This window comes from Acidovorax sp. SUPP3434, assembly GCF_030159015.1.
GTDB lineage: Bacteria > Pseudomonadota > Gammaproteobacteria > Burkholderiales > Burkholderiaceae_C > Paracidovorax.
In genome coordinates this window covers 1-56,465 of record NZ_BQXL01000007.1, presented here as the reverse complement: position 1 = coordinate 56,465, position 56,465 = coordinate 1, and the positions used below count along the sequence as shown (strand labels likewise).

Annotated in this window: 48 protein-coding genes and 1 tRNA gene (1 of these 49 running past the window's edge); 31 read left to right on the top strand and 18 right to left on the bottom strand. The window is 69.3% G+C overall.

Going from position 1 to position 56,465, the window contains the following annotated elements; genetic code table 11:
- Positions 1-490: the 5' portion of an MlaE family ABC transporter permease gene (locus AVKW3434_RS12900; protein ID WP_284398774.1), read on the bottom strand. The gene continues 314 nt to the left of window position 1, outside the view; the window shows 490 of its 804 coding nt (coding positions 1-490); the start codon lies at positions 488-490; the stop codon falls past the left edge of the window.
- 120 nt (positions 491-610) lie between these two features.
- Positions 611-1,072, bottom strand: coding sequence for a MerR family transcriptional regulator (locus AVKW3434_RS12895; RefSeq protein ID WP_272568473.1), 462 nt, complete (start codon positions 1,070-1,072; stop codon positions 611-613).
- A gap of 79 nt (positions 1,073-1,151) precedes the next feature.
- Here AVKW3434_RS12895 and AVKW3434_RS12890 point away from each other — a divergent pair, with 79 nt between their 5' ends.
- The 10 genes from AVKW3434_RS12890 (at position 1,152) to AVKW3434_RS12845 (ending at position 11,601) form a co-directional block, all read left to right on the top strand.
- A complete protein-coding gene (locus AVKW3434_RS12890) occupies positions 1,152-3,284 on the top strand; it encodes a heavy metal translocating P-type ATPase (RefSeq protein ID WP_284406161.1) in 2,133 nt (710 codons plus the stop codon).
- A 303-nt stretch (positions 3,285-3,587) separates the two neighbouring features.
- A complete protein-coding gene (locus AVKW3434_RS12885; protein ID WP_284406160.1) occupies positions 3,588-4,223 on the top strand; it encodes a YitT family protein in 636 nt (211 codons plus the stop codon).
- Positions 4,224-4,288: 65 nt separating this feature from the next.
- A complete protein-coding gene (locus tag AVKW3434_RS12880) occupies positions 4,289-4,735 on the top strand; it encodes a hypothetical protein (RefSeq protein WP_284406159.1) in 447 nt (148 codons plus the stop codon).
- Positions 4,736-4,829: 94 nt separating this feature from the next.
- Entirely contained in the window at positions 4,830-5,198 is a 369-nt protein-coding gene (locus tag AVKW3434_RS12875) for a hypothetical protein (RefSeq protein WP_284406158.1), read from the top strand.
- Complete coding sequence (locus tag AVKW3434_RS12870) at positions 5,195-6,652, top strand: TolC family protein (RefSeq protein ID WP_284406157.1); 1,458 nt, start codon at positions 5,195-5,197, stop codon at positions 6,650-6,652. Before AVKW3434_RS12875 ends, AVKW3434_RS12870 begins: the two co-directional genes overlap by 4 nt.
- A gap of 1 nt (position 6,653) precedes the next feature.
- Positions 6,654-8,060 (top strand): multicopper oxidase domain-containing protein, encoded by a 1,407-nt coding sequence (locus tag AVKW3434_RS12865; protein WP_284406156.1) that lies wholly within the window; start codon positions 6,654-6,656, stop codon positions 8,058-8,060.
- 125 nt (positions 8,061-8,185) lie between these two features.
- Entirely contained in the window at positions 8,186-8,719 is a 534-nt protein-coding gene (locus AVKW3434_RS12860; RefSeq protein WP_284406155.1) for a DUF411 domain-containing protein, read from the top strand.
- The gene (locus AVKW3434_RS12855; protein ID WP_284406154.1) at positions 8,716-9,180 is read left to right on the top strand and encodes a copper-binding protein; all 465 of its coding nucleotides are present in this window, start codon (positions 8,716-8,718) and stop codon (positions 9,178-9,180) included. The genes AVKW3434_RS12860 and AVKW3434_RS12855 overlap by 4 nt, the downstream gene beginning before the upstream one ends.
- A 34-nt stretch (positions 9,181-9,214) precedes the next feature.
- Complete coding sequence (locus AVKW3434_RS12850) at positions 9,215-10,225, top strand: P1 family peptidase (protein ID WP_284406153.1); 1,011 nt, start codon at positions 9,215-9,217, stop codon at positions 10,223-10,225.
- Positions 10,222-11,601 (top strand): TAXI family TRAP transporter solute-binding subunit, encoded by a 1,380-nt coding sequence (locus tag AVKW3434_RS12845; RefSeq protein WP_284406152.1) that lies wholly within the window; start codon positions 10,222-10,224, stop codon positions 11,599-11,601. Before AVKW3434_RS12850 ends, AVKW3434_RS12845 begins: the two co-directional genes overlap by 4 nt.
- Here AVKW3434_RS12845 and AVKW3434_RS12840 read toward each other — a convergent pair.
- Together AVKW3434_RS12840 and ettA are read right to left on the bottom strand one after the other, a co-directional pair.
- Positions 11,588-13,975 carry a DUF1631 family protein gene (locus tag AVKW3434_RS12840; protein WP_284406151.1) on the bottom strand — a complete coding sequence of 796 codons (2,388 nt, stop codon included), beginning with the start codon at positions 13,973-13,975 and terminating at the stop codon, positions 11,588-11,590. The genes AVKW3434_RS12845 and AVKW3434_RS12840 overlap by 14 nt on opposite strands.
- A 51-nt stretch (positions 13,976-14,026) precedes the next feature.
- Entirely contained in the window at positions 14,027-15,688 is a 1,662-nt protein-coding gene (gene ettA / locus AVKW3434_RS12835; protein ID WP_272568457.1) for an energy-dependent translational throttle protein EttA, read from the bottom strand.
- Positions 15,689-16,089: 401 nt separating this feature from the next.
- On the opposite strand from ettA, the gene AVKW3434_RS12830 reads away from it, so the two are divergent.
- The 3 genes from AVKW3434_RS12830 (at position 16,090) to AVKW3434_RS12820 (ending at position 21,095) form a co-directional block, all read left to right on the top strand.
- Positions 16,090-17,922 (top strand): DEAD/DEAH box helicase, encoded by a 1,833-nt coding sequence (locus tag AVKW3434_RS12830; RefSeq protein WP_284406150.1) that lies wholly within the window; start codon positions 16,090-16,092, stop codon positions 17,920-17,922.
- Positions 17,923-17,981: 59 nt separating this feature from the next.
- Complete coding sequence (locus tag AVKW3434_RS12825) at positions 17,982-19,055, top strand: endonuclease/exonuclease/phosphatase family protein (RefSeq protein ID WP_284406149.1); 1,074 nt, start codon at positions 17,982-17,984, stop codon at positions 19,053-19,055.
- A gap of 150 nt (positions 19,056-19,205) precedes the next feature.
- Positions 19,206-21,095 (top strand): M14 family metallopeptidase, encoded by a 1,890-nt coding sequence (locus AVKW3434_RS12820; RefSeq protein WP_284406148.1) that lies wholly within the window; start codon positions 19,206-19,208, stop codon positions 21,093-21,095.
- A 153-nt stretch (positions 21,096-21,248) separates the two neighbouring features.
- Here AVKW3434_RS12820 and AVKW3434_RS12815 read toward each other — a convergent pair whose 3' ends face one another.
- On the bottom strand, positions 21,249-22,994 hold the full coding sequence (locus tag AVKW3434_RS12815; protein ID WP_284406147.1) for a cation:proton antiporter domain-containing protein: 1,746 nt from the start codon (positions 22,992-22,994) through the stop codon (positions 21,249-21,251).
- A gap of 226 nt (positions 22,995-23,220) precedes the next feature.
- Between AVKW3434_RS12815 and AVKW3434_RS12810 the strand changes: the two genes are divergently transcribed.
- Positions 23,221-23,297 (top strand) — tRNA-Arg (locus AVKW3434_RS12810).
- A gap of 110 nt (positions 23,298-23,407) precedes the next feature.
- Here the strand turns inward: AVKW3434_RS12810 and AVKW3434_RS12805 are convergent.
- The 3 genes from AVKW3434_RS12805 to AVKW3434_RS12795 form a co-directional block, all read right to left on the bottom strand.
- Positions 23,408-23,614: a hypothetical protein gene (locus AVKW3434_RS12805; protein WP_284406146.1), complete on the bottom strand. Its 207-nt coding sequence runs from the start codon at positions 23,612-23,614 to the stop codon at positions 23,408-23,410.
- A 196-nt stretch (positions 23,615-23,810) separates the two neighbouring features.
- Positions 23,811-27,200, bottom strand: a complete 3,390-nt coding sequence (locus tag AVKW3434_RS12800; protein ID WP_284406145.1) for a PAS domain S-box protein — start codon at positions 27,198-27,200, stop codon at positions 23,811-23,813.
- 148 nt (positions 27,201-27,348) lie between these two features.
- Positions 27,349-28,332: a GlxA family transcriptional regulator gene (locus AVKW3434_RS12795; RefSeq protein ID WP_284406144.1), complete on the bottom strand. Its 984-nt coding sequence runs from the start codon at positions 28,330-28,332 to the stop codon at positions 27,349-27,351.
- 341 nt (positions 28,333-28,673) lie between these two features.
- Here AVKW3434_RS12795 and AVKW3434_RS12790 point away from each other — a divergent pair, with 341 nt between their 5' ends.
- From AVKW3434_RS12790 to AVKW3434_RS12755, 8 genes are all read left to right on the top strand, one after another.
- The gene (locus tag AVKW3434_RS12790) at positions 28,674-29,780 is read left to right on the top strand and encodes an S-(hydroxymethyl)glutathione dehydrogenase/class III alcohol dehydrogenase (RefSeq protein WP_284406143.1); all 1,107 of its coding nucleotides are present in this window, start codon (positions 28,674-28,676) and stop codon (positions 29,778-29,780) included.
- A 32-nt stretch (positions 29,781-29,812) separates the two neighbouring features.
- Positions 29,813-30,742 carry an alpha/beta fold hydrolase gene (locus AVKW3434_RS12785; RefSeq protein WP_284406142.1) on the top strand — a complete coding sequence of 310 codons (930 nt, stop codon included), beginning with the start codon at positions 29,813-29,815 and terminating at the stop codon, positions 30,740-30,742.
- Positions 30,739-31,620 (top strand): S-formylglutathione hydrolase, encoded by an 882-nt coding sequence (fghA, locus tag AVKW3434_RS12780; protein WP_284406141.1) that lies wholly within the window; start codon positions 30,739-30,741, stop codon positions 31,618-31,620. The genes AVKW3434_RS12785 and fghA overlap by 4 nt, the downstream gene beginning before the upstream one ends.
- Before the next feature lie 76 nt (positions 31,621-31,696).
- On the top strand, positions 31,697-33,430 hold the full coding sequence (locus tag AVKW3434_RS12775) for a phosphoethanolamine transferase (RefSeq protein WP_284406140.1): 1,734 nt from the start codon (positions 31,697-31,699) through the stop codon (positions 33,428-33,430).
- A 28-nt stretch (positions 33,431-33,458) separates the two neighbouring features.
- A complete protein-coding gene (locus AVKW3434_RS12770; RefSeq protein WP_284406139.1) occupies positions 33,459-34,367 on the top strand; it encodes a LysR family transcriptional regulator in 909 nt (302 codons plus the stop codon).
- Positions 34,368-34,568: 201 nt separating this feature from the next.
- Positions 34,569-35,405 (top strand): putative hydro-lyase, encoded by an 837-nt coding sequence (locus AVKW3434_RS12765; protein WP_284406138.1) that lies wholly within the window; start codon positions 34,569-34,571, stop codon positions 35,403-35,405.
- 44 nt (positions 35,406-35,449) lie between these two features.
- A complete protein-coding gene (locus AVKW3434_RS12760) occupies positions 35,450-36,697 on the top strand; it encodes an MFS transporter (RefSeq protein WP_284406137.1) in 1,248 nt (415 codons plus the stop codon).
- Positions 36,698-36,915: 218 nt separating this feature from the next.
- Positions 36,916-38,550: a methyl-accepting chemotaxis protein gene (locus AVKW3434_RS12755; protein WP_284406136.1), complete on the top strand. Its 1,635-nt coding sequence runs from the start codon at positions 36,916-36,918 to the stop codon at positions 38,548-38,550.
- A gap of 140 nt (positions 38,551-38,690) precedes the next feature.
- On the opposite strand, the gene AVKW3434_RS12750 is transcribed toward AVKW3434_RS12755, so the two are convergent.
- The 3 genes from AVKW3434_RS12750 to AVKW3434_RS12740 all read right to left on the bottom strand — a co-directional run bounded on the left by AVKW3434_RS12750 (position 38,691) and on the right by AVKW3434_RS12740 (position 41,015).
- Entirely contained in the window at positions 38,691-39,569 is an 879-nt protein-coding gene (locus tag AVKW3434_RS12750) for a bile acid:sodium symporter family protein (RefSeq protein WP_284406135.1), read from the bottom strand.
- 14 nt (positions 39,570-39,583) lie between these two features.
- Positions 39,584-40,351 (bottom strand): class II aldolase/adducin family protein, encoded by a 768-nt coding sequence (locus AVKW3434_RS12745; protein ID WP_284406134.1) that lies wholly within the window; start codon positions 40,349-40,351, stop codon positions 39,584-39,586.
- A 61-nt stretch (positions 40,352-40,412) separates the two neighbouring features.
- Positions 40,413-41,015 carry an HD domain-containing protein gene (locus AVKW3434_RS12740; protein WP_284406133.1) on the bottom strand — a complete coding sequence of 201 codons (603 nt, stop codon included), beginning with the start codon at positions 41,013-41,015 and terminating at the stop codon, positions 40,413-40,415.
- A gap of 120 nt (positions 41,016-41,135) precedes the next feature.
- On the opposite strand from AVKW3434_RS12740, the gene AVKW3434_RS12735 reads away from it, so the two are divergent.
- Positions 41,136-41,852 carry a Crp/Fnr family transcriptional regulator gene (locus tag AVKW3434_RS12735; protein WP_284406132.1) on the top strand — a complete coding sequence of 239 codons (717 nt, stop codon included), beginning with the start codon at positions 41,136-41,138 and terminating at the stop codon, positions 41,850-41,852.
- Positions 41,853-41,878: 26 nt separating this feature from the next.
- Here the strand turns inward: AVKW3434_RS12735 and AVKW3434_RS12730 are convergent, their stop codons facing one another.
- Entirely contained in the window at positions 41,879-42,424 is a 546-nt protein-coding gene (locus tag AVKW3434_RS12730; RefSeq protein ID WP_284406131.1) for a GNAT family N-acetyltransferase, read from the bottom strand.
- Between the two features lie 234 nt (positions 42,425-42,658).
- On the opposite strand from AVKW3434_RS12730, the gene AVKW3434_RS12725 reads away from it, so the two are divergent.
- Positions 42,659-43,273 carry a putative glycolipid-binding domain-containing protein gene (locus tag AVKW3434_RS12725; protein ID WP_284406130.1) on the top strand — a complete coding sequence of 205 codons (615 nt, stop codon included), beginning with the start codon at positions 42,659-42,661 and terminating at the stop codon, positions 43,271-43,273.
- 41 nt (positions 43,274-43,314) lie between these two features.
- Here AVKW3434_RS12725 and AVKW3434_RS12720 read toward each other — a convergent pair whose 3' ends face one another.
- Complete coding sequence (locus tag AVKW3434_RS12720) at positions 43,315-44,367, bottom strand: sensor histidine kinase (RefSeq protein ID WP_284406129.1); 1,053 nt, start codon at positions 44,365-44,367, stop codon at positions 43,315-43,317.
- Positions 44,368-44,464: 97 nt separating this feature from the next.
- Here AVKW3434_RS12720 and AVKW3434_RS12715 point away from each other — a divergent pair, with 97 nt between their 5' ends.
- Positions 44,465-44,857 carry a YkvA family protein gene (locus AVKW3434_RS12715; RefSeq protein ID WP_272568402.1) on the top strand — a complete coding sequence of 131 codons (393 nt, stop codon included), beginning with the start codon at positions 44,465-44,467 and terminating at the stop codon, positions 44,855-44,857.
- A gap of 115 nt (positions 44,858-44,972) precedes the next feature.
- Here the strand turns inward: AVKW3434_RS12715 and AVKW3434_RS12710 are convergent, their stop codons facing one another.
- Entirely contained in the window at positions 44,973-46,595 is a 1,623-nt protein-coding gene (locus AVKW3434_RS12710) for a surface layer protein NpdA (protein ID WP_284406128.1), read from the bottom strand.
- Positions 46,596-47,069: 474 nt separating this feature from the next.
- Entirely contained in the window at positions 47,070-48,011 is a 942-nt protein-coding gene (locus AVKW3434_RS12705) for an AraC family transcriptional regulator (RefSeq protein ID WP_284406127.1), read from the bottom strand.
- Between the two features lie 136 nt (positions 48,012-48,147).
- Between AVKW3434_RS12705 and AVKW3434_RS12700 the strand changes: the two genes are divergently transcribed.
- Positions 48,148-48,570 (top strand): putative quinol monooxygenase, encoded by a 423-nt coding sequence (locus AVKW3434_RS12700; protein WP_284406126.1) that lies wholly within the window; start codon positions 48,148-48,150, stop codon positions 48,568-48,570.
- 93 nt (positions 48,571-48,663) lie between these two features.
- Here the strand turns inward: AVKW3434_RS12700 and AVKW3434_RS12695 are convergent, their stop codons facing one another.
- Entirely contained in the window at positions 48,664-49,557 is an 894-nt protein-coding gene (locus tag AVKW3434_RS12695; protein ID WP_284406125.1) for a LysR substrate-binding domain-containing protein, read from the bottom strand.
- 44 nt (positions 49,558-49,601) lie between these two features.
- Here AVKW3434_RS12695 and AVKW3434_RS12690 point away from each other — a divergent pair, with 44 nt between their 5' ends.
- The 3 genes from AVKW3434_RS12690 to AVKW3434_RS12680 are packed head-to-tail and all read left to right on the top strand — an operon-like array spanning position 49,602 to position 53,233.
- Positions 49,602-50,699, top strand: coding sequence for a Bug family tripartite tricarboxylate transporter substrate binding protein (locus AVKW3434_RS12690; RefSeq protein ID WP_284406124.1), 1,098 nt, complete (start codon positions 49,602-49,604; stop codon positions 50,697-50,699).
- Between the two features lie 22 nt (positions 50,700-50,721).
- A complete protein-coding gene (locus AVKW3434_RS12685) occupies positions 50,722-51,888 on the top strand; it encodes a trans-sulfuration enzyme family protein (RefSeq protein ID WP_284406123.1) in 1,167 nt (388 codons plus the stop codon).
- Positions 51,848-53,233 (top strand): aminotransferase class V-fold PLP-dependent enzyme, encoded by a 1,386-nt coding sequence (locus tag AVKW3434_RS12680; RefSeq protein ID WP_284406122.1) that lies wholly within the window; start codon positions 51,848-51,850, stop codon positions 53,231-53,233. Before AVKW3434_RS12685 ends, AVKW3434_RS12680 begins: the two co-directional genes overlap by 41 nt.
- Positions 53,234-53,488: 255 nt before the next feature.
- On the opposite strand, the gene AVKW3434_RS12675 is transcribed toward AVKW3434_RS12680, so the two are convergent.
- Positions 53,489-53,794, bottom strand: a complete 306-nt coding sequence (locus tag AVKW3434_RS12675) for a helix-turn-helix domain-containing protein (RefSeq protein ID WP_284406121.1) — start codon at positions 53,792-53,794, stop codon at positions 53,489-53,491.
- A gap of 278 nt (positions 53,795-54,072) precedes the next feature.
- Here AVKW3434_RS12675 and AVKW3434_RS12670 point away from each other — a divergent pair, with 278 nt between their 5' ends.
- Together AVKW3434_RS12670 and AVKW3434_RS12665 are read left to right on the top strand one after the other, a co-directional pair.
- On the top strand, positions 54,073-54,795 hold the full coding sequence (locus tag AVKW3434_RS12670) for a helix-turn-helix transcriptional regulator (RefSeq protein ID WP_284406120.1): 723 nt from the start codon (positions 54,073-54,075) through the stop codon (positions 54,793-54,795).
- A 33-nt stretch (positions 54,796-54,828) separates the two neighbouring features.
- The gene (locus AVKW3434_RS12665; protein WP_284406119.1) at positions 54,829-55,221 is read left to right on the top strand and encodes a VOC family protein; all 393 of its coding nucleotides are present in this window, start codon (positions 54,829-54,831) and stop codon (positions 55,219-55,221) included.
- 192 nt (positions 55,222-55,413) lie between these two features.
- Here AVKW3434_RS12665 and AVKW3434_RS12660 read toward each other — a convergent pair whose 3' ends face one another.
- Positions 55,414-56,331, bottom strand: coding sequence for an AraC family transcriptional regulator (locus tag AVKW3434_RS12660; protein WP_284406118.1), 918 nt, complete (start codon positions 56,329-56,331; stop codon positions 55,414-55,416).
- Positions 56,332-56,465 lie beyond the last annotated feature (134 nt).

Genomic DNA, 56,465 nt, shown 5'->3' with positions numbered 1-56,465 from the left:
TGGCGTAGATGCCGGCCACCACCCGGGGCAGCAACTCCACGCGGATCGGGTCGGCGCCGTGCCGGCGCAGGCTGTCCAGGCGGCCGGCCTGGCGCATGAGGGCGAGCTGGGTGCCGTTGGGGATGGTGGTGCGCATGGCGACGAAGAGCGCGGCGGTGAGCGGGATCAGCTCCAGCACCAGCACGCGGATGACCATCTCCAGCGCGTAGCGCGACAGGCCGTAGCTCAGCGCCGTGACGACGACGATGCGGGTGATGACCAGGCTGACCAGCGCCGCCAGCACCGTGAACCCCAGCAGGATGGGCGCCGTGTCCTGGTACATGTGCCGCGCGAGCCGCCAGCGCGTGGCGCGCCCGTAGCTGGACGGCGAGAGCATGAGCACCAGCGCCACCGACCCGAGGTGCACGATGCGCCACCAGGCCACCGCCCAGCCCCGCGCGGCGCGCCAGATGCGGTCGATCAGCGAGGGGGATGGCAGGCCGGCGATCATGCGGGCATCATAGTGGACGGGCCGCCGGCGATGCGTAACAAAATTGGCCTCCAGCGCATATTCCACTAGGGCGTTCCGCTATCAATTTCATTGCAATGCGGGTGGTGACAGGGGCTGGCGTCACACGTGCCGTTTGGCCATCGGCGCGGGCGGCGGCACGGTTTCGGCATCGGCGCGGGCGTGCAGCGCCTCGATCACGCGGCAGCGGCCGGCATCGGTGCCGTCGCAGCGGCCGCGCAGCGACAGCAGTTCTTCCTCCAGGGTGCGCAGCTCCTGCAGCCGGGTGCGCACGTGCTGCAGATGCTCGTCCAGGGTGTCGCAGGCCGCGTGGTCGGCCGCTGCGCCGCTGTGGTCCAGCGCCAGCAGGGTGCGCACCTCGTCCAGCGACATGTCCATGGCCCGGCACAGCCGGATGAAGCGCAGGCGGTGCACCTCGTCCGCGCTGTACAGGCGGTAGCGGTTATCGGCGCGGGCCTGCTGGGGCAGCAGGCCTTCCTTCTCGTAATAGCGGATGTTGGCGGCCGGCACGCCCGACAGGCGGGCGGCATCTCCGATACGGTGGCAGGGGCTTTGGGCAGACATGGCTTGACCTTCGAGCGGCTTCAAGGTTTTCAATCATGGCACGGCGGCATCGCGCGCGCCCCGACACACCAGGAAAACCATGACAAAACACAGCCACGACCTTTCCCATGCCGGCCACGACGGCCATGATCACGCGGGGCATGACCATGTCCCTGCCCCGGCCCCAGCCTCCGCTCGGCCGGCCACCGCCCCCCGCATCGACGTGTCCTGCTGCGGTGGCGGGTGCTCTAGCACCGCGCCCCAGGCCGGCACGAAGGCGGCAGCCGCCCCTACGGGCGAAGCGCACGGCGACCACGGCCATGCCTCCGAAGGCGACCACGACGGGCACGACCACGGCGCCCTGCCCGGCTGGGGCCGCCTCGCCGCCGCGCTGGTGGCGGCCACCGGCGCCGAACTGCTGCACCTGCTGGGGCCGGACACCACGCCGTGGCGCGTGGCGGGCATGGGCGTCGCCGCGGCGGCCATCCTGCTGGCGGGGCTGGGCATCTACCGCAGCGGCCTGCGCTCGCTGATGCGGGGCCAGTTGGGCATCAGCGCGCTGATGGCGGTGGCCGTGACCGGCGCGTTCCTGATCGGCCAGTGGCCCGAAGCCGCCATGGTGATGGCGCTGTACGCCCTGGCCGAGCGCATCGAGGACCGCGCCGTGGGCCGCGCCCGCGACGCCATCGGCGCCCTGCTGGCGCTCAGCCCCGACCAGGCCGACGTGCGCGGCCCGGACGGCCAGTGGCGCACGGTGCCCGCCGCCGACGTAGCCGTGGACAGCACCGTGCGCATCCGCCCCGGGGGCCGCGTGCCGCTGGACGGCGTGGTGACCACCGGCCGCAGCGCAGTCGACGAATCCAGCGTGACGGGCGAGAGCCTGGCCGTGGACAAGGCGCCGGGCGATCCGGTATATGCCGGCACGCTCAATGCCCAGTCGGAACTGGAATTCCGCGTGACGGCCGCGGCCGGCCAGACCACGCTGGACCGCATCATCCGCGCCGTGGAGCAGGCCCAGAGCGCCCGGGCGCCCACCCAGCGCTTCGTGGACCGCTTCGCCGCCGTGTACACACCGGCGGTGTTCGCCATGGCCGTCGCCGTGGCCATCGGCGCCCCGTTGCTGTTCGGCTGGACCTGGCTGGATGCGATCTACCGCGCGCTGGTGCTGCTGGTGATCGCCTGCCCCTGCGCGCTGGTGCTGGCCACGCCCGTCACCGTGGTGAGCGGCCTGGCAGCCGGCGCCCGGCGCGGCATTCTCATCAAGGGTGGCAACTGGCTGGAGCTGGCCCGCGGCGTGCGCGCCGTGGCCTTCGACAAGACCGGCACCGTGACCGCCGGGCGCCCCGTGCTGGTGGGCCGCGAGTCCTTCGGCAGCGATGGCGCCCAGGATGTGGCGGCGGCACTTGCCGGGCGCTCGGACCACCCCGTCTCGAAGGCCATCGCGGCCGGGCTGGGCACCCCCGCCGGCCTTCCCGAGGTGGAGGATTTCACGGCCCTGCCCGGGCGCGGCGTGCAGGCGCGCATCGCCGGCGCCACCTGGCTGCTGGGCAACCGCCGGCTGGCCCAGGAAAAAGGCCTGTGGACCGACGCCGTGGAGGCCGCCGCCGCCGCGCACGAGGCCCAGGGGCGCAGCGTCACGCTGCTGGCCGACGGCCAGGCCGTGCGGGCGCTGTTCGCCGTGGCCGACACGCTGCGCCCGCAGTCGGCACAGGCCGTGGCGGACCTGCGCGCGCTGGGCATCGTGCCCGTGATGCTCACCGGCGACCACGCCGCAGCGGCCCAGGCGGCCGCGCGCGAGGCCGGCATCGACGAGGTGCAGGCGGGCCTGCTGCCCGAGCAGAAACTGTCGGCCATCGCCGCGCTGCAGCAAAAGCACGGCATGACGGCCATGGCGGGTGACGGGATCAACGACGCGCCCGCCCTGGCCAAGGCCGACATCGGCTTCGCCATGGGTGGCGCCGGCACCGACGTGGCGATGGAGACGGCCGACGTGGTCATCATGAACGACGACCTGCGCCGCGTGGCCGAGACCGTGCGCCTGTCGCGCCGCACGCATGCCGTGCTGATGCAGAACATCGTGCTGGCACTGGGCATCAAGGCGGTGTTCTTCGGCCTGGCGCTGGCCGGGCACGCCACCATGTGGATGGCGGTGTTCGCGGACATGGGTGCCAGCCTGCTGGTGGTGGCGAACGGCCTGCGCATGCTGCGCAGCGAATCGCTATCAAAAAAATAGCACCCGGCACAATCGAAACCCCGGCACAGGCCCTTTTTCGCTGAATTTCCGTGGCGCAGCCTGCCGGCCCCGGAGAGGGGCTGGTCCGCGGCCTTCCCGGGCGGACGGCGCGCTGGCGGCACGGCCGGCCCGGATTTCGCTCTTTGAAGGTCGCGCTTCGCACATTCGCGTGCGGGCGCAGGCGCAGCGTGAGGTAATCATGGGTTCGACACCTCCTAGAATCCGCCCACCTTCTTCACCGGCGCCAGACCGCGAGCCCTTCAAGAGGCCCCGTTCCCCGGCCACGCCGCCCCCTCTTCCCGCATGAGCCCCCCCGCCCCGCCCACCCCGACATCCCCGCCCACCATGGTTCCCCACACCGCCACCGAAGACACCGCCGCCCTGTTCACGGGCGTGCTGCTCATTTCGGTGGGTGTGGGCTTTTTCGGCAGCGCCGGCCTGCTCACGGGCGGCACGGCGGGGCTGGCCTTTCTTTTGCACTACGCGACCGACATGGGCTTCGGCAAGCTCTTCTTCCTGCTCAACCTGCCGTTCTACTGGCTGGCCTGGCGCAAGATGGGGCGCAGCTTCACCCTGAAGACCTTCGTGGCCGTCGTGCTGCTGTCGGCGCTGACCGAGGCCCAGCCGGGTCTGATGGAATTCGTCGCGCTGCAGCCGCTCTATGCCGCGGTGGCGGGCGGGCTCATCACGGGCACAGGCTTTCTCGTGCTGTTCCGCCACCGGTGCAGCCTGGGCGGCATGGGCATCCTGGCGCTGTACCTGCAGGACCGCTACGGCTGGCGCGCGGGCAAGGTCCAGATGGCGGTGGACTGCTGCATTGTGCTGCTGGCGCTGTTCACGGTGGACCCCATGCGCGTGCTCTGGTCCATCGCGGGCGCCGTGGCGCTCAACCTGGTCGTGGCGATGAACCACCGCCCGGGCCGCTACATGGCCATGTAGCCGGCGCAGGCTCCGCCCGGAACTCCCGCAGCGCGGGGCTATCATTCCCGCCTATGCGCCGCGGCATGTTCCTCTTTCTCATCGTGCTCATGGCCCTTCGGGGTCTGGCGGGCAATGCCATGGCGGCCGGCATGCTGCCCGCGGTGGACACGGCGGCGCACGCGGCCCATGCAGCGGCCGAACCGCGATCCGGCACGCCCCCGGCGCACACCCTGCACACCGCGGCGCCCTCCGATGCCGCGGCGCTGCCGCCCTGCCATGGAGAGGCCAGCGCCCCGTCGGCCGAGGCCGCGCAGGCGCCCCATGGCGGCGCCGGTGATGCATCCCCCCCCACCAGCCACCACGCCCATGACGGCGGTTGCTCGGCCTGCGGCATCTGCCACTCGGCCATGTTGACGCCCCCGCTGGCGGCCCCCGCGCGCACCGCGCTGCCCCGCGCGCCCCTGCCCCTGGCAGAGCGCCGCTTTGCCAGCGCCCTGACCGCGCAGGCCATCAAGCCACCCATTTCCTGAGCCCCGACGCCCGAAGTGCGTCCGCGATCCGCACCCGCCACCGGCGGCGCGCGGATCGGCGGCCGCTGGTTTCGCCCTTGCTCAGGAGATCGCCGTGCGCGCCCCCTCGTCCCTTTCCGTTCGTTCTTCGCTCCTGCGCGGTGCCCTGGCCGCCGCCGCGCTCTTGCCGCCATGGCCGGCCCTGGCCCAGGCCCCCGGGCCGGTAGCCGACCCGCTGGCACCTGCCGGTGCGCTGGTCCACCGCAGCGTATTCACCGCCGCCGCGCCGCCCGTCGAAACCGGCACGGTGGCCTGGCGCGATGCGCAGGCCGCCGTGGCGGCCACGCCGCGCGGCCATGCCGACATCGTGGCGTGGGAAGCCCGCCAGGCCGCGCCCTCGGGAGCATCGGCAGCGCCGGCAGCAGGCCACGGTGCGCACCACCACCCGCCGTCCGACCCCACGCCCGCGCGGGGGACGCCATGACCGCGCCCCGCACCGCCGCCTGGGGCGCGCTGGCCGCCGCCTTGCTGCTGGCCGGCTGCGCCAGCGTGTCGCCCGACGGCCTGCGCAGCCAGGTGCAGGCGCTGGCCGATGGCCGCAGCGCCGGCGTGGCCGCGCCCGCGCTGCCCTCTGCCGACCCCGCGGCGCGCGCGCAGGCCGACGCGGCCATCGCGCAGTGGCTGGCCGGGCCGCTCGCCGCCGACGACGCCGTGCGCATCGCCCTGCTGCGCAACCCGGGCCTGCAGGCGCGGCTGGCGGCCCTGGGCGTGGCCGATGCGCAGCGCGTGCAGGCCCTGACCCTGCCCAACCCCACGCTCACGCTGGGGCGCTTTCGCAGCGGGCACGAGCGCGAGACCGAGCGCACGCTGGGCCTGGGCCTGATCGATCTCGTCACCCTGCCCTGGCGCACGCGCTGGCAGGGCCAGCAGATGGAGCAGGCCACGCTGGACGCCGCGCAGGACGTGGTGCGCCTGGCCTTCGACACGCGGCGCGCCTGGCTGCGCGCCGTGGCGGCCGAGCAGGTGGCGGCCACCCAGGAGCGCATGCACGAGGCGGCCGACGCGGGTGCCGAACTGGCGCGCCGCATGGCCCGCGTCGGCAACTGGAGCCGCCTGCAGCAGGCCCGCGAACAGGCGCTGTGGGCCGACAGCGCCGCCCAGCTGGCCCGCGCGCGGCTGGACGCCGCCACCGAGCGCGAGCAGCTGTCGCGGCTGATGGGCTTGTGGGGACCGGACGCGCACTACACGCTGCCCGACCGGCTGCCCGACCTGCCGGCAGAGCCCGAGGCCAGCGAAGGCATCGAGGCCCGGGCCCTGCGCGAACGGCTGGACGTGCGCGCCGCGCGGCTGGAGCTGGACCGCGTGGCCGACACCGAAGGCTTTGCCGGCGTGGCCCCCTGGGCCGGCGGGATCGGCCTGGCCTACACCCGCAACACCACGACCGAGCAGGACACCGGCCATGCCGACGTCAAGCGCGGCTGGGAGTTGGAACTGGCCGTGCCCCTGTTCGACTGGGGCGGCGCCGCACGCTCCCAGGCCCGGGGCCGCACGCTGCAGAGCGCGGCGCAGCTGCAGGACGTGGCCCTGCGCGCCCGCAGCGAGGCGCGCACCGCCTGGCTGGGCTACCGCACCGCCTACGACCTGGCGCGCCAGCAGCGCGACGCGGTCGTGCCGCTGCGCCGCGTCATCAGCGAGGAAACCACCCTGCGCTACAACGGCATGCTCGCCAGCGTCTGGCAGATGCTCGCCGAGGCGCGGGCCAGCAGCCAGGCCGTGGCCGATGCGCTGCAGGCGCAGCGCGATTTCTGGCTCGCCGAGGCCGATCTGCAACGGGCCCTGGCCGGCACCTCGGGCGGTGCGTCCAGCGCCGTCGCATCCGCCGCCCTGCCCGGTGCCGCCGCCGGCCGCGCCGTCAACCCCGAATCCCAAGGCCACTGACATGAAACGCCGCCACTTCTTCTCCGGCGCCGCCACCGCCGTGGCCGCCGCCTCCGTGGGCCGCGCCGCCCTGGCCGCGCTGCCCGAAATCCCCCAGCACGGATCGGCCGACACCGCCGTGCCGCCCGCGCCGCCTACCGGGCGCCCGTTCCGCCCCGTGGTCACCCTGAACGGCTGGAGCCTGCCCTGGCGCATGAACGCCGGCGTGAAGGAATTCCACCTGGTCGCCGAGCCCGTGGTGCGCGAGTTCGCACCCGGCTTCGTGGCCAACCTGTGGGGCTACAACGGGCAGAGCCCCGGGCCCACGATCGAGGTGGTCGAGGGCGACCGTGTGCGCATCTTCGTCACCAACCGCCTGCCCGAGCACACCAGCGTCCACTGGCACGGCCAGCGCCTGCCCAACGGCATGGATGGCGTCTCGGGCCTGAACCAGCCGGCGATTCCCGCGGGCAAGACCTTCGTGTACGAGTTCACCGCGCGGCGCCCGGGCACCTTCATGTACCACCCGCATGCCGACGAAATGACGCAGATGGCCATGGGCCTGATGGGCCTGTGGATCACCCACCCGCGACTGGATGCGCGCGGGCGCCACCCGCTCATCGCCACGGCCGACCGCGACTACGCCTTCCTGCTCAACGCCTTCGCCGTGGAGGCCGGCACGCGCACGCCGCGCGTGAACGAGATGACCGACTTCAACATCTGGGCCTGGAACAGCCGCGTGTTCCCGGGCATCGACCCGCTGGTGGCGCGGCGCGGCGAGCGGGTGCGGGTGCGCGTGGGCAACCTCACCATGACCAACCACCCCATCCACATCCACGGCCACGAGTTCGAGGTGACCGGCACCGACGGCGGCGCGGTGCCCCCCGGCGCGCGCTGGCCCGAGGTGACCACCGACATAGCGGTGGGCCAGATGCGGCAGATCGAGTTCGTCGCCGACGAGCCCGGCGACTGGGCCGTGCACTGCCACAAGAGCCACCACACCATGGGCGCCATGGGCCACGACGTGCCCACGATGATCGGCGTGGACCACCGGGGCCTGGTGGCCAAGATCCAGAAGATCGTGCCCGACTACATGGTGATGGGCGAGCGCGGCATGGCCGACATGGGCGCCATGGAGATGCCGCTGCCCGAGAACACCCTGCCCATGATGACCGGCACCGGCCCCTACGGCCCGCTGGAGATGGGCGGCATGTTCAGCGTGCTCAAGGTGCGCGAGCACCTGGCCGCCGGCGACTGGCGCGACCCGGGCGACTACGTGCAGCCGCCCGGCACCCAGGCCTGGGAATGGCAGGGCGCCGCGGCGGACCTGCCCCCTGCGCCGGCGGCACCCGCCGCTTCCACCGCGCCGCAGGCCGGGGCCGCCACCGTGCGCAAACCGGGCCCCGGCGGCACCGGCCACGCCCATTGACCGGCCACGCAGGCAACCTCCAACGCTATTAATTCAATAGCAATATGCCCTAGAAGAATATGCACCGGAGCCGTTTTTCACCTGAAACCCGGGTGGACACCCCCACCCACCGAAAGGACCCTGCCATGCCCCTGACCCCTCCCGCCGCTGGCGCCGCCCGGACCCCACTGGCCGCGCGCCGCCGCGCCCTGCACGGCATCGCCGCCTGGGGCACTGCCGCCGCCCTGCCCTGGCCGGCCTTCGCGGCCGGCCCGCAACCCACCGCCATCGAGGTCTGGAAGGACCCCAGCTGCGGCTGCTGCCAGGACTGGGTGGACCATATGCAGGCCAACGGCTTTCGCGCCACGGTGCATGAGACCGGCAACGCCGCCGTACGCAGCCGCCTGGGCCTGCCGCAAAAGCTGGGCTCGTGCCACACGGCACTCGTCGGCGGCTACCTGATCGAGGGCCATGTGCCGGCCTCGGACGTGCAGCGCCTGCTGCGCGAAAAGCCCAAGGCCCTGGGCCTGGCCGTGCCCGGCATGCCGGTGGGCTCGCCGGGCATGGACGGCGCGATCTACGGCGGGCGCAAGGACGCCTACGACGTGCTGCTGGTGGCGCACGGCGGTGCCAGCACCCGCGTTTTCAGCCACTACCCGCCATCCAAGGAGCCCGCATGACCCGCCGCCCCTCCACCCCGGGCCGTGCCGCCCTTTCCCCTTTCATCGCCTTCATCGCCTTCATCGCCTCCATCGCCTCCATCGCCGTCTTTGCCCTGGCGGGCACGCTCCCCGCGCAAGCGTCATCGCACGGCCAGGCCGGGCACGGTGGGCACGATGGACATGCCGGTCACACCGCCGCGGCAGCCGCCCCGTCCGATGCGGCTTCCGCCACGGACACCGCCACCGCGGTGGACGCCGAACTGTCCCAGGGCGAGGTCGTACGCTGGGATCCGTCGGCCGCCCGGCTCACGCTGCGCCACGGCGAACTGAAGAACCTCGCCATGCCGCCCATGACCATGGTGTTCCGCCTGCAGGACCCGGCGCCGGACCTGCCGCTCGCGCCCGGCACGCCGGTGCGCTTCCATGCCGAGAGCCAGCGCGGCGCGCTCGTCATCACCCGCATCGAGGCGGCCCGCTGAAGGCCGCCGGCGCGGCGCCATAATCGCCGCCCATATGACCGCAGCAACCCGTTCGGCCAGCGACGCTGGCAGCATCACCCGCGTGGCGGGCATCGAGGTCGGCCACTACACCGACGCCCGCCGCCCCACGGGCTGCACCGCCATCCTCGCGCGCGAGGGCGCCGTGGGCGGCGTCGACGTGCGCGGCGCCGCGCCGGGCACGCGCGAGACCGACCTGCTCGCGCCCTCCAACCTGGTCGAGAAGGTGCATGCCATCGTGCTCGCGGGCGGCAGCGCCTGGGGCCTGGAGGCCGCCACCGGCGCCGTGCGCTGGCTGGAGGAGCGCGGCGTGGGCCTGGACGTGGCCGTGGGCCGCCTGCCCATCGTGCCGGCGGCCGTGCTGTTCGACCTGCTGGTGGGCGACATGCGCATCCGCCCCGACGCCGCGGCCGGCTATGCCGCCTGCGCCGCCGCATCGCGCGACGATCCGGCCGAGGGCAACGTGGGCGCGGGCACCGGGGCCGCGGTGGGCAAGCTCTTCGGCATCGGGCGCGCGATGAAGGGCGGCATCGGCACGGCCTCGGTGTCGCTGGACGGCATCACCGTGGGCGCCCTGATCGCCTGCAACGCCGTGGGCGACGTGGTCGACCCGCACACCGCCCGGCCCGTGGCCGGCGCGCGCTCGGAAGACGGCCAGCGGCTGATGGACACGCGGCGTGCGCTGCTGGGCGGCGTGCCGCCCGAGCCCGTGCTGCCCGGCACCAACACCACCATCGGCGTGATCGCCACGGACGCGATGCTGACCAAGGCCCAGGCCCATCGCCTGGCCGTGTCGGGCCACGACGGGTTGGCGCGCAGCATCAACCCCGTGCACACCCAATTGGACGGCGACACCCTGTTCACCCTGGCCACCGGCGCCACGGGCCGCCACGCGGGCATGCTGGTGCTGGCCACCATGGCGGCCGAGGCCGTGGCCCGCGCCACGCTGCGCGCCGTGCAGGCCGCGCAGTCCCTCACCACCCACGAAGGCCTGTACCTGCCGAGCGCGGCGGACCTCGGCCGATGAACGCCCTTGCCGCCCGCTCCCGCACCGTCACGCGACGGGTGCACACGGCGCTGCTGAACCTGCGCGACCTGATCCTGTCCGCCGGGCCGCTCGCCTTCCTGGCGGTGGGGCTGCTGGTGCTGGCCTACTGGTGGCTGCAGCCCGCGCCCCCGAAGCGCGTCACCCTGGCCACCGGGCCCGCGCAGAGCGCCTATGCGGACTTCGGCCAGCGCTACCAGAAGGCGCTGGCGGCCGACGGCATAGAGGTCGTCCTGCGCGAGACGGAAGGCTCGTCCGCCAACCTGCAGTTGCTGCGCAGCGGCGAGGCCGACCTGGCCTTCGTGCAGGGCGGCACCGGCGAACTGCGGCCCGAAGACGCCGACGCCCTGGAATCGCTGGGCAGCCTGTTCGTGGAACCGGTGTGGATCTTCTACCGCACCGAGGCCGCGCGCCGCGTGGTCAAAAGCGGCCGGCTCGACAGCCTGGCGCAGTTGCGCGGCCTGCGCGTGAACGTGGGCACCGCGGGCAGCGGCGTGCCCACGCTGATGGAAAAGCTGCTGGAGGCCAACCGCATGGAGCCCCGGGCGCTGCGGCTGTCCGAGCTGGGGCAGACGCCGGCGACGGTGGAGTTCCTCGCGGGCCGGCTCGACGCGCTGGTGTTCGCCTCGGCGCCGCAGTCGCTCATGGTGCAGATGCTGCTGCAGACGCCGGGCGTGCGTCTCATGGACTTTCCACAGCACGAGGCCTACGGGCGGCGCTTTCCGTTCCTCACGCCCGTCACGCTGCCGCGCGGCGTGGTGGACCTGGCCGGCAACGTGCCGCCCGCCGACGTGCGGCTGGTGGCCTCCACCACGTCGCTGCTGGCGCGCGAGGGCACGCATCCGGCGCTGCTGCAGCTGTTCGCGCAGAACGCGCAGTCCCTGCACGGCAGCGCCGGCTGGTTCAACCGGGCACGGGAATTTCCGAGCACCCGCCACAGCGAGCTGCCCATCGCCGCCGAGGGCGAGCGCGCCATCAACGAGCCCGCGCCGCTGCTGCAGCGCTACCTGCCCTTCTGGATGGCCAACCTGATCGAGCGCATGTGGCTGGTGCTGGGCATCCTGCTGGCCGCCATGCTGCCGCTGTCGCGCGTGGTGCCGCCGCTCTACCAGTTCCGTGTGCGCTCGCGCGTGTTCCGCTGGTACGGTCGCCTGCGCGAGATCGAGGACGAAATGGACGCCGGACAATCCGCGCCCCAGGCGCTGCACGAGGCCCTGGATCGGCTGGAGGCGCAAGTGGAAAAGGTGAGCGTGCCGCTGTCGTATGCCGACGAGCTGTACGCGCTGCGCAACCACATCCAACTGGTGCGCAAGAAGCTGCGCGCAGCGCCGGGCGGCGCGCCGGCTAGCGCGGCCTGACGGGCTTGCCGGCGCCCTTGCCGCGCTGCGCGCGGCCGTGGGCAGCCGCCACCGCGGGCGGCGGGCCGGGCAGCACCCGCAACGCCCCTTCGGCCATCAGCTTGTCGCGCATGCGCCGCGTCATCGACTGCGTGCTGCCGTCGGCCGCGGTGAACAGGAACAGCGTGTGGTGCGGACTCGACCAGGTCAGTTGCGTGTGCACGGCGCGCTGGTTGGAGATCAGTTCCACCCAGCTGCCCAGCGGAAAGTCGTTGGTGGCCTCGGCGCCGCTTGCGGCGGCATCGCCCCCCTCGTCGGCCACGCCGGGTTCGTGCAGCGAGCCATAGAGCGATTCCGGCGGCACGATGGTTTCCATGCCGTCCGGCTCTTCGGCGGACGCACCGGCCGGCTGCAGGGCCAGGCTGGCGGCGCGCTCCATCGCGGCTTGGTGCAGGCCGGCGATGCGCTCGAGCACGGCGCCCGCCATGGCCTCGGCATGGCCCACGCTGTCCAGGCCCTGGCGCACGGTGCCGAGCATGCGCGTGACGGTGCCGCCCAGCCGCTCGGGCTCGGCCGCGGCCACCTCGGGCTGGGCGATCCAGAACAGTTCGGGCACCAGGGCGAGGTAGCCGCCGGGGTCGCCATCGGCACTGCCGGGGTCGTCCATCTGCGCGAGCGCCACCACGTCGGCCCAGGGGCCGGCGGCGAAATCGAGAATGTCCCGGGGCACCTGGTCCGCCCCCGCCAGCGCGCGGATGTCGGCCGCGATGCGCTTGGACAGGGCCTCGCGCTGCTGCACGCGCAGGGCGGCCTGCCGCTCGGCCTCCTGGGCCTCGCGCAACTGGCGCTCCTGCGACGCCCAGGCCGATTCGAGCGCCGTCAGCACCGTGGCAAAGGTGTCGGCGTCCTGGCTTTCGCTGGTGGCCAGGTGGCTCACCGCCTCGTCCACGAGCCGCATGAAGCGGTCGAAACGGGGGTCGGCATCGGATTCGAAGTCCAGCGCGCGCTGCGTCAGCTCGTCCAGCAGGCGGCGCGCGGGGTGCTTTTCGTCGGTGAAGAACCGCCGGTCGTGCCGCACCAGCTGCTTAATGGCGGGCCGCAGGTTCTGCACGGCCCGCTGGATGGGCGGGGGCAGCCGCTGGTCCTGCGCGATGTTGTCCATCATGCGGCTCACCACCTCGGTGGCCGTGCGCGATGGCGAGGGCGGCGCGGGGGCTGCGACCGTCGCCGGGGCCGCGACGGCCGCAGCGCCGCTCCAGGCCCCCAGCGCCGCGGGCTGGCTGCCGGCCAGCCGGCCCACGAGGCGCTCCAGCTGGGCGATGTCTTCCATCGCCTCGGCGGCCGCCGCGGAGCTGGGCGCGAAGTAGTCCGAGCCGCCGGCGCCCATCTGCGAGCTGGCCGGGCCGCCGCCGCGGGCCTCGGTCCAGGCGGCCGGCTGCGAGGGCACGCCGCCGAACGCGGCGACGGGCGCCATGCCGTAGGCGAAGGCATCGCCCGAACTGGCGAGCATCTGGCGCAGCATGCCCACGGTCAGCAGGGCTTCCTCGGCCTCGGCGGCGAGCGGCATGCCCAGCGATGCCGGGCCGCCACCGCCGCCCATGCCGCCGGGCATGCCGTACTGGCTGGGATATGCGCCAGGATGGGGCGCGCCGTAGCTGCTCGCCGGGCCGCCGTAGCCGCCGCCGTGGCTGCTGGGGTAGGCGCCGCCGTAGCCGGTGGCACGCCCCGTTGACTGGCCGGCCTGCCCCGCCACCGCGTAGCCCACCGGGGTGATGCCGTTGTCGCGAAGGCTCTGGGCGGCGGTTTTGTAGACGGAGACGAGCTCGTCGCCCAGCACCTTGCGCATGTGGGCCATCCACACCTGGCGGACCTCGGCGGACACGCCCGTGTCGCCCACCACCTGCTGCAGGGCGCGGATGTAGTTCTCGGGCCGCAGGGGATTGCGCTCGGGCTGCACGCGCTGCAGGCCCTGCGCGGAGCTGACCAGGGTGTTGAGCTCGGCCAGCGTGGCCTCGGTGGCGTGCACCGCGATCTGCTGGGCCCGCGACAGCTCGACCTGGGCCAGCACCTCGGACTCGTCCATGAGCGACAGCTCGCCGAAGTCCATGCCCGTTTCGTCGCCCGGACGCGCGCGCGCGGTGGAGGGGCCTTCGGCGAACACCTCCAGCAAGGCCATGGGGTAGGCCTTGGCCAGGGCGTCCTCGTGCTGCTTGATCAGCCGCAGCGCATCGGCCAGCAGCGTGCGCTGCTGGATGTTGCGCTCGGTGGACTCATCGCTGGCCAGCGCCCCCTGGGTCACGCTGGTCAGCCGTCCCATCAACGCCTCGCCCTGCCGCACCGCGTTGACGACGCAGGCACGAAAGACCGTTCTGGACCGGGACGCGGGCAGGGACATGGTGGCGGGCGAGGAAAAGCGGCAGCAGCGACGATCCTAACGGGTTGTTGCTTACTTGAGTGCCTTGTAACGCATGCGCTTGGGCTTTGCGCCCTCTTCGCCCAGGCGTTTTTTCTTGTCGGCTTCGTATTCCTGATAGTTTCCGTCAAAGAACACCCACTGGCTGTCGCCTTCCGCGGCCAGGATGTGCGTGGCGATCCGGTCCAGGAACCAGCGGTCATGGCTGATCACCAGCACGGTGCCGGCGTATTCCAGCAGCGCGTCTTCCAGGGCGCGGAGGGTTTCCACGTCCAGGTCGTTGGAGGGCTCGTCCAGCAGCAGGACGTTGCCACCCGCGATCAGCGTCTTGGCCAGATGCAGGCGCCCGCGTTCGCCGCCCGAGAGGCTGCCGACCTTCTTTTGCTGGTCCGAACCGTTGAAGTTGAAGCGGCCCGCGTAGGCGCGGCTGGCCATCTGGAACTTGCCGACGTTCAGGATGTCCAGGCCGCCGGAGATGTCTTCCCACACGGTCTTGTCGTTGCCCAGCTCGTCGCGGTGCTGGTCCACGAACGCCATCTTGACGGTGGAGCCCACCACCACCTGGCCGCTGTCCGGCTGCTCGCGGCCGGCCAGCAGCTTGAACAGCGTGGACTTGCCGGCGCCGTTGGGGCCGATGATGCCCACGATGGCGCCCGGGGGAACGCTGAAGCTCAAGTCGTCGATCAGCACGCGGTCGCCGAAGGACTTGCTGACGTTATGGAACTCGAACACCTGCTGGCCCAGGCGCTCGGCCACGGGGATGAAGATTTCCTGCGTTTCGTTGCGGCGCTGGTATTCGAAATCGCTCAGTTCCTCGAAGCGGGCCAGGCGCGACTTGCTCTTGGCCTGGCGGGCCTTGGGGTTCTGGCGCGACCATTCCAGCTCCTTCTTCAGGGCCTTGGCGTGGGCCTCTTCGCTCTTTTGCTCCTGCGCCAGGCGATCGCCCTTTTGCTCCAGCCAGGTGCTGTAGTTGCCCTTCCATGGAATGCCGCGGCCGCGGTCCAGCTCCAGAATCCATTCAGCGGCGTTGTCGAGGAAGTAGCGATCGTGGGTGATGGCCACGACGGTGCCGGAAAAGCGCTTGAGGAACACTTCCAGCCACTCGACCGACTCGGCGTCCAAGTGGTTGGTGGGCTCGTCGAGCAGCAGCATGTCGGGCTTGGACAGCAGCAGGCGGCACAGGGCCACGCGGCGCTTTTCGCCACCGGACAGCAGGCCGATCTTGGCGTCCCAGGCGGGCAGGCGCAGGGCGTCGGCGGCGATCTCCAACTGGTGCTCGGAGTCGGTGCCGGCCGTGGCGATGATCGCCTCCAGCTGGGCCTGCTCGGCCGCCAGGGCGTCGAAGTCGGCGTCTTCGGCGCCGTAGGCCACATAGACCTCCTCCAGGCGCGCCTTGGCCGCGAACACCGCGCCCATCGACTCTTCCACGCTCTCGCGCACGGTGTGCTCGGGGTTGAGCTTGGGTTCCTGCTCCAGGTAGCCGATGGTCAGGCCCGGCATCGGAATGGCTTCGCCTTCGATTTCCTTGTCCACGCCGGCCATGATCTTGAGCAGCGTGGATTTGCCCGAGCCGTTCAGGCCGAGCACGCCGATCTTGGCGCCGGGGAAGAACGACAGGGAGATGTCTTTCAAGATCTGCCGCTTCGGCGGCACGGTCTTGCTGACGCGGTTCATCGAATACACGTATTGGGCCATTGGCTTTCTTTCCTTAGATGGGGGCTGCGCTGCCGGGGGTGCACGAGCGGCCGGGGAGGCCTGCCGGAAAAGCGCGTTCAGGCGGATTATCGGATGCTTTGGCGCCGGCGCTTTCGGCAACCCCGCAACGCGGTGCCCGCGCGCGACAGTTTGCCCCAGGGGCGGCCCGCCCGCGCCGCCTGCGTAAAGCCCCGACCGCCGGCGGGCATCTCGTGCCACAATAGCGCCCAGCCACCGGCTCCAGTGATCGGTGGCCTCAGCAACCTGCTGGGGACGACGAAGCCGCCATGCGGTGTTCTGGCTCCCATTCGTGAATCCCATCTGCCTTGACTGGCCGCAGCCCCGACATGGGTCCTGCGACAGGCCGATGCCCCCAGCGCCCGGACAGGGCGTTTCCTTGAATGAACTTTGACGAACTGAATCTGGCCCCAGCCATTCTGAAGGCCGTGCACGAACAGGGTTACGAAACCCCGACCCCCATCCAGGCACAGGCCATCCCCGCCGTGCTCGAGGGCCACGATCTGCTCGCCGGCGCACAGACCGGCACCGGCAAGACCGCCGCCTTCACCCTGCCCATGCTGCACCGCCTCTCGCAGGGCACGGCCCCCAAGAGCAAGTTCGGCGGCAAGGGCGTGCGCGCCCTGGTGCTCACGCCCACGCGCGAACTGGCCGCCCAGGTCGAGGAATCCGTGCGGGACTACGGCAAATACGTCGACATCTCGTCCACCGTCGTCTTCGGTGGCGTGGGCATGAACCCGCAGATCGACCGCATCAAGCGCGGCGTGGACGTGCTGGTCGCCACCCCCGGCCGCCTGCTGGACCTGCAGCAGCAGGGCTTCCTGGACCTGTCCACGGTCGAGATCCTGGTGCTGGACGAAGCCGACCGCATGCTGGACATGGGTTTCATCCACGACGTGAAGAAGATCCTCGCCCTGGTGCCCAAGGACAAGCAGAGCCTGCTGTTCTCCGCCACGTTCAGCGACGAGATCCGCGAGCTGGCCAACACGCTGCTCAAGAACCCGCAGAGCATCCAGGTCACGCCGCGCAACACCACGGTGCAGCGCATCACGCAGGTGATCCACCCCGTGGGCCGAGGCAAGAAAAAGCAGGTGCTGCTGCACATCATCCAGGAGCACGACTGGAGCCAGGTGCTGGTGTTCACCCGCACCAAGTTCGGCGCCAACAACGTGGCCGAGTTCCTCACCAAGAACGGCGTCAACGCCATGGCGCTGCACGGCAACAAGAGCCAGAGCGCCCGCACGCAGGCCCTGGCCGGCTTCAAGAGCGGCGACATCCGTGCGCTGGTGGCCACCGACATCGCGGCCCGCGGCATCGACATCGACGAGCTGCCGCACGTCGTCAACTACGAAATCCCCAACGTGTCGGAAGACTACGTGCACCGCATCGGCCGCACCGGCCGCGCGGGCGCCAGCGGCCAGGCCGTGAGCCTGGTCTGCATGGACGAAGAGGGTTTCATGATGGAGATCGAGCGCTTCACCAAGCAGGAGATCCCGGTTCAGATCCTCGACGGCTTCGGCCCCGAGCCCGGCGAGAAGGCCGAGCCCATCGCCATGGGCCGCCAGACCATCTGGGGCGGCGCGGGCAAGCCCCCGAGCCGCGAAGTCATGCAGGCCGCCGCCAAGGCCGCCCGCAGTGAAATGATGGACCGCATCCGCACCAACAAGGCCACGCAGGGCGGTGGCGGCGGCGACCGGGGCGGCAAGCCGGCAGGCGGCGGCGCACGCTCCGGCGGCGGCCCCCGCGCCGCGGCTGGCGAAGGCGGCGCCAATGGCGCTCCCCGCGGGCGCGGCGGCAACGGCCCGCGTGCCGGCGGTCCTGGCGGCAATCCCCGCGGTCCCGGCGCGCAGGCGGCCGGACGTGGCGGCCGCGGCCCTGGCGGCGGCAATGCCGGTGCTGGCGGCTACGGTGGCGGCAACGGTGGCGGTGGCAACCGCTTCGACGACGGCCAGCCGCGCCGTGAGAACGCGCACCTGGGCACCCAGACGGGCGGCCACCTCGGCGCCCCCCGCCATGCCGGTGCCGGCGGCGGCCAGCCCGACCCCATGCGCACGAGCGTGGACAGCATGGCCGGATCCGGCCGCCGCGGTGGCGGTGGCTACCGCAGCGGCGGCGGTGGTGGTGGCGGCTACGGCGGTGGCGGCAACCGCGGCAATTCCGGTGGCGGCTCGCGTGGCGGCCCCCGGGGTGGTGGCGGTGGCGGCTACGGCCGCTGAAGCACCGGCCCCGCCCGTGCACGGCCGCAGCCGGCCCGCGCCCCGATCCTGAGGAACGCATGCGCCCTGCCGATCCCGCGCGGCCCATGGACACCTTGCTGGTGTCCACCTGCAACACCCTGAACCTCGCCCTGCCCGGGCGGGTGTTCTATCCCAACCAGGACGCCTATACCCAGGCCGAATTCGAACGCAAGGTCGATTGGTTCGGCGGGCGCCTGCGCGCGCTGAATGCCGATGTGCTGGCCGTGCAGGAGGTGTGGGACGAACAGGCGCTGCAGACGGCCATCGGCCGCAGCGGCCTGCGCTACGACTTCGTGAGCGTGCCCGGCGCCGAGAACACCGGCGCCTCGCACGGCGCCCAGGGCACGCCGCGCGTGGGCATCGCCACGCGGCTGCGCGTCGAATCGCTGCGCTCGATAGCGGAGTTTCCGCCCGCGCTGGCGGTCGATGTGCCGGGCCTGGGAACGCACCACCGGTTCGAACGCCCGCCCCTGCTGGCCACCCTGCGCATGAAGCATGGCCAGACGGTGAACGTGGTCACGGCGCACCTCAAATCCAAACGCCCCAAGTTCCTGCTCGACGCCCTCGGGCAACCGCTGGAGGACCGCGACGACCGCAAGGTCGCGGCCCTGGCTTCGCTGCGCTCGCTCATCATGCGCGGCGTGGAAGCAGCGGCGCTGCGCTGCCTGGTTGTGGACCTGCTGCAGCGCACCGACGTGCCGCTGGTGCTGCTGGGCGACTTCAACGACACGCCCGACAGCGTGACCACGCAACTCATCTGCGCGACCACCGAGGTCGCCTACGACCGCAGCGCGCGCGACGTGGCCCTGTACAACGCCTACGACGTGCAGGGCGATGCCGCCCTGAAAAAGGACGTGGCCTACTCGCACATCCACCAGGGCATGCCCGCGGTGCTGGACCAGATCCTGGTCAGCGAGGAGTTCGTGCCCAGCGCCCGGTCGGGCCCGAACACCGGCGACGTGCGGCGGGTCGATTACTTCAACGACCACCTGCACGAGGGGCGCGACCGCACGCGCTCCGACCACGGCTTCGTCCGCGCCTTGCTGCGCCTGCCGATGCCCGCCCCCACGCCCACGAGGCCCACGACATCCGCCGTGCCGCCTGCGGCCTGACCGGCGCCCGCCGTGCGCAGCCCGGCCGCGCCGCCGCGGCCCTGCGCGAAAACCCGGCAGAGCCGCGTGTTTGGCCGACAGGCCCGGTCTGCAACGCCGGGTAACATCGGCGCAGCCCCATAGCAGCCCCCTTGGCCGGACCCACAGACCATGAAACAGCCCATTCCCCACCAACGTGCCCTTTCATCGCCTCCCCTGGCCGGCGCTGCCGGCGCGGAGCCTTGGAAAGCGCGCACCTTGTGGACTTGCAGCACGGTCCTCGCCTCGGCCGTGCTGGCGGCATGCAGCAGCACCCCGCTGCCGCCCTGGCCCTCCTCCGCGCCGCCCCAGGCCACGGTGCCCGCGGCGCCCCGCCCTCAGACCGCGCGCGTGGTGCCGCCGCCGCTGGGCACACAGCGCGCCGAGGTCGTCACCTCGCCGGTGCTGTCCACCCCCATCATTCCCAGCGCGGAGCCCGCGCCCGGCGCCACGCCGCCCGCCGCGGCCGCGCCCGCGGCCGACCTGCCCTACAGCGCGGCGGTCGCTGCCCGCTTCCCCGCGCCGGCCGTGCACTACGACACCCCCGGCCTGGCCGACGGGCGCCGCGCCTTCACCACCAATGCCGAGGCCGCCCAGTGGCTGCGGCAGCTCGCCGCCACCCCGCAGGGCGCCACCAAGGCCACGGTGCTGGACCTGGGCATGTCCCAGCGCGGCACGCCGCTGCAGGCCCTGGTGCTCACGCACGCGCCCAACACCGACGTGGCCAGCCTGGATGCGAGCGGCAAGCCCACGGTGCTGCTGATCGGGCAGCAGCACGGCGACGAGCCCGCCGGCGGAGAAGCCCTGCTGGTGATGGCGCGCGAACTGTCGCAGGGCCTGCTGGAGCCGCTGCTGGACCGCATCAACGTGGTCGTGGTGCCGCGCGCCAACCCGGACGGCGCCGAGGCCGGCACCCGCGCCACGGCCAACGGCACGGACATGAACCGCGACCACCTGCTGCTGAACACGCCCGAGGCCCAGGCCCTGGCGCGGCTCACGCGGGACTACCGCCCCATCGCCGTGCTCGATGCGCACGAATACACCGTCGCCGGCCGCTTCCTGGAGAAGTTCGGCGCCATCCAGAAGTACGACGCGCTGCTGCAGTACGCCACCACGGCCAACGTGCCCGAGTTCCTCACCAAGGCGGCGCGCGAGTGGTACCACCAGCCCATGGCGGCCGCGCTGCAGGGCCAGGGCCTGACCAGCGAGTGGTACTACACCACCTCCACCGATCCGCAGGACCGCCGCGTGTCGATGGGCGGTACGCAACCCGACACGGGCCGCAACGTGAACGGTCTCAAGAACGCCGTCAGCCTGCTGGTGGAGACGCGCGGCGTGGGCATCGGGCGGCTGGACATCCAGCGCCGCGTGCATGCCCAGGTGACCGCGCTGTCCAGCGCGCTGCGCAGCACGGCCGAGCGGGCCGGCAACCTGGAGCAGGTGCGTTCGTTCGTGGTGCGCGACACCGCGGCGCAGGCCTGCCGCGGCCAGGTCGCCATCGAGGCGGCGCCGACCGCCACGCAGCGCGACCTCGTCATGCTTGACCCCGCGACGGGCGCGGACCGCACCGTGCGCGTGGACTGGAACTCGTCACTCGAATTGCGAACCCTCGCCTCGCGCCCCCGCCCTTGCGGCTACTGGCTCTCGCCCACGGCGGGCCAGGCGGCCGAGCGGCTCAAGCTGCTCGGGCTGCAGGTCATGCGGGTGGCCGAGCCGGGTTCGCTCCTGAGCGACAGCTACCAGGAAACCGGCCGCGAGGAAGGCGTGCGCCAGGACGTTCGCGGCACCATCGCCGGCCAGCAGGACATCACCCGCGTGCGCGTGACCACCGTGCGCACCGCCATCGACGTGCCCGAAGGCAGCTACTACGTGCCGCTGAACCAGCCCCTGGCCAACCTGGCCGTCGCCGCGCTGGAGCCCGACACGCAGAACAGCTACTTCGCCAACCACCTGATTCCGGCGCTGGGCGACACGGCGCGGGTCATGGCCACGCCGTCGCTGGTGTTCGAGGAGGCCGACTGAAGCCGGGGAAAGACAGGCACGGCGCCGGCCAGCCTGCAGACGACCTGCCGGACAGACGGACAGACGGGATGAGGCGCGCCAAGGCCCCTGCAGATTGCTACAAAAACAGTAGCAACACGCCCTAGTCAATCATGCCTTGGAGCCCGATTCGGCTCAAACCGAAGCGTGCCGCTCCTCCAGCGCACCCGGCGCCGTCGCCTCGGCCTGGCGCTCGCCGGCGCGGCCCAGGACATGCGAGGTCATCGCCGCGGCCAGCGCCTCCTCGCCGAGGAACACCTTGGCCACGCCCTCTTCCTGCTCCAGCAGCCGGGCCTCGGCCTCGTTGTGGCTGCGGACCACGGTTTCGATCTCCGGGTTGAGCGTGCGCGCCGTCGCGATGATCTGGCGCACGTCCAGCGTGTTCGGCGTGGCGATCACCAGCATGTGCGCCCGGGCGATGTGCGCCTGGATCAGCACGGCCGGCTCCACCGCGTCGCCGTAGACCGCCGCCATGCCGCCGTTGCGCAGCGTCTCCACCAGATCGCGGTTCTGCTCGGCCACGACGAAGGGAATGTCGCTCTCCGACAGCGCCGCCGCGATGCGCCGTCCCACGCGGCCGTAGCCGACCAGCACCACCTGGCGCGCGAGGTACCGGCGGTGCGTGCTCAGGGGCAGCTCCGCCAGCGGGTCGTCGCGCTGCTCCAGCCGGCGCGCCAGGGCCGAGCGGGCGCGCAGCCACTCCTGCAGCGGGGCGATGGCATGGAACAGCAGCGGGTTGACCGCGATGGAGATGAGCGCACCGGCCAGCACCAGGCTGGCGCCTTCCGGCGGCAGCAGGCCCAGCGAGGCACCCAGGCCCACCAGGATGAAAGAGAACTCGCCGATCTGCGCCAGGCTGGCCGACACCGTGAGCGCCGTGTTCAGCGGGTAGCGGAAGGCCAGCACCAGGGCGGCCGCCGCGAGCGTTTTGCCCAGGATGATGATGGCCACCACGGCCAGCACCTGGAAGGGGCGCTCCACCAGCACCCAGGGGTTGAACAGCATGCCCACGGAGACGAAGAACAGCACCGCGAACGCATCGCGCAGCGGCAGCGACTCCTGGGCGGCGCGGTGGCTGAACTCCGACTCGCGCATCACCATGCCGGCGAAGAACGCCCCCAGCGCGAACGACACGCCGAAGAGCGCGGCGGAGCCGAAGGCGATGCCCACCGCCGCCGCCACCACGCACAGCGTGAACAGCTCGCGCGAGCCGGTGCGCGCCACCTGCCAGAGGATCCACGGGAACACCCGCCGCCCCACCACCAGCATCAGCGCGACGAAGCCGCCCACCTGCGCGATGGTCCAGCCCAGCGCCTTCCACAAATCGCCCGTGCTGCCCGCCCCGGCAGTGCCGTTCAGCCACTGCGCCAGCGGCGGCAGCAGCACCAGGACCAGCACCATGGCCAGGTCCTCCACCACCAGCCACCCGACGGCGATGCGGCCGGTGTACGAATCCAGGATGCCCAGCGTCTCCAGCGCCCGCAAGAGCACCACCGTGCTGGCCACCGACAGGGCCAGGCCGAACACCAGCGCCCCGCCCAGGCCCCAGCCCCACCACAGCGCCAGGCCCATGCCCAGCAGCGTGGCCACCGCCATCTGCACCAGCGCCCCGGGCACGGCGATTTTGCGCACCGCCAGCAGGTCGCCCAGCGAAAAATGCAGCCCCACGCCGAACATCAGCAGCATCACCCCGATCTCCGCCAACTGGCTGGCCATTTCGCCATCGGCCACGAACCCCGGGGTGAAGGGGCCGATCACCACGCCCGCGAGCAGATAGCCCACCAGGGCCGGCAGGCGGATCCGGGTCGCGATGAAGCCCAGCACGAGCGCCAGGCCCAGCGCCGCGGCGATGGTGTTGATGAGTGAGAGGCTGTGCGGCATGGGGTGATGGGGGAGCGGGCGCACCCGATGGGCGCCTGCCCTTGCGTTATACCCGCAAGCCCCCGGTTGCCGCAAAACGCCAGGGGCCAAAAAGACCGGGAAGGCCCCGGCAGGCAGGTATCATTCACGCCTCGCACGGACCCGCCTGCCATCGTCCCGATGTGCCACACGGCGTCTGGCCCGTGCTGCAGGGCCTGAAGGCCCCGCGTCTTTTTTCTTTTTCCGTCTGCCCGTAGCTCAACCGGATAGAGCAATTGCCTTCTAAGCAATAGGTCGGGGGTTCGAGTCCCTCCGGGCAGGCCAATCCATTTTTTACAACCACCGGGGGCGCATTCCCCGGCATCGATTCAGTGCCTGCCCACGCATTGCATCCAGTGGCGATGCGGAAAGCGCGCTGTCGACAACCCCGGGCTTCAGCCTTGGGCCTGGGTCTCGAAACGGCAGCTGTCGCCGTATTGGTACTCGGATGCGGCAGAGCGGAAGGCCTGCTGGCCGTCTCCATCGATGGCGCCATCGCCCTGTTGCCACTGGAGGCCGAGGCCGCCGAATTCCCCCATCTGGGCGGAGGGGGCGCTTTCGCCGAAACGCAGCGGCGAGGGAACAGCCGGGTTGGAAAACATGGGGAAACCCTCCAAAAACAGACCTGTCGTCTGGGGCTGCCATTGGGCGCCCGCACCGCAGCGCAGCGCGTCGGAAGGCCGGTCCGGCCGGCGTAGGCGCAATCCGACACCACCAGCCCCCTCCCCTCCCCCGCCGGCTGGCGGATCAAAGGGGGCGGATAGCAGTCCGGTGGCCGGGCGGAATGCGGTGGACGGGCTACTGCGGCGGGGTCTGCCGTGCCGGCGCATCCGGCAGCGCGGCGCGGCGCGATTCCAGCCGCTCGACCAGCTGGGCGGCCAGGAACTGCAGCATCTCCACCTGCCGGGCCTCCAGCTCCCGCGGCACCCGGTCGATCACGCACAGCGTTCCGAGCGCCTGCCCGGTCGAGGTGATGAGCGGCGCACCGGCATAGAACTTGATGTTGGGCTCGCCCGTTACCAGCGGGTTGTCGGCAAAGCGTTCGTCCCGCGAGGTATCGCTCACGATCATCACGCTTTCCGGCACCTGGATCGCGTGGGCGCAGAAGGAATGCGCGCGGGGCGTCTGCCGCGCTGCCAGCCCCACCTTGGCCTTGAACCACTGCCGGTCGGCATCCACCAGCGAAACGAGCGCGATGGGCGTCTGGCACAGGGCCGCCGCCAGCCGGGCGAACTCGTCGAAGGCCGCTTCCTCGTCGGTGTCCAGGATGCGCATGGATTCCAGTTCGGCCTGGCGCAGCAGTTCCGACTGTGCCGCATCCGCCGCGGCCGATGGGGGCAGTGCCGCGCGCACCTTGCGGCGGCGCGGCCGCGCGGCGTCCGCACCGCGGTGGATGCTGTCGTGCAGCACCTGGGCCAGTTCGTCCAGCGAGTAGGGCTTGGGCAGCAGCGTGAAGCCGTGGTCGGGGCTTTGCGCCAGCACGTAGCTGTAGCCGCTGGACAGCACGATGGGCAGGGTCGCGCCGTAGCGCTGGCGGATCTCGCGGCCCAGTTCGATGCCGCTCATGCCGGTCATGACGACGTCGGAGAACACCGCCACGAACCGGCCCGAGCCGGCCTTCAAGGCCTCCAGCGCCTTCTCGCCGCTGGCGGTGACTACGGTGGTGTAGCCCAGTTCGTGCAGGGTCTGCTCGACGGACGCGGACACTTCCGCGTTGTCCTCCACCACCAGCACGCAGCCGCCGTTGCCCAGGGCCAGCCGGTCGTCGCCCTCGGCGGCCTGCGCGTCGTAGCCCGGTCGCGCGGCGCGCGGCAGGTACAGGGTGAAACGGCTGCCCTGTCCCAATGTGCTTTCCACGCGGATGTCGCCGCCGGACTGCTTGGCGAAGCCGAACACCTGCGACAGGCCCAGCCCGGTGCCATGGCCCACGCCCTTGGTGGTGAAGAAGGGCTCGAAGATCTGCGTGAGGTGCTCGGGCGCGATGCCCGTGCCGCTGTCGATGATGGACACGGCCACGAATTTGCCCGGCACCGCGGGCTGCGACTGCAGCGCGGGAATCTCGGAGACGGCCCGCACCTCGATGGTGAGCTTTCCGCTGCCCTGCATGGCGTCGCGGGCATTGACGGCCAGGTTCACCAGGGCGGTGTCGAACTGGCTCGGGTCGGCGTGCACGAAGCAGGCCGTCTCCGCCAGGTTCAGCTCGATCTCGATGCGCGCGCCCGCCAGGCTGGCGATCATGTCGCTCACCGCGCGGGTGTTGTGCCCCGCATCGAACACCGTGGGCTGCAGGGCCTGGCGCCGCGCGAAGGCCAGCAACTGGCCCGTGAGCTTGGTGGCCCGCGTCACCGCATTGGAGATGGACTCCATGAAGCGGTGGCGCCGCTCATCGGTGAGCTGCACGCGCCGCAGCAGGTCGATCGACGTGCGGATGACCGCCAGCACGTTGTTGAAATCGTGCGCGACCCCACCGGTGAGCTGGCCGATGGCTTCGAGCTTTTGCGACTGGCGCAGCGCCTCTTCGGCCGTGCGCTCGCGCGTGACGTCGCGCGCCACCGCATGGACCAGCCCCTCCTCGGGCACGGCGGTCCAGCTCAGCAGCCGGTAGCTGCCGTCTTCCTTGCGCCAGCGGTTCTCGAACACCAGCGTGGGCGCGCCGGCCTCGAGCTTGGCCAGTTCGGCGGCCATGCCCTCGGCATCTTCGGGGTGGATGAATTCGGCCACGGCGTGGCCGGCCATCTGGGGCTTTTCCCATCCCAGAAGGCGCGTGGCGGCGGGATTGACCGCGGCGATCACGCCCTGGAAGTCGCACACCAGCATGAGTTCGCGCGAGAGCGCCCACAAGCGGTTGCGATCGCGCACGCTTTCGGCCTGCACCAGCTTTTGCTCGTGGATGTCGGTGCTGGTGCCGATCCACCGGCTGATGGCCCCACTGCCCGTGCGCAGGGGCAGCGCCCGCACCAGGTGCCAGCGCATCTCGCCGTCCGCGCGGCGGATGCGGAACTCGGTTTCGTACTGCTCGCCGGAGGCGACGCTCGCCTGCCACAGTTGGGACACCGCAGGCAGGTCTTCGGGATGCACGAGGCCCGTCCATCCGTCGCCATCCAGCGTGCCCGGCTCGGACTGGCTGTATTCGTACACCCGGTCGTTGAACCAGTCGAGGTGGCCATCGCTGCGCGCGGTCCACACGTGGCTGGGCAGCGACTGGGCGAAGGTGCGGAACTCCGCCGCGCTGTCGGCCACCGCCTGCAGCGCCGCCTTGCGGTCGGTGACATCCTGTACCACGCCCACCATGCGGGCGATGGCCCCGTCCGGGCCGCGCACGAACTCGGCCTTGCGCGCGATCCAGCGCAGGGCCCCGTCATTGGCGCGGCGGATGCGGTATTCCACATCCAGCGGGGCCGATTCGGTGCTGCGGGTTTCGCGGGCGGAGCGCACTTCGGCGTCCTCGGCAATCACCAGCGCTTCCAGCGCCTTGGCGGGGACGGCCTCGGCTTCGGGCACGCCGAAGATGCGATAGAACTCGCGCGTGCCGTACAGCAGGTCGGTGGCCAGTTCGAGGGAGAACGTGCCCACGCCGCCCGCCTTCTGCGCCCGGTGCAGGCGTTCTTCGGACTGGCGCAGCGCCTCGGCGGCGCGGTGCTGCTCGGTGCGGTCGCGCAGCACTTTCACGAAGCCGATCGGCGTGCCGTCACCATCGCGGATCGGCGTCATCTCGCCATTGGCCCAGAAGCGCTCGCCGGATTTGCGCACATGCCAGCGCTCGTCGGTACCCACGCCCCGCGTGAGCGCGGCCTGCATCTCGCTCTCCATGCGGTGCGCAGCGCGGTCCTCGGGGGTGAAGATCCGGGCAGCGTCGTTGCCCAGCATTTCGGATTCCGTCCAGCCGAGCACGCGGCGGGCACCCTCGTTCCACCGCGTGACCTGGCCCTGCAGGTCGAAAGCGATGATGGCGTAGTCGATGGCGCTGTCCAGGATCTGGCGGTTGCGGATGTCGGTATCCGGCAAGGGTGCCGATGGCGCGGCGGCCTCGCTCCACTGCGCGATCGCGGCCTGCACGGACTGCGGCCAGCGTGCTACGGGCCCCAGGGGGCTCAGGGACCAATCGAACTCGGCGATCGCTCGCGCGTCGGGACGGCTACCCAGGGGATCGGCAGGGCCGGCGGCCGCTGGGCCGGGGACGGTGTGCATTGAGAAAAAACCTTTGAATCGCTCGCTCGTTGGGTGTCGATGTGCAGTCGGGCCCGGCCGTTGCCGGCGGTCTCCCGAGGCTGCTCAGCCTGGCATCATGCCTTTTTTCCAAAAGGCCCGAGTGCCAGCCGGGCCGCAGCGCCGGGGCTCAGCCTGGCCCGCCGAACCGCTCGCGGTAGGCCTGCGGGGTGATCCCCAGGCGGCGCAGAAACAGCCGGCGCAGCGGCTCGTCCGACCGAAAGCCCACCCGCGCCGCCACGGTTTTGAGCGGCAGGCCGTTCTCTTCCTCCAGCAGTCGGCGGGCGCCTTCCAGCCGGGCGGTCTCGATGAAGTCCGAGGGGCTTTGCCCGCATTCCTGCAGGAACACGCGGCGGAAGTTGCGCTCGCTCATGGCCGCCCGCGAGGCGAGCTGCTGCAGCGCCAGAGGCTCGGCCAGGTGCGACAGCACCCACGCCTGTACCTCGCGGATGCCCGGGTGGCGCGTGCCCTGGCTGGCCAGGTGCATGCTGAACTGCGATTGCCCGCCGGGGCGCTTCAAATACATCACCAGGTCGCGCGCCACCTCCAGCGCCAGCGTGCGGCCGAAGTCCTCCTCCACCAGGGCCAGCGCCAGGTCGATGCCGGCGGTGACCCCGGCCGAGGTCCACAGGTTGCCGCTGCGCACGTAGATCGCGTCGGCATCCACGCGCACGGCGGGAAAACGGCGCTGCAGCAGATCGGCCACGCTCCAGTGCGTGGCCGCCTGCGCGCCGTCCAGCAGGCCGGCCGCCCCGAGGAAGAAGCTGCCCGAGCACAGCGCCACCATGTGCCGCACCCGCGGCGCTGTGGCCGCCGCCCAGGCCACCACGCCGGGGGATGCGGCCAGCGCCGTCTCGATGTCGCGCGACCCCACCACCAGCGCGATGTGTGGGTCCGGCCCCTGCCCCAGCTGGCGCGTGGCCCGCAGCGACATGGCCGTGTCGGAAGGCACGTCGCCCGGCCCTTCAGCAGCCACCGACACCGCATAGCCCGGCGGCTGGCCGCGCCGCGCCAGATGCACGTTGGCATAGTCGAACACCGACATGGGGCCGATCGCCTCCAGGGCCTTGAAGCCGGGGTAGACGACGATATCGACGGTATAGGGAGCGGACATGGACGGGGTGGAAACCAAGGGATGGACAGACGGCGGGCGGCACGACCCGCTCCAGCGGCCAAGATGCCCGGCACGGCGGCCAAACACGGCCGGGCGCAGCGCGCCGGGTGGCCGAGCCGGCCAAACGCTTTTACGCTCGCGGCACCAGCATGCAGGACCGTCCGGGCGCCGCCCGGGCAGGATTGTCGCCGGCCGACCTGGCCATGCCAGGCGGCCGGACCTGCCGCATCTGCTAGAAAGACTGCTGAAGACGCCCGAGGCGCCGCCCCCGCCGGCATAAGACGCCGCCGTGCCCCCCCTTTGCGAGCCACCGAACCACCCACTGACAGGAGCCCCATCCCATGAAAACCCAAGCCGCCGTCGCCTGGAAGGCCGGAGAACCCCTCACCATCGAAACCGTGGACCTGCAGGGCCCGAAATTCGGCGAGGTGCTGGTCGAAATCAAGGCCACCGGCATTTGCCATACCGACTACTACACCCTCTCGGGCGCCGACCCGGAAGGGATCTTTCCCGCCATCCTGGGCCACGAAGGCGCGGGCATCGTGGTGGATGTGGGGCCGGGCGTGACCACGCTCAAGAAGGGCGACCACGTGATCCCGCTGTACACGCCCGAATGCCGCCAATGCAAGTTCTGCCTGTCGCGCAAGACCAACCTGTGCCAGTTGATCCGCGGCACGCAGGGCAAGGGGCTGATGCCCGACGCCACCAGCCGCTTCAGCATCAACGGCCAGCCCATCTTCCACTACATGGGCACGAGCACGTTCAGCAACTACACCGTGGCCCCCGAGATCTCGCTGGCCAAGATCCGCGAGGACGCCCCGTTCGACAAGGTCTGCTACATCGGCTGCGGCGTGACCACCGGCATCGGTGCAGTGCTGTTCACCGCCAAGGTGGAGGCCGGCGCGAACGTGGTGGTGTTCGGCCTGGGCGGCATCGGCCTGAACGTGATCCAGGGCGCCAAGATGGTGGGCGCGGACAAGATCATCGGCGTGGACATCAACCCCGCCCGCCAGGAGATGGCGCGCCAGTTCGGCATGACGCACTTCATCAACCCGAATGAGGTCGAGAACGTGGTGGACGCCATCGTGCAGCTGACCGACGGCGGCGCGGATTATTCCTTCGAATGCATCGGCAACACCAAGGTGATGCGCCAGGCGCTGGAGTGCACGCACAAGGGCTGGGGCCGCAGCATCATCATCGGCGTGGCAGAGGCCGGCGCCGAGATCAGCACGCGCCCCTTCCAGCTCGTGACGGGCCGCAAGTGGGAAGGCTCGGCCTTCGGCGGCGCCCGGGGCCGCACCGACGTGCCCAAAATCGTGGACTGGTACATGGAGGGCAAGATCGACATCGACAGCCTGATCACCCACACCATGCCCCTGGCCGACATCAACCACGGGTTCGACCTGATGAAGCGCGGCGAGTCGATCCGCGGCGTGGTCATCTACTGACCGCCCCGCGGCAGACCCCGATGGTGCCCGCCATGGACCGCATGGAACCCTTGCGCCGGATCGAGGCCGGCGTGCTCGACGTCGCGTATTTCGAGACGGGCCCCGCCGGGGGGCCGCCCGTCGTGCTGCTGCACGGTTTTCCCTACGACATCCATGCCTATGCCGAGGTCGCGCCGCGGCTGGCTGCGCAAGGGTGCCGGGTGGTGGTGCCGTTCCTGAGGGGCTACGGCCCCACGCGGTTCCTGAGCGCGGCCACGCCGCGCTCGGGCGAGCAGGCGGCGCTGGGCGCGGACCTGCTGGCGCTGCTCGATGCGCTGGCGATCGAGCGCGCGGTGCTCGCCGGCTATGACTGGGGCGGGCGCGCGGCCTGCGTGGTCGCGGCGCTGTGGCCCGAGCGGTGCGCCGGGTTGGTCTCGCTCAACAGCTACAACATCCAGTACATCGGCCGGGCCATGGTGCCCGACACGCCGGCCAACGAGCAGCGCCTGTGGTACCAGTATTACTTTCACAGCGCACGGGGCGCGGCCGGCCTAGCGAAAGACCGGTGGGCCCTCGCCCGCCTACTGTGGCAGTCGTGGTCGCCGACCTGGGCGTTCGACGAGGCCACCTTCGAGCGCAGCGCCGCCGCGTTCGACAACCCCGACTTCGTGGACGTGGTGATCCATTCGTACCGCCACCGCTTCGGCCTGGTCACGGGCGATCCGGCGTACGCCGGGATCGAATCGCGCCTGGCGGCGCAGCCGGCCATCCGCGTGCCGGCCATCACCTTCGACGGCGTGGACGACGGGGTTCGCCCGCCGGCCGATGCCTCGGCCCATGCCGCGAAGTTCAGCGGCCTGCGCACGCACCGCTGGGTGCCCGGCGCCGGCCACAACCTGCCGCAGGAGGCCCCCGAAGCCTTTGCCGATGCGGTGCTCGAACTGGTCCGTGCCACGCCTTCTTCTTCACTTCGCACGCCATGACCCATCCACTCCAGACCCTGTCGGAACACCGCAGCTTCGGCGGCACGCAGCGCTTTTACCAACACGACTCCACCGAGATCGGCCTGCCGATGAAGTTCTCGGTGTACCTGCCGCCGCAGGCCGCCCACGGCCCGGTGCCCGCGTTGCTGTACCTGGCAGGCCTGACGTGCAACGAAGAGACCTTCATGGTCAAGGCCGGCGCGCAACGCCGGGCCTCGGAACTGGGCCTGGCACTGATCGCGCCCGACACCAGCCCCCGCGGTGCCGCGGTGGAGGCCCTGCCGGGCGCCACCGCCCGCTGGGATTTCGGCATCGGCGCGGGCTTTTACCTCGATGCGACCCAAGCGCCCTGGCGCACGCACTGGCGCATGGAAAGCTACCTGGTGCAGGAACTGCTGCCCCTGCTGGGCCGGCACCTGCCGATCAACCTGGATCGCCTGGGCGTCTTCGGCCACTCGATGGGCGGCCATGGCGCGCTGACACTGGCGCTGCGCCACCCCGGCCGCTTCCGGTCGCTCTCGGCCCTGGCGCCGATCTGCGCGCCCACGCAGTGCCCCTGGGGCGAGCGGGCGTTCACGGGCTATCTGGGCGCGGACCGCACGGCGTGGGGCGAACACGACGCCACGGTGCTCATGGAAAACCAGCCGTTGGCCCCTTACCCGGCCGGCATCCTGATCGACCAGGGGCTGGGCGACAAATTCCTCGCCGAGCAGCTTTACCCGGAGCGCTTCGAAGCTGCATGCCAGGCCATCGGCCAGCCCCTCACCCTGCGCCGCCACGAGGGGTACGACCACGGTTACTACTTCATCCAGACCTTCATCGACGACCATCTGGCACACCACGCCGGCGTGCTGAGCGCCGGCAACACCGCCGCCTGATCCGCTGGCGACGGGGGCCCACAACGACAGGAGGCTCTTAATCTTGACTTAAGGCACGCGGAAAAGAATCCGCGCCATGCCTGACATCTTGCAGCCACCGTTGCGGGTTATTACCGCCGCCCGCACCGAATCCGAACCCGAACCCGCCTTCGCCCCCGCCCGGCGGCCATGGCATCCCGCTGCGGTGATCGGATTGGTCAGCCTCTGGCTGGCCACCGTCTGCAACGTGCACCTGTGGAAGATCGTACTGGGCCTGCACGAATCGGGCGGGTTGCGCGCCTGGGGCTTCCTGCTCATGTTCATGGTGGCCGTGGCGGCCGCCAATGCTGCCGTGCTCGGTCTGCTAGCCTGGGGGCGGCTGCTCAAGCCGGTGCTTGGCATGGCCGTGCTGGCAGCCGCGTTCGGCACGTATTTCATGATGGCTTACGGCATCGTGATCGACACCGGCATGGTCACCAACGTGCTGCAGACCGATCCGCGCGAAGCCGCCGACCTGCTCGACTGGCGCCTGCCGCTCACCGTGGCGGCCCTGGCGGTGCCACCCCTGTGGTGGCTGGCACGCACCCGGGTGAAGCCGCTCGGCTTTGCCCGGCAGATCGTGTTCCACGGCCTGCTGTTGCTGGGCTCGCTGGCCCTGGCCGCCGGTTCGGTCCTCCTGGTGTTCCAGGATTTTTCCTCGGCCATGCGCAACCACACGCAGTTGCGCTACCTGATCAACCCCCTGAACAGCATCTATGCCGTGGGCAACGCCGCTGCGCGCCCCCTGCGCCGGGATGCAGGCCCGCTGATGCCGCTGGGGCGCGATGCCAGGCTGGGGGCGTCCTATGCCGGCCAAGGCAAACCGCCGCTGCTGGTGCTGGTGCTGGGCGAGACCGGGCGCAGCGGCAATTTCGGCCTCAACGGCTACGGCCGCCCGACGACGCCCGAGCTGTCCGCCCGCAACGACCTCGTCAGCGCCCGCAACGCCTGGTCCTGCGGCACCAGCACGGCGGCATCCGTGCCCTGCATGTTCTCCAACCTGGGGCGCACCGCCTACGAGGCCAGCCACATCCGCTCCGAGGGGCTGCTGGACGTGCTGCAGCATGCCGGTCTGGCCGTGCTGTGGGTGGACAACCAGTCGGGCTGCAAGGGCGTGTGCGACCGCGTGGCCGAGGCCAGCACCTCGGCCAAGCCCGACGACCCCCAGTGGTGCGCGGACGGCAAGGAATGCCTGGACGATGTGATGCTCAAGGGCCTGGACGCCCGCATCGCGGCGCTGCCGGCCGAGCAGCGAGCCCGCGGGACCGTGGTGGTGCTGCACCAGATGGGTAGCCACGGTCCGGCCTATTTCAAGCGCTCCCTGCCTTCGCAAAAGCCCTTCCAGCCCGAATGCCGGACCTCGGCGCTGCAGGAATGCCAGCGCCAGGAAGTGGTGAACGCGTACGACAACAGCATCGTGTCCACCGACCATTTCCTCAACGCCACCATCCAGTGGCTGGCCGCGCAGTCGGGCACCGCGCAAACCGCGATGATGTACGTGGCCGACCACGGCGAGTCGCTGGGCGAGAACAACATCTACCTGCACGGCATGCCCTACGCCATCGCGCCCGATGTGCAAAAGCACGTGCCGTGGATCACCTGGCTGTCGCCCGCCATGCAATCGCGCACCCGCACCGCCACCGCCTGCCTGCAAAAGGACCTGGGCGAGCGGCGACTGTCGCACGACAACTACTTTCACTCCATCCTCGGGCTGATGGACGTGCAGACCAGCGTTTACGAGGCATCGAAGGACATGTTCGCCACCTGCCGGAGCGCTGCCGCCGCAGGCTGACGCTCGCCCCGCGGCGACAATCGCGCCCATGAACCTGCGGTTTGTCGAAGCCTTCCACTGGGCCGCCTCGCTCAAGAGCATCACGCGGGCGGCTGAAAAGCTGCACATCACGCAGTCCGCACTGTCCAGCCGCATCGCCGCGCTGGAGGAGGAACTGGGCGTGATCCTGCTGGACCGGCGCGAGCGGCTGTTCCGCCTCACCGCCGCCGGGCAGCGATTTCAGTTGCTGGCCGTCCGCCTGCTGGAGCTGCAGCGGCAGGTGAAGGAAGAACTGGGCACCAGCCCGCACGCGCCGGTGGCGCTGCGCATCGGGGCCATCGAATCGGTCGTGCGCAGCTGGCTCACCGGCTGGCTGCAGGAGATGCGCAAGACCCGCCCCGACTTCGAGCTGGAGCTGACCGTGGAAACCTCGCCCGTGCTGGTGGACCAGGTGCGGCGCGGGGCGCAGGACCTGGTGTTCACCTCCCTGCCCGCCACCGACACCGCGGTGCGCACACGGACCATGCCGCCGCTGGAACTGGTGTTCGTCGGGCACCGCACCCTGCACTCCGCGGGGCGGTACGACCTGCAGCGGCTGGCGCAGCACGACCTCATCACCTTCCAAAAGGGCTCGCACCCGCACCAGAGCCTGCTGCAGCTGTTTCAGGAATCGGGCGTGGCCGTGCCGCGCATGCACGCCATCTCGTCGATTTCAGCCATGCTGCAACTCGTGGAAGCGGGATTCGGCATCGCGGTGCTGCCGCGCGCCGTGACGCAGCGGCTGTCGCACCGCATGCCGCTGCACATCTTGCGGGCTTCGTGCGCGCTCACCGCCCTGCCCATCCATGCCAGCTACCGCGAAGACCCCGGCTCGGGAATCACCGAATCGGTGCTGGAATCGGCCCAAGCGTACGTGGCCCAGACCCAGACTGCCCGAAAAAAGCGCACGCCGCGCTGACCGCACCGTCGCAGTGCACGCGCCCCCGGGAAAGCCCGGATGGCATTGGCATGCTTTTCGCAATATTGAAAATTCAGTGGCCGCCATCGATTTTTTCGATAACGTGAACGCAAAATTTTGCGTTGGATTCGCCGCCGTGCGGCTTTCAGAATCCGCGGCATTGCCACCACCGCAGGCCCGCATTCCAGGGCTTTCACGACGATGCCATCCCCTGTTCTTTCCCCCGGTCCGGGCCCAGGCGCCGCCGCCGGGCTGACCGCCCGGTCCACCGCCCGCGACGTGCGCGCGGCCGCCCGCGCCGGGCACCTGTCGGACCACACGAGCGGCCTGGCCAGCGACTACGTGCAGGTCAACCTGGCCATCCTGCCCCAGGCGCTGGCCACCGAGTTCCAACGTTACTGCGAGCGCAACCCGCGCGCCTGCCCGGTGCTGGCGGTCAGCGAGCCCGGCTCGCCCGCCCTGCCCGCGCTGGGCGCGGACATCGACATCCGCACCGACCTGCCCCGCTATGTCGTGTGGCGCAACGGCGTGCAGGTGGACGCGCCCACCGACCTCTTCGCCCACTGGCGCGACGACCTTGTGACCTTCGCCATAGGCTGCTCGTTCTCGTTCGAGCACGCGCTGCTGGCGGACGGCATTCCCCTGCGGCACGTGGACCAGGGCCGCAACGTGTCCATGTACCGCACCGACCGCGCCACCGAGCCCAGCGGCGCGTTCCGCGGGCCGCTGGTCGTTTCCATGCGCCCCATGGCGGCCGCGGACGCCATCCGCGCCATCCAGATCACCTCGCGCATGCCGCAGGTGCACGGCGCCCCCGTGCACCTGGGCGACCCGGCGCTCATCGGCATCCACGACCTGTCCCGGCCCGACTACGGCGACGCCGTGAGCGTGCAGCCGCACGAGCTGCCGGTGTTCTGGGCCTGCGGCGTGACGCCCCAGGCCGCCATCGCGGCAGCCCGCCCCGCCTTCTGCATCACCCACGCGCCGGGGCACATGCTGGTCACCGATCTGCTCAACCGCGATCTGGTGACCGCCTGACGCCGCCCTTCCTGTCCCACCCCTTCCAAGAAAGACTTCGCACCATGTGGCTCCGGCACACCTCCCCCACCGAGCGGCGCACCCTGGCCGCCACCTTCGCAGGCTATGGCGTCGATGGCTTCGACTACATGATCTACACCTTCCTCATCCCCACGCTGCTGGCCGCGTGGAACATGTCCAAGGCGGAGGCCGGCTACATCGCCACCGGCGCGCTGCTCACCTCCGCCATCGGGGGATGGGCGGCTGGGGTGCTGGCCGACCGCTACGGCCGCGTGCGGGTGCTACAGTGGACGGTGCTGTGGTTCACGCTGTTCACCTTCCTGAGCGGTTTCACCGAATCGTTCGGCCAGCTGTTCTTCACCCGGGCCATGCAGGGCTTCGGCTTCGGCGGGGAGTGGGCCGTGGGCTCGGTGCTGATCGCGGAGACCATGTCGGCCAAGCACCGCGGCAAGGCGGCCGGGCTGGTGCAAAGCAGCTGGGCCGTGGGCTGGGCCGCTTCGGCGCTGGCGTTCTGGGGCGTGTACTCGGTGCTGCCGCCGGAGATCGCCTGGAAGGTGCTGTTCTGGATCGGCATCGTGCCCGCCGTGCTCATCATCTACATCCGCCGCAACATCCAGGAGCCGCCGGTGTACCTGGCGGCCCAGGCCCGTGCCCGCGCCGCCGGCACGCAGGGCAGCTTCCTGCGCATCTTCCACCCCTCGCTGCTGCGCACCACGGTGCTGGCCAGCCTGCTGGCCACCGGCATGCAGGGCGCCTACTACTCGGTCACCACCTGGCTGCCGACCTTCCTCAAAACCGAGCGGCACCTGTCCGTGCTGGGCACCAGCACCTACCTGCTGGTGCTCATCGCCGGCTCGTTCTTGGGCTACCTCGCCAGCGCCTGGCTGTCGGACGTGATCGGCCGGCGCCGCTGCTTCATCCTGTTCGCGGCGATGGGCATGGCGCTGGTGCTGGCCTACACGCAGATCCCGATCACGGACGCCTGGATGCTGGTGCTGGGCTTTCCGCTGGGGTTCTTTTTGTCAGGCATCTTCTCGGGGATGGGCGCATTTTTGTCAGAACTGTTCCCCAGCGACGTGCGGGGCTCGGGCCAGGGGTTCTGCTACAACTTCGGCCGCGCCATCGGCGCCATCTGCCCGGCGCTGGTGGGCACGCTGAGCAACACGCTGCCGCTGGGGCAGACCATCGGCTGGATCACCGCCATCTGCTACGGGCTGGTGATCGTGGCGGCGCTCGCCCTGCCCGAAACGCTGGGCCGGGAGCTGGGCGCCGAGGCCGCGCCCATCCACTGAGCCGGCATTGCGCGGTGCGGAAACGCGCAAAAGGAAGCCCCGTTTTCGCCGGGTGGCAGGCCGCAGGGTGCGGATCGAGCACGTAACTTGCATATGTATCAAACCGTTGCGAACACCCGACAGAAAGGGGTAGCCCGACTGCCAGAGAAGGGGTGTTCACGGCCATACTGCGACCCATCCCAATGCCTTCCGTACGCCCTCCTGAAAGGACCCCTTCCATGAAAAAACTGACCTTGCGGCAAAAGCTCTGGCTCCCGCTGGTCCTCGCGTTGCTGGGGCTGCTGGCACTGACCTTCGTGAACGCGTGGCAGACCCGGCAGATCCAGTACCAGGCCCGGCAATCGGCCCTCTCCGACATCACCGACATGGCGCTGACCGTGGCCAGCGATTACGAAAAGCAGGCCCAGGCCGGCAAGATGAGCCAGGAGGAAGCCCGCAGCGCCGCCCTGGCGCGCATCGCCTCGCAGCGCTACGGCAAGGACGGCTACGTCACCGTGATCGGCTCCGACTCGATCATGGCGATGCACCCCATCAAGCCCGAGCTGAACGGCAAGAACATGATTGCCTTCAAGGATGCCAAGGGCAACCTGCTCTACGTGAACATCGCCGCCGCCGGCGCGCAGGGCCGCGGGTTCCTCGAATACTGGTGGCCGCGCCCGGGCAGCGACGCCCCCAGCCCCAAGATCGGCTACGTGGTGCGCTTCAAGCCCTGGAACTGGGACCTGGTGGCCGGCGACTACGTCGATGACATCGAACAGGCCTACCGCGCCTCGCTGTACCGCGCGATCGGCTTGCTGGCCCTGCTGGGGCTGGTGATCTCGGCCCTCACCGGGCTGGTGGTGCGCGACATCGAACGCTCCGTGGGCGGCGAGCCGCGCGCCGCCGCCGGCGCCGCGATGTGCATGGCCGACGGCGACCTGCAGGCGGAGATCCCGCTGCGCGCCCGCGACGAACAAAGCCTGATGTACGCCATCGGCTTCATGCGCGACCGGCTCGCCAGCATCCTGCACCGCATCCAGCAGGCCACCAGCACCATCGACCATGCGGCCAGCGAGATCGCCCAGGGCAACGGCGACCTGTCGCGCCGCACCGAGCAGCAGGCCTCTTCGCTGCAGCAGACCGCCTCCAGCATGGAAGAGCTGACCGCCACCGTGCGCCAGAACGCCGACAACGCCCGCCAGGCCGCGCAGTACGTCTCCAGCACCGCCCAGACCGCCGTGCAGGGCGGTCAGGTGGTCAACCAGGTGGTGGAGACCATGCGCTCCATCAGCGCCAGCTCGCGCAAGATCAACGAGATCATCGGCGTGATCGACGGCATCGCCTTCCAGACCAACATCCTGGCGCTGAACGCGGCGGTGGAAGCCGCCCGTGCCGGCGAGCAGGGCCGGGGCTTCGCCGTGGTGGCCTCCGAAGTGCGCGGGCTGGCCCAGCGCAGCGCGGCCGCCGCCAAGGAAATCAAGACCCTCATCAGCGAATCGGTCAACGAGGTCCACGCCGGCTCCGAGCTGGTCGAGAAAGCCGGCAAGACCATGGGCGAAGTGGTCGAGTCCGTGCACCGCATCTCGGGCCTGATGGAAGGCATCGCCTCGGCCAACGTGGAGCAGACGGCCGGCATCGAAGAGGTGAACCGCGCCGTCTCGCAGATGGACGAGATGACGCAGCAGAACGCCGCCATGGTGGAAGAAGCCAGTGCCGCCACCTCGGCCATGGCCTCGCAGGTGGCCGTGCTGCGCGAGGCGCTGGCCGTGTTCCAGCTGGGCGAGGCCGCCGCCCTTGCGGCCGAGCACCACCCCACGCCGGCCCCGGCGCCCAAGGTCTCGCCACGGCCCTCCACCCGCCTGCTGCGCGCCTGACCAGGCCCGCAGCGCGGGCCGGCCGGCACGGCGCCGGCGGCCCGCGGGGGGCAGATGGTTCTGGGTGGTGTGCACAGCGGCACCCTCGCGTGAAACGGGCACCGCAGGCGCTATAGCTCTGAGCCGGCACCGCAGGCGCACTAATTCTGAGCCGGCACCGCAGGCGCCGGACGGCGAAGCAGCAGCCAGCCGAACAGCGGCGCCGTGATGTACATCAGCACCGAGTAGATGGCCGCGGGCAGCGCCAGCGTGTAGCTGCCCAGCACGCTCAGTGCGATGAAGATGGCCAGCGTCGAGTTGTGGATGCCGATCTCGTAGCTCACCGCGGTGGCCAGCGGCTTGTCCAGCCCTGCCGCGCGGCTCAGGTAGTAGCCGGACAGCAGGCTCGCCAGGTTGAACACCAGCACCGCCGGCCCGATCTCGGCGAAGGTGCTCGCGATCGAACTCCACTCCTTGGCAATCGACAGGATGGACACCACCGCCAGCACCAGCGCGCTGAAAACCTTCATCGGCTTTTCCATGCGCGCCGCGAAGGCCGGCCAGCGGGCCGCCGCGGCCATGCCCAACCCCACCGGCACCAGCACGATGGCGATCACCTCCAGGAGCTTGCCGGTCTGGATCGGCACCACCTGCCCGCTCTGGGCGAAGTGGGCGATGGCCGCGTTGGCGATGATCGGCAGCGTGACGATGGACAGCAGCGTGTTCACCGCCGTCAGCGAGATGTTCATCGCCACGTTGCCGCCGAACAGGTGAGAAAACAGGTTGGCCGAGATGCCGCCCGGCGACGCGGCCAGCAGCATGAGGCCGATGGCGAACATCGGCGACAACCCGAAGGCGCGGATGATCGCGTAGCACAGGATCGGCAGGCCGATCACCTGCAGGCCGAGCGCGATGCCCACGGCCTTGGGGCTGTGCAGCAGCCGCCGGAAGTCGGCCACCCGCAGGGTGAGCCCGAGCCCGAACATGACGAGCGCCAGCGCGCCGAACAGAAAGCACGTGACGATGAGGGTGCTGTCCATCGGGGCCGCCGCGCTCAGTCGCGGTAGCCCGGATCGGTGCGGTCGAGCTTGCGGATCAGCGCGGGCCAGACGAACTGCCCGCCCAGGCCGCCCGTCTGCACCTTCATCGCATGGCCCACCCCCTGCACGATCTGCGGGTGCACCCGCGTCAGCTCCCCGCCGCCCGACTGCGCGGCGATCTGGATCTGGCAGGTGGATTCGAACGTGTACATGGCCAGAAACGCATCCGCCACCGTCTTGCCGCAGGTGAGCAGGCCGTGGTTGCGCAGCATGAGGAAGTTGGCGTGGCCCAGATCGGCCTGCAGGCGGGTCTTCTCGTCGTCGCGGATCGCCACGCCTTCGTAGTCGTGATAGGCCAGCGAGGCCAGCACGAAGGTCGACTGCTGGCTGATGGGCAGCACGCCGTCCTTTTGCGCGCTCACGGCGATGCCGGCGCGGGTGTGGGTGTGCAGCACGCACTGGATGTCGTCGCGCGCCGCATGCACCGCGCTGTGGATCACGAAGCCCGCCGGGTTCACCGGGTGGGGCGAGTCGATCACCTTGTTGCATTGCGAATCCACCTTGACCAGGCTGGACGCCGTGATCTCGTCGAACATCAGGCCGTAGGGGTTGATGAGAAAGTGGTGCTCCGGCCCCGGCACCCGCGCGCTGATGTGGGTGAACACCAGGTCGCTCCAGCCGTGCAGGGCCACCAGGCGGTAGCAGGCGGCCAGATCGACGCGCAACTGCCACTCTTCGGCAGACACGAGTTGCCGGACTTCGGACGGGGCGATCGCATTCATGAACATTCCTTGGGGTGGGTGCATGGGAAAGAGGGCGGCGGCAGCCGGCAGCCGGCAGCCGTCAGGCGGCGGCCGGCTGCGGCGGCTGCAGCGCCGCCTTGTAGAGGCTCTGGCGCGGCTGGGCCAGCACGCGCCGCAGCATCGGCATGAAGGTGTCGAGCGGCAGCGTCTCCGCGTGCGGGTCGAACGCCGGGTTGTCGTAGCGCTCGCAAAACTCGGCTGTCTGCTGGTAGTGCGGGTGTCCCGCGAACTGGTCGCGCAGGTGGCGGTCCAGCCCGATGTGGTGAAAGAAATAGTGCCCCTGGAAGATGCCGTGGTGCTGGACCATCCAGTGGTTGGCCTCGCTCACGAACGGCTGCAGGATGGCGGCCGCGATGTCGGGGTGGTTGAACGAGCCCAGCGTGTCGCCGATGTCGTGCAGCAGCGCGCACACCACGTACTCCTCGTCCTGGCCATCGCGCAGCGCGCGGGTGGCGGTCTGCAGCGAATGGGTATACCGGTCCACCGGAAAGCCGCCGTAGTCGCCTTCCAGGATGCGCAGGTGCGCCGCCACGCGGTCCGCCAGGCCGCGCGAGAACTGCATGAACTCGCCGCCGATGGTCTGCCAGTCCTCGCGCGTGCTGTCCTGCATGCGCACGAAGGTCGCCTTTTTTGGGGTCTGCATCGTGTTGTCTCCGTGGGGGAACCGGGCCACTGTAGGCGCGCCCTGCCCCGCCAACTGTCCAATAATTGACAGTTCGACCCCTTGGTTTACCCGCCCGCGCCGGACCGCACACCGCCCTGCATGCCCCACACGCCCCCGCTGTCACCCGCCCAACGCCGTACCATGGAAGGCAATCCCTGGTTCGCGGCCCTGCCCGCCGCGCAGCGCAATGGCCTGCTGGGCACGGCGGAACTGGTGCACCTGCAGCGTGGCGCCATGCCCTTTCGCCAGGGCGACCCGGTGGGCGCGGCCGGCAGCGGGTTCTACGGCCTGCTGGCCGGCACCCTCAAGATCTCCACGCTGCGCGACGACGGGCGCGAAGCCATCCTGGTGCTGCTGGAGCCGGGCAACTGGTTCGGCGAGATCACCCTCATCGACGGCTCGCCGCGCACGCACGACGCCACCGCGCTCACCGGGGTCGATCTGCTCGTGGTGCCGCCCGCCGCCTTCGCCGCGCAGATGGCCGACACCGTGTTCGCCAACGCCATGGCCACCCTGCTCGCCTCCCGGGTGCGGAGCCTGTACAGCATGATGGAAGACGCCACCCTGCGCGGGCTGCGCGTGCGCGTGGTGCACCGCCTGCTGGCCCTGGCGCGCGGCGACGCCACCCAGTCCGCCACCTTGCGGCCCAGCGTGGCCGTGCCGCAGGAGGCGCTGGCCATGATGCTCGGCGTGACGCGGCAGACCCTGTCGAAAGAACTCAACGCCCTGGCGCAGGAAGGCCTGATCGGCCTGCGCTACCGGCGCATCGAACTGCTGCACCTGGAAGCGCTGCAGCGCGTGGGCGGCGCGGGCTGAGCCCGCGCACTCATGCCCCCGCCGGATTAACCGTCGACCGGATCGAGCGGCGTCTCCAGCGTGAGCTGGTAGAACGCCGCATCCAGCCACCGGCCGAACTTGAACCCCACCTGCGGCATCGTGCCCGTGTGGACGAACCCCAATTGCCGGTGCAGCCGGATGCTCCCCTCGTTGGCCGCATCGATGCAGCCCACCATCGCATGCAGGCCCGCCGCCCCGGCGCGCTCCACCAGGGTTCGCATCAGCAGCGCGCCCAGCCCGCGCCCTCGGAAGTCCTTGTGCACGTAGACGCTGTGCTCCACCGTGTACTTGTAGGCCGGAAACGCCCGGAACGCGCCCCAGGAGGCAAAACCCATCAACGCGCCTTGCGCGTCGACCGCTCCCACCACGGGAAAGCCGTTCGCGCGCTTCGTGGCGAACCAGGCAGACATCGCCGATGGCGGGCGTGCCGCATAGTCGTAGAGGGCCGTCGAATGAGCGATGGCCTCGTTCAGAATGTCGAGAATTGCCCCCGCATGGGCGGCCTCGTCGCAGTCGATCAGTCGAACCTCGGGGATGGGGGTGTGATTCATGGGGAACATGCCGAACGGCGGGCGGACTTCAGCGCTTTGGAACAATCCGGCGGCATCGGCAGAACGCCCTGCGAAAGCGGCCCGCCGGCCCTGTTGCCTTTCATGCCACCATCGCCTCGTCCAGTAAAGTGGAATATGTTTCCATCTTAATGGAATCTGCGCACCATCCTGCACCAGAACCGAAACCGCGGACCTGGCTTCTTCGCCGGTGCAGCCGCCTGAAGGAGCCCGCACATGCCCATCGCCCCTGCTTCCGACCCCACTCCCACACCCGCTTGCGCCACACCCGGCACATCCGTTTTGTTCTGGCGCGGAACGGCCAATGCCAGCCTGGAGCGGCTGGCGCTGCACGTCGCGCACGACGGCATCACCGCATCGTCCACGGTGATCGGCCTGGAGGGCGGCGGCTTCCAGCTCACCCATCGCTGGCGGATCACACCCGACTGGCACACGCAGTCGGTCGAGGTCGAGCGCTGGAACGCCAACGGCCACCGGCGGTTGGCGCTCGAACGCAACGGCAGCGGCTGGACCGTCGACGGCAAGCCGCGCACCGATCTGGACGGCGCCGGAGAACCCGACCTGTCCGCGACCCCTTTCTGCAACACCTTCCCGATCCTGCGCACGCCGCTGTCCACCGGCAAAAGCCTCCGCCTGGAAACCGCCTTCATCGACGCACTGGAGTGGACCGTCACGCGGTCGCGGCAGCGGTACGACCGGCTCGGACCGAGGCAGCTGCGCTATGTGGACCTGGGCCTTTTCAGGGGATTCGAAGCCCTCCTGACGGTGGACGCCAACGGTTTCGTCGAGCGCTATGAAGGCCTCTTCGAACGCATCCGACCGGCCTCCTGACCCTGGTGCAGCGCGGGCTGCCGCGCCGGGCGGCGGCGCCTTCAAGCACCCGTGCGGGCCAGGGGGAGCACCACCGTGAACTCACTTCCCAGGCCCAGTCCCTGGCTCTCGGCCACCACCTCGCCCCCGTGGGCCAGCACGATCTTGCGCACGATCGCCAGTCCCAGGCCCAGCCCGCCTTCCGCATTCGAGGCGGCGCCCGGCGCCTGGACGAACGGCTCGAACAAGTCGGCCACGGAGCCTGGAGGCAGGCCCACGCCGTTGTCCCGGATCGCCACCGCCACCTGGCGCTCGCCGCGCCATTGCACCTGCAGGGCGATCTCGCCACCGGGATCGGTGTACTTGGCGGCGTTGGTCAACAGATTGGCGAACACCTGGACCAGCCGCAGCGCATCGCCAGTGACCACCACGGGCGCATCGCCCAGATCGGCGTCGAGCCGGTGGCCCTTCTTGGCCACCAGCGGCGCGCTCTGCTCGAGCGCCTGTCGCAGCACCTGCTGCAGATCCACCGGCACCTTCGGCGGCGGGCTTGCGCGCATCAGCCCGGACAGGTCGAGCAGGTCGTCCGCCATGCGCGTGAGTTGCGCCACCTGGCGGCCAATCATCTCGCTGGCCCGCAGCACCCTTTTTTCATCGCCGGGCGATCGCTGCAACACCGCCTGCGCGGAATGGATGGCGGACAGCGGGTTGCGGATCTCATGGCCGAGGATGGCCATGGCGTTGTCCTTGGCACGGTTGCTGGCTTTGAGTTGCTGCATCTTTTCGGCCAGCGCCACGCGCGAGCGCCGCAGTTGCCCGCCCATCAGACCGATGCCCAGGCCGATCGCCAGGAAAAGCAGGAGCCGGGCCACGTTCTCTGGCTGCAGCACCTCGCGCAAACCAGCGCCGCGCTCGATGAACAGGTACGTGCCCACCGACGTGCCCAGCACCGTGGCCAGCAGTGCCGGGCTGAACCCTCCATAGATCGCAGCCACCACGATCGGCACCGTCAAAATGAGGTACGGCCCCTGCTGCCCCAGCACCGGATTGAGCAGGTAGCGCAACAGCAGCGCTGCCGCCACGGCGGCGACGGCGGTCAGATAGTGACGATTCATGCGCGCGATGATGCCAGGGCCTTGGCCCCTCTTTGCCGTGCCGCGGGCGCTCTGCGGGTTCTGCCACAAAATCGGTCTACCAACCCCTGCCCGCACCATGTCCGTCCACGAAACCCTGAAGGCCTGGGCCTGGCGCATCAAGCGAGACGGCGTCACGCTCTGGTTCGCCTGCAAAAGCCCCGCCACCCCGTGGTATGCGAAAGCGCTGGGCGTGGTCGTCGTGGCCTATGCGCTCAGCCCGATCGACCTGATCCCGGACTTCATTCCGGTCCTGGGCTACCTGGACGATGTCATCGTGCTGCCGGCGCTGATCTGGCTCACCGTGAAACTGCTGCCCGCACCCGTGCTGATGTCGTGCCGAAGCCAGGCAGACGAATGGATGCGAACGGAGGGCCGCAAGCCCCGGAGCCGAGCGGGTGTGGTCTTGGTTCTCGTGGTTTGGCTGGGGGCTGGAGCCTTGGGCTACCTGCTGCTTCGGGACAGGTGGTAGCGCCCCTGCCTTCTGCCTGCCCGGCGCAGGCCCTGCGCGTGGGCCTTCGCATGCAGCGCATTGAAATAATTTTTCCGCAGAGACCGCACCGGCCGACGCTACAGGTCTCGCGCCATCACTTCACGGGCAACCTTCTGATGTGGGGGAAGCTCAGCCCATAGTTGCCCGCGACGCCCGGCGCGACGCCAGGATTGGTCAGCTTGATGAACGATGCACCGATGACCGGAATGCCATTGCTGTCCGAAGTCGTCATGCCCGCCCAGCCTTCCCGAAACGAACCGTTCAGCCGCCTGCGGTTGACCGTGGAGGACAGCACATTCGAGTCGCTGAAAGTGAATACGGAGACTGCGCCGCAGCTTTCATTCTTCTCGATGGGGAAGTTCGCGTTGTAGCGGACGGTGAAGGTCGCCTCGCGATCGGCCATCCACAGCTCCCACGTGCCGGGCATGCTGCAGATGCTCTGGCCGACTTCCGTATTGCCCGAATGGAAATACTGCAAACTCGTGCGCAAGGGAGGCACCACGGAATACACCCGCTGGTCCGCGGGGTCCGACTGGCGGTAGTCCTTGCCCACGCTGTAGCGCTTGGTGGGGGTGGCCACGACCCAGTCCGTGCGGGCCGATATCGAAGCATCGAGAACCACCTGGTTCCTGAATCCGGCCACCGTCAACAGCCGGGAAAGGTCAGCCGCCGTCGTGGCCGCGTTGGTCGCCGTGGGCGGCAGGTAGACGGGGGTGGACAGATCAGGAAAGTCGTTGGAACGGGCGGTCAGCACAGGCGCGGTCGTCGGCCGGGACGTGTTGCCGGGCATGTCCTTGTCGCGAAACGCCAGGCCTGCGGAGACCAGCAACGGGTCGGAGGTGTAGCGCTCCGGCTGGACCACTTCCGCGTCCGTGGGCGGAAAGAGCATGTAGTTGCCGCGCGCGGAATCACCTGCACCGTCAACGGCCTGGATCGCAGTGGCAGGGCCGGAGAACGTGGTGGAGCCCAGCACATCCATGATGTACCACGTGGCCGCCAGCCGGCCCGTTGGGCCAGCAAGGCCGCGGCCCGCGGCAACGGCTTCGCTGTTGGCCTCCGACATCAGGGCCGCATTGACGGCGGAGTCGTCCACGGTGCAAGGCGCAATGCCGTTCACCTGCTTGATGGCTTTGAACAGTGCCGAATTGCTCGCGGTGTCGGCGCCGTAGACGCGCAATTGCGGAATGTCGGCCATCACGATGGCTTCGATGGCACCTTCTCGCGTGTGGGCCGCGGTGATGTCGGGGGTCCATCCAGGATCCAGACGGTCCGTGGAAAAGCGTTGTGGCACACCGGTGGCCAGCCGTGGCAGCGTGCAGGACCGGTCGCCCGTGGTCAGTTGCGCGGTGCCATCGGCATTGGCCGTCACCGCGGCCGTCCACATGTCGCCGGGCGACATCAACACATGCACGCTCAGCAGGCTATCGCCGTTGTTGGCCCCCCGAAACCGCACCTTGACCACCTTGCCGTTATCGATGTCCGTGTTCATCAGGTGCAGCACGGTCATCTGGCCGTTCTGCGCCGTGAAGTAAGGCACCAGCAGTGCATGGCCGGGCTGGCCCTCTTCCTTCTTGAAACCGACCGCGGTGGTCGCGCCCAACTGGGTGCTGGAAGGGCGGGCACCGGTGCCCACGATCACGGCGGCAGGCGAGGCACTGGCCAGCGCGAATGTGCCGAGCACGGCTGCCAAAGCCTGAGAAAGGGTTTTGATTTTCATGGTTTCTCCGGTAGCGGGTTGAGTGAGGCGGCACGCGTGTGCCTGCCCACGCGACATGCGAAAGGCTGGCGCACGACAGGACGAATGCCGATGCATGCAGACACCCGCAGAACACAGGCTGCAGGCGTGGGGAAGCAGAATTCGATTCAGGGCCGGGAAGTGGAAGACCCGGGAAGACCCGCCAGAACCTGCAGGATCGTGCCCGCTCAGGCGTCGGCCCCTTGCAGCGTGCTTTTTACATGGGCGGCCGGGCTTCCCTCTACCCACCAATGCAGGGTTGACGTAACCGATTGTTCACACGGCGTGGAGGTTTTTAACAGAAGAACCGGCAGCGAACATGCGCCCGGCACGGGGACACCACAGGCCGGCGCTGCGCAGCGAGGAATGGGGTTTGAATGAAATCACCCCCCAGCACAATCCACACTAGGGCATACCGCTACATATTTAATAGCAACAGGATGCGGGGCCCGCGGGCTACCGCGTGGCGGCGCCCACGGCACCCACACCGCTCACGGCGCCGACCAGGCCGACCCGGCCGGATGCCTGCCGCTTGTCCTTCATCGGCGGCTGACCATGCATGCGGGCGTATTCGCGGCTGAACTGCGAGGCACTCTCGTACCCCACTTCGAAAGCGACCTGGCGCATGCTCTTGCCCTGCGACAGGATCAGCCGCCGCGCCTCCATCAACCGCAGCGCTTTCTGGAACTGCAGCGGCGACAGCGAGGTGATGGCCCGAAAGTGCCGATGGAACGCCGAGCGGCCCATGCCGGCCGCCGCTGCCAGTTGCTCGATACGCACCGGCCGCGCGGGCTCGGTCCGCAGGATCGCCACCGCGCGCGCAATGCGGCGCGCGTGGCTGTCGGGCAGGCCCAGGTGGCGAATCGCCGCGCCCTGGCGGCCGCGCAGCAACCAATGGTGGATCTCCCGGACCAAGCCCGCTTTGAGCACCGCGAGCGATTCGGGCCGGTCCAGCAGCCGCACCAGCCGGCGCACGGCGTCGCGCAGATCCTCCTCATCGCCCGTGTCGGCCGCGTCGGGCGCGGCGGGAGGCGCATCGCCCCCTGGCGATCCCAGGACCAGATCGGTGATCACCGCCGGGTCCAGCTCCAGGGCAACGGCCAGATAGGGCTGGGCGATGCTGGCCTGGCTGATGCGGCTGGCCGTGGGCACGTTGGCCGTGACGATCATCGTGTCGCCCGCCGCATAGGACATCGTGCGGCTGCCCATGGCGACCCGCTTGCGCCCCTGCAGCACCAGGCACACCAGGGGCTGCTCTACCGCATGCTCCAACGCGCTCGGCGCCGTGTGCCGAACCAGGTACAGGCCGTGCACGGGCGTGGCGATGATGCCGCCCGTCCGCTGGTGCGTGGTGCCTGTGTAGCGCAAGACCGCTTGCGTCAATTCGTTGCCCGCCATGGCGCATTCTGGCCAGGAAGGCCGGCCCGGCACAACCGGCCTGGACGATCAGGCAAGGAATGCCGATCTTCGGGCACGCAACGGAGTGGGCGCGACCCTACAGTCGTTGCGTTGCACCGAACCCCGAAAGGCACCCATGACTCCGCTGCAGCCCCCGCAAGAGAACCCGCCCGCCGCCGAACCTGCCCGCGCACCGCACCGGGGTGTGCAGGTGCTGGGAGAACAAGGCGCCGAGGGCCGCAAGGCCTTCTTCATCGAGATCGAGGCCCGCCCCGGTCAGGAGGAGGCGGTGGTGCAGATGCTGCAGGACATTCGGGCCTGCGTCGAAGCCGAACCCGCCACGGGTCCGTGGTTCGCCGTTCGGTTTTCGGAAAGACGTTTTGCGATCTTCGAAGCGTTTCCCGATCTGGCGGGGCGGCAGGCGCATGTCGATGGCGGAGGGGGCGATATCTTTCGCGACGTGGCGCGGATGAATGCGATCCTTGCTGAGGCGGCCCAGGTGCATCGCGTGGATGTGTTGATGAGCAAGGATTATTTTTCTTATTGCCGGGATGAGTAAAAAGCCGTGAGGCTGACTGTCAAATAAGGCAAAACAGGCTGGTTGGGGTCATCTGTTCAGCAAACGTGGACGCATTTCACATCCATCGGGAGTTCACCGATCTGCTTTGGCGTTGCGCGCACTCAGCAGACAAGCCGCCAAGTCACGCACGATGCGTGACTTGGGAAGATCCGGCCGAAAGATCAGCAAGGTTCGAAAGTGCAGCGCTGCCGAGAATGGGCGAAACACCACGCCCCGGGCCGCATAGCCGTCTGTGGCGTAGGGGTTGACCAGCCCCACGCCCAGCCCTTCCATCGCCAGCGCGCACACGGTGGATGAATTGGGGGTCTCTGCCACCACCTTGGGCCTGACGTCGCTTGCCTCCAGAATTCGCGTCAGTTTTCTGCGCACAGTGTCCTCCGGCGAGAGCGCGATGAAGGCCTCCTCGTGAAGGTCCTCTGGCTTGACCACCTTGCGCGCGCACAGCCTGTGACCCTCGGGCATGGCACAGACTGCTTTGGGCGTGGCGAACAACTGGTGCTCCAGTCCCGCAACATCGATTTCGTCAGCAGCCAGACCGACCTCGAAACGGCTGCTCACCACCAGCTCGCGCACGGTGGCTGAGCTGGCCACCTGCAAGGTGACAGCAATCGACGGGTGCTTTTGCCGAAACAAGCGCAGCGCATGGGGCACAAGGGTCGATCCCATCGCCGCCAGGCTGGCAATGCGGATGTCGCCCGTCCCAAAGTCCCGAATACGCGCTGCGCTGATCCGCAGTCTGTCCAGGCCCTGGAACGTGGTCTCCACATCACGAAAGAAGAGATGGCCTTCGGCGGTGGGCACCAACCGACCACGGACCCGGTCGAACAGCGCGAACCCGGTTGTCTTCTCCAGCTCCAGAATGCTGCGGCTGATGGCCGGTTGGCTGATCTGCAGCAGGTCTGCAGCGCGGGACGCAGAGCCCGTCACCATCACCGCGCGAAAGGCTTCGATCTGACGAAAGTTCATTCACCACCTATCAGCTTTGTGCATAGACCACATCGGTTGCATCATTGATTGTTATCGATCTGGATTCTAAAGTTCTCTCATTCACCGGCCTACGAAACACGCGCACTGCCCCATGGTGCTGGTGGGTCGGCCCCACCAACATTGAAAGGACCACAGCCATGGATCGCAGATCGTTGTTGCAAAAGGGGGGTGCGGCCAGCGCAGTGATGTTGCTGCCCGGTGCTTCGCTGTGGGCGCAGGCGCCATACCCCGACAGGCCCATCAAACTGATCGTGCCCTGGTCTGCGGGCGGCAGCACCGATGTGCTGGCCCGTGCAGTCGGCCAGAGCATGGCCGATGGGCTGGGCAAACCGGTGGTGATCGACAACCGTCCCGGCGCTGCAGGCCGCCTGGGTGTGGACGCGATGGTGAAGTCGGCGGCGGACGGGTACACGCTGGCCATCATCGAACTGGCGCACGCGATTGCACCGTCGATCTATCAGAAGATGCCCTACGACATCATGAACGACGCGGCGGCGATCTCCACGCTCGGCGTCTCTCCCCTGGTCCTTTTCGTGGACGCGCAGAAGTACCAGGCTGGGCAGCACCAGAAATTCGTGGCCGATGCGAAAAAGGCGGCGGAGCCTCTGAGCATCGCCACCAGCGGCACGGGCAGCATCAGCCATCTGGCGGCGGGTCTGTACGCCAAAGAGGCCAAGCTGGAATTGCAGATGATTCCGTATAAAGGCTCAGCGCCCGCATTGACCGATGTGGCGGCGGGTGTTCTGAGCGGTCACTTTTGCACCTTGGCAAGCGCGAGCAGCCTGTTCAGTGCCGGAAAAATCGTGCCCCTGATGGTGACGGGCAATCGGCGCGTGCCACAGCTTGCGAATGTGCCCTCTGCCAGCGAGCTGGGGCTGAACACCATGGACTTTGGACAGTGGTGGGCGTTGGTGGCGCCGGTCAAAGTGCCCAAGCCCATCATCACCGCGCTGCACAAGGCGACGGTCACTGCGCTGGCGGACAAGCAGGTGCAGTCCCGGATCTCCAGCCTTGCCATCCAGCTGGGCAGTTGCTCTCCCGATGAGGCCCAGGCCTTCATACGCGCCGAAGCCATCAAATGGGCCAAGGTGGTCAACAGCCTGGGCATCAAGCCCGAATAAGCAGCCAGCAAGAGCCATCCGCATGCCCCCACAAGCCCAGGTTTCTCCCGAAGCGCCCAACGACCAGTTTCGCAGCCTGTCACCCGCCGTCTGGCGCGCCTCCACCGTCCTGTTCGACACCGTCGCAGACTTCACTTCCCGCAAAGACCGCCTGTTTGACGGCTACACCTACGGCGTCACTGGCACCCCCACCACGCGCGCGCTGGAAGAAAGGGTGGCGGCGCTGGAAGGAGCCCACCATTGTGTCGCCGTCCCTTCCGGGCAAGCGGCGCTGTGTTTGATCGCCCTTTCCCTGCTCGAGGCGGGAGACCATGTGCTCGTCGCAGACTCCGCCTATGGTCCACTGCGCACCTTCGCCCGCGACTACCTGCAGCGCTTCGGCATAGAACACGACACATTCGATCCCTTGGCCGGGGCCGACCTTGCGAGCTTGCTGCGCCCCCAAACCAAGCTGGTGTTTCTCGAATCCCCAGGCTCTATCACGATGGAGATGCAGGACATTCCGGCCATCGTGGAGGTGACCCGGACAGCGGGCGTGCGCACGGTGCTCGACAACAGCTGGGCCTCCCCCCTCGGGTTTCGCGGCATTCCAGTGGGCGTGGACATCGTGGTGGAAGCTGCATCCAAACTTTTGAGCGGTCACTCCGATCTGCTCCTCGGCACCATCGCAACGGACAGCCGATCGCTGTACGAGGCGTTTCGGACCACGCAGAGTGTTCTGGGGCAGGCGGTGAGTGCCGAAGACTGTTTCCTCGCCCTGCGGGGCATGGACACGCTGGAAGTACGCTATTCCCACCAGTGCGCCAGTGCGCTGGCCGTGGCCTCGGCGCTCACCAGCCATGACGCGGTGACAGAGGTCCTCTTTCCGCCGCGCCCCGGAGACCGTAGCCACACGCGCTGGGCAGCTTCGTTCACCGGTGGTGGGTGCGTGCTGTCTTTTGTTCCGCACTTCCACGGTGATGCCGCCATTCACCAGTTCTTCTCGGCACTGCGGGTGTTCCAGATTGGGGCCAGCTGGGGCGGAGTTCACAGCCTGGCGGCGTACTACCCCGAAACAGAGCAACGCAAACGCAAGCACTGCGCATTCAGTGCGGGCATCGTCCGACTGTCCATTGGGCTGGAGCCTTCGGGCAAGCTCATCGCAGACCTTGAGCAAGCGCTGCATGCCGCTGGCGCACTGCCGTCCTGACCTCCAAGCCCTAGAGAGAAAAGAGCCATCCATGATTGAACGACGCCACTTTTTCCGCTACGCCACCGCCAGCTCACTGGCGGCGGCCATGGGCACTGCATCCGCAACGACGCCTGCCACGACAGGCACTGGCGCAACTTCGATGTCTGCCGCCGCAGGCTCCAGCGCACTGCAAATGGAACTGGCCGGGCTCTACGACGTGGACCGCACGGTGATCAACCTGGACGCGGCGTACTACGGGGCCATGACCCGTGAGGTTCAAGCCCATTACTTCGAGCGTTCGATGTGGGTGAACCGGTACAACTCCACGTTCCTGCGCAGCGCGGTACAAGGCATTCCGCGCGATCCCGAACTCAACAAGTCGCGCGCAGCAGTGGCCCACCTCATCGGCGCCACACAAGACGAGGTCACGCTGTGCGGCGGGGGGACGGAGGCCCTGTATTCACTCATCGTCAACTACCGGCCGCTCAGCGCGGGTGACGCGGTGATCTATGCCGACACCGACTATGACGAAATGCAGTACGCCATGGACTATCTGGAGCAGAGCCGGGGCGCCAAGGTCGTGCGCTTCAATCTGCCTGAGCCCCACACCCGCGCCAATGTGCTGCAAGCCTATGACAGCATCTTGCGCAACACACCGCGCGCCAAGTTGCTGCTGCTGACCCATGTCTCCAACCGCAACGGCCTTGTGCCACCAGTCGCCGAGATCGTGGCCATGGCCAAAGCGCGGGGCGTCGATGTCATTCTGGACAGTGCCCAGGCGGTGGGCCATATGCCCTTCGATGTAAAGACCTATGGCGCGGATTTCGTCGGTTTTTCGCTGCACAAATGGGTGGCCGCGCCGCTGGGTACCGGCGCCATCTACATCAGGAAGGAAAGACAGGCAGACATCCAGCAGTGGCTGGGCAACAAGATCTACAAAGCGGAGGACCTGCGCTCGCGCATTCCGACAGGCACCGTGGACGTGGCAGCCCGGCTCAGCATTCCCAAGGCCTTGGCCGTGCAAGAGCGCATCGGCCTGGAACGCAAGTTCGCCCATTTGCGCGCCCTGCGCGACTACTGGGTCAGCAGGGCGCGGGATGTGCCTGGTGTCGAACTCATGCTGCCGCAGGAGCGCGACAACTATGGCGCGATCAGCGCATTTCGCTTAGCGGGCCTGCGCACCATGGAGCAGGCGCGCAAGGTCCAGGAGCGCTTCATCTCAAAGCACGGCGTTCTGGTGGTCGCGAAGTCAGGGTTGGCTTCCGGGCCTGTGATGCGGGTGACCCCATCGCTGTTCAACACCACCGAAGAGCTGGACCGCTTGGTAGCAGCCATTCAGGCGGAGCGAAATCTGTTGGCTTGAGTTGGGGGGGCCACTGTCTGAACGGGGCTTCCCCCAGTTTTGCGGACGCTTTGCCTAGCCCTTGGAGCGCTGCCGCTCCTCGAATTGAACCGGGTTGAGATCGTTCAATTGGATGGCGCTCGGTCAGCAAATGGGGTTTGAATGAAATCGGGCCCCAGTGCAATCAGCACTAGCGCATACCGCTACATTTTTAATAGCAACAGAACGCGGAGCCGATGGGCTGGCGTCTGGCCGCGTCCACGGCGTTCACCGCGTTCACCGCGTCCACCGGTCGGGCGCCTGCCGCCTGTCCCGCGTGGGCGGCTGCCCGTGCGTTCGGGCGTATTCGCGGCTGAACTGCGAGGCTCTTTCATACCCCACCTCGAAAGCGACCTGGCTCACGCTTTTGCCCCGCGACAGGATGAGGCGGCACGCCTCCATCAACCGCAGTGCTTTTTGGAACTGCAGCGGCGACAGCGAAGTGATGGCACGAAAGTGCAGATGAAACGCCGAGCGGCCCATGCCCGCCGCTGCGCCCAGGCGCTCGATGGGCACCGGCTTCGCGGGCAGGGTCTGGGTCATGGGGGGAAAGCTCACAGAATCGTTGTGGGCGGTCTTAGAGCGCTCGGATTGCAGCTCCAATGTGAGCTTCTTTTGATCGTTTCTTATTCCGGCCGTGCAGTGATCGATTGCGCTACCGGCTTGCTGGTTCGAAGCGGCCTGCCCGATACCTAACGGACCTGACGGGCAGCCCGGATGCATGCGACGGGCAGTTGCCGCTTCGCTGACGTCGTAACCCGGGGGGCGCCAAGCTGTGCTCCACCATGCTTGCCGCCTGTAGGTTGCCTATCATCCCACGCATGTCGCGTTCCGAACGTCTGCTAAACCTCCTGCAAGTCTTGCGCCGCCATCGTCGCCCCGTGAGCGCACAGACGCTGGCCGACGAAATGACCGTCAGCGTGCGGACGCTTTATCGCGACATTTCGAGCCTGAAGGCCCAAGGCGCTGAGATCGAGGGCGAGGCTGGAGTCGGCTACGTGCTGCGGCCGGGCTTCGTGCTTCCTCCGCTCATGTTTCGGTCTGCCGAAGTCGAGGCCCTGATGCTGGGGCTGAGGTGGGTCGCCGATCGCGGAGATCCGGCGCTAGCTGACGGCGCGCGAGAAGCGGCAACGCGGATTGCCGCAGTTCTTCCAGCTGCGTTGCGGCGCGAGTTGGAGACGTCTGCATTGCTTGTTGGCGCCAGCGCGCGATCGTCCGTCGACGCCGTCGGATTCGAGCTGCTGCGCACCGCCATTCGCTCGGGCCGCAAGATGCGGCTGCTGTATCGCGACAAGCACGATGCGAACTCGGAGCGCGTGGTCTGGCCTTTCGCGTTGGTCTATTTCGAGGAAGCACGGGTGCTCGCAGCATGGTGCGAGTTGCGGGCCGACTTTCGCAATTTCCGAGCCGATCGCATTGCGCGCATCGAATTGCTCGACGAACTCGCGCCGAGATCACCAGAGATGATGTTGAACGACTGGCGCCGAGCGCTGCAAGCGAGCGGCCGCACGATCCTGCCAGAACCTGACAGTGCGCCCCTCTAATCTGGAGACTCTTTCAACAACAAATGAGTCCCCATGAAATTCGCCTCAGTCCGCCTTGTCACATTCGACGTCGAGCGCCTCATCACGTTCTACACACAGCTCTCCGGCGTCGCCGCCGTTCGTCTCGCCGATGGCTTCGCCGAGATTCGACTTCCCGGAGCGACCCTTGCGATCAGCGCGGAGCGTCTGATCCAGCGCTTCAATGCAGGCGCCGCACCGGCCGCGGCCAACCGCTCGGCAATCCTCGAATTCGAAGTCGACGAGGTTGACCGTGTACTGTCGTCGCTCGGCAGCACGGCGGTGATCGTGCAGGAGCCCACCGTCATGCCATGGGGCAATCGCTCTCTGTTGCTGAGGGATCCGGATGGAAGCCTCGTCAACATATTTTCCCGCCCGCGTGTCACGTCCGCGGATCCGCAACGCTGAGTGGCTGGAAAGCGGCAGCCGCCGCTGCCGAGGCATCCCCTCGAGGAAGGACGCGATAAATGCGTTGCCCATAATCAGCCGATGATCAACGACCGCGCCTGGCCGCTTGCGGCCGCTGTGTGAGGATAGCTGCCGTGGGTGTTCATAGTGCTGAACTGACCGGTCCTCATCACTGGAATGCGCAACCAGCGACTAACGCTTGGCAATGCGCGCAGCGCTGGCCGCGCCGAAACGCTCAGAGGCAGCCCGCTTGTCCTTCGTCGGCGGCTGGCCATGCATTCGCGCGTATTCGCGGCTGAATTGCGAGGCGCTTTCATACCCCAACTCGAAAGCGACCTGGCTCACGCTTTTGCCCAGCGACAGGATCAGGCGGCGTGCTTGCATCAACCGCAGATGCTTGTGGAACTGCAGCGGCGACAGCGAAGTGATGGCACGAAAGTGCAGGTGAAACGCCGAGCGGCCCATGCCCGCCGCTGCGGCCAGGCGCTCGATGCGCACCGGCTGCGTGGGCTCGGCACGCAGGATTGCCACGGCGCGCGCGATGCGGCGCGCGTGGCTGTCGGGCAAGCCCAGTTGGCGAATCGCAGCGCCCTGGCGGCCCCGCAGCAACCAATGGTGAATCTCGCGGACCAAGCCCTCTTTGAGCACCGCGAGCGATTCAGGCCGGTCCAGCAGCCGCACCAGCCGGCGCACGGCATCGCGCAGATCATCCTCATCGCCCGTGTCGGTCACGTCGGTCACGTCGGGCGTGGCGGGAGGCGCATCGCGCCCCGGCAAGCCCAAGACCAGATCGGTGATCACCGCCGGGTCCAGCTCCAGTGCAACGGCCAGATAGGGCTGGGCGATGCTCGCCTGGCTGATGCGGCTCGCCGTGGGCACGTTGGCCGTGACGATCATCGTGTCGCCCGCCGCATAGGACACCGTGCGGCTGCCCATGGCGACCCGCTTGCGGCCCTGCAGCACCAAGCACACCAGAGGCTGCTCCACCGCATGCTCCAACGCGCTCGGCGCCGTGCGCCGAACCAGGTACAGGCCGTGCACCGGCGTGGCGGTGATGCCGCCCGTCCGTTGGTGCGTGGTGCCTGTGTAGCGCAAGACCGCTTGCGTCAATTCGTCGGGCTTTGTTGCACAAACACGGCAGTAGAACTGGTAGCCTGAGCCGATGAGTGAACCCAAGGGTCGCAAGCGGCGCTACAAGACAACGAATTGGCCGGCGTACAACGCTGCGCTCACAGCGAGGGGAT

What these genes read in the sequence shown, in the direction of transcription:
- AVKW3434_RS12895 (WP_272568473.1), bottom strand. Translation starts at nt 1,072, where the DNA reads ATGTCTGCCCAAAGCCCCTGCCACCGTATCGGAGATGCCGCCCGCCTG.
- AVKW3434_RS12890 (WP_284406161.1), top strand. Translation starts at nt 1,152, where the DNA reads ATGACAAAACACAGCCACGACCTTTCCCATGCCGGCCACGACGGCCAT.
- AVKW3434_RS12885 (WP_284406160.1), top strand. Translation starts at nt 3,588, where the DNA reads ATGAGCCCCCCCGCCCCGCCCACCCCGACATCCCCGCCCACCATGGTT.
- AVKW3434_RS12880 (WP_284406159.1), top strand. Translation starts at nt 4,289, where the DNA reads ATGTTCCTCTTTCTCATCGTGCTCATGGCCCTTCGGGGTCTGGCGGGC.
- AVKW3434_RS12870 (WP_284406157.1), top strand. Translation starts at nt 5,195, where the DNA reads ATGACCGCGCCCCGCACCGCCGCCTGGGGCGCGCTGGCCGCCGCCTTG.
- AVKW3434_RS12865 (WP_284406156.1), top strand. Translation starts at nt 6,654, where the DNA reads ATGAAACGCCGCCACTTCTTCTCCGGCGCCGCCACCGCCGTGGCCGCC.
- AVKW3434_RS12860 (WP_284406155.1), top strand. Translation starts at nt 8,186, where the DNA reads ATGCCCCTGACCCCTCCCGCCGCTGGCGCCGCCCGGACCCCACTGGCC.
- AVKW3434_RS12855 (WP_284406154.1), top strand. Translation starts at nt 8,716, where the DNA reads ATGACCCGCCGCCCCTCCACCCCGGGCCGTGCCGCCCTTTCCCCTTTC.
- AVKW3434_RS12850 (WP_284406153.1), top strand. Translation starts at nt 9,215, where the DNA reads ATGACCGCAGCAACCCGTTCGGCCAGCGACGCTGGCAGCATCACCCGC.
- AVKW3434_RS12845 (WP_284406152.1), top strand. Translation starts at nt 10,222, where the DNA reads ATGAACGCCCTTGCCGCCCGCTCCCGCACCGTCACGCGACGGGTGCAC.
- AVKW3434_RS12840 (WP_284406151.1), bottom strand. Translation starts at nt 13,975, where the DNA reads ATGTCCCTGCCCGCGTCCCGGTCCAGAACGGTCTTTCGTGCCTGCGTC.
- ettA (WP_272568457.1), bottom strand. Translation starts at nt 15,688, where the DNA reads ATGGCCCAATACGTGTATTCGATGAACCGCGTCAGCAAGACCGTGCCG.
- AVKW3434_RS12830 (WP_284406150.1), top strand. Translation starts at nt 16,090, where the DNA reads ATGAACTTTGACGAACTGAATCTGGCCCCAGCCATTCTGAAGGCCGTG.
- AVKW3434_RS12825 (WP_284406149.1), top strand. Translation starts at nt 17,982, where the DNA reads ATGCGCCCTGCCGATCCCGCGCGGCCCATGGACACCTTGCTGGTGTCC.
- AVKW3434_RS12820 (WP_284406148.1), top strand. Translation starts at nt 19,206, where the DNA reads ATGAAACAGCCCATTCCCCACCAACGTGCCCTTTCATCGCCTCCCCTG.
- AVKW3434_RS12815 (WP_284406147.1), bottom strand. Translation starts at nt 22,994, where the DNA reads ATGCCGCACAGCCTCTCACTCATCAACACCATCGCCGCGGCGCTGGGC.
- AVKW3434_RS12805 (WP_284406146.1), bottom strand. Translation starts at nt 23,614, where the DNA reads ATGTTTTCCAACCCGGCTGTTCCCTCGCCGCTGCGTTTCGGCGAAAGC.
- AVKW3434_RS12800 (WP_284406145.1), bottom strand. Translation starts at nt 27,200, where the DNA reads ATGCACACCGTCCCCGGCCCAGCGGCCGCCGGCCCTGCCGATCCCCTG.
- AVKW3434_RS12795 (WP_284406144.1), bottom strand. Translation starts at nt 28,332, where the DNA reads ATGTCCGCTCCCTATACCGTCGATATCGTCGTCTACCCCGGCTTCAAG.
- AVKW3434_RS12790 (WP_284406143.1), top strand. Translation starts at nt 28,674, where the DNA reads ATGAAAACCCAAGCCGCCGTCGCCTGGAAGGCCGGAGAACCCCTCACC.
- AVKW3434_RS12785 (WP_284406142.1), top strand. Translation starts at nt 29,813, where the DNA reads ATGGACCGCATGGAACCCTTGCGCCGGATCGAGGCCGGCGTGCTCGAC.
- fghA (WP_284406141.1), top strand. Translation starts at nt 30,739, where the DNA reads ATGACCCATCCACTCCAGACCCTGTCGGAACACCGCAGCTTCGGCGGC.
- AVKW3434_RS12775 (WP_284406140.1), top strand. Translation starts at nt 31,697, where the DNA reads ATGCCTGACATCTTGCAGCCACCGTTGCGGGTTATTACCGCCGCCCGC.
- AVKW3434_RS12770 (WP_284406139.1), top strand. Translation starts at nt 33,459, where the DNA reads ATGAACCTGCGGTTTGTCGAAGCCTTCCACTGGGCCGCCTCGCTCAAG.
- AVKW3434_RS12765 (WP_284406138.1), top strand. Translation starts at nt 34,569, where the DNA reads ATGCCATCCCCTGTTCTTTCCCCCGGTCCGGGCCCAGGCGCCGCCGCC.
- AVKW3434_RS12760 (WP_284406137.1), top strand. Translation starts at nt 35,450, where the DNA reads ATGTGGCTCCGGCACACCTCCCCCACCGAGCGGCGCACCCTGGCCGCC.
- AVKW3434_RS12755 (WP_284406136.1), top strand. Translation starts at nt 36,916, where the DNA reads ATGAAAAAACTGACCTTGCGGCAAAAGCTCTGGCTCCCGCTGGTCCTC.
- AVKW3434_RS12750 (WP_284406135.1), bottom strand. Translation starts at nt 39,569, where the DNA reads ATGGACAGCACCCTCATCGTCACGTGCTTTCTGTTCGGCGCGCTGGCG.
- AVKW3434_RS12745 (WP_284406134.1), bottom strand. Translation starts at nt 40,351, where the DNA reads ATGAATGCGATCGCCCCGTCCGAAGTCCGGCAACTCGTGTCTGCCGAA.
- AVKW3434_RS12740 (WP_284406133.1), bottom strand. Translation starts at nt 41,015, where the DNA reads ATGCAGACCCCAAAAAAGGCGACCTTCGTGCGCATGCAGGACAGCACG.
- AVKW3434_RS12735 (WP_284406132.1), top strand. Translation starts at nt 41,136, where the DNA reads ATGCCCCACACGCCCCCGCTGTCACCCGCCCAACGCCGTACCATGGAA.
- AVKW3434_RS12730 (WP_284406131.1), bottom strand. Translation starts at nt 42,424, where the DNA reads ATGAATCACACCCCCATCCCCGAGGTTCGACTGATCGACTGCGACGAG.
- AVKW3434_RS12725 (WP_284406130.1), top strand. Translation starts at nt 42,659, where the DNA reads ATGCCCATCGCCCCTGCTTCCGACCCCACTCCCACACCCGCTTGCGCC.
- AVKW3434_RS12720 (WP_284406129.1), bottom strand. Translation starts at nt 44,367, where the DNA reads ATGAATCGTCACTATCTGACCGCCGTCGCCGCCGTGGCGGCAGCGCTG.
- AVKW3434_RS12715 (WP_272568402.1), top strand. Translation starts at nt 44,465, where the DNA reads ATGTCCGTCCACGAAACCCTGAAGGCCTGGGCCTGGCGCATCAAGCGA.
- AVKW3434_RS12710 (WP_284406128.1), bottom strand. Translation starts at nt 46,595, where the DNA reads ATGAAAATCAAAACCCTTTCTCAGGCTTTGGCAGCCGTGCTCGGCACA.
- AVKW3434_RS12705 (WP_284406127.1), bottom strand. Translation starts at nt 48,011, where the DNA reads ATGGCGGGCAACGAATTGACGCAAGCGGTCTTGCGCTACACAGGCACC.
- AVKW3434_RS12700 (WP_284406126.1), top strand. Translation starts at nt 48,148, where the DNA reads ATGACTCCGCTGCAGCCCCCGCAAGAGAACCCGCCCGCCGCCGAACCT.
- AVKW3434_RS12695 (WP_284406125.1), bottom strand. Translation starts at nt 49,557, where the DNA reads ATGAACTTTCGTCAGATCGAAGCCTTTCGCGCGGTGATGGTGACGGGC.
- AVKW3434_RS12685 (WP_284406123.1), top strand. Translation starts at nt 50,722, where the DNA reads ATGCCCCCACAAGCCCAGGTTTCTCCCGAAGCGCCCAACGACCAGTTT.
- AVKW3434_RS12675 (WP_284406121.1), bottom strand. Translation starts at nt 53,794, where the DNA reads ATGACCCAGACCCTGCCCGCGAAGCCGGTGCCCATCGAGCGCCTGGGC.
- AVKW3434_RS12670 (WP_284406120.1), top strand. Translation starts at nt 54,073, where the DNA reads ATGTCGCGTTCCGAACGTCTGCTAAACCTCCTGCAAGTCTTGCGCCGC.
- AVKW3434_RS12665 (WP_284406119.1), top strand. Translation starts at nt 54,829, where the DNA reads ATGAAATTCGCCTCAGTCCGCCTTGTCACATTCGACGTCGAGCGCCTC.